This is a genomic window from Polynucleobacter sp. MWH-Braz-FAM2G, from assembly GCF_018687635.1.
Classification (GTDB): Bacteria; Pseudomonadota; Gammaproteobacteria; order Burkholderiales; family Burkholderiaceae; genus Polynucleobacter.
Map to the genome: position 1 here is coordinate 1,778,853 of NZ_CP061300.1, position 57,671 is coordinate 1,836,523.

47 protein-coding genes and 1 tRNA gene (2 of these 48 cut by a window edge) are annotated in these 57,671 nt (G+C 45.3%); 17 read left to right on the forward strand and 31 right to left on the reverse strand.

The genetic code is table 11. The features are described from left to right. From narJ to FD973_RS09100, 7 genes are all read right to left on the reverse strand, one after another. Positions 1-317 carry the 5' end (the start) of a nitrate reductase molybdenum cofactor assembly chaperone gene (gene narJ / locus FD973_RS09070; protein ID WP_215323067.1) on the reverse strand. 361 nt of this gene lie to the left of the window's left edge, so 317 of the gene's 678 nt are visible here — the first part of the coding sequence; the start codon lies at positions 315-317; its stop codon lies off the left edge, out of view. A gap of 9 nt (positions 318-326) precedes the next feature. Next, positions 327-1,850, reverse strand: coding sequence for a nitrate reductase subunit beta (narH, locus tag FD973_RS09075; RefSeq protein WP_215323069.1), 1,524 nt, complete (start codon positions 1,848-1,850; stop codon positions 327-329). 12 nt (positions 1,851-1,862) lie between these two features. Beyond that, complete coding sequence (locus FD973_RS09080; RefSeq protein WP_215323071.1) at positions 1,863-5,636, reverse strand: nitrate reductase subunit alpha; 3,774 nt, start codon at positions 5,634-5,636, stop codon at positions 1,863-1,865. Between the two features lie 19 nt (positions 5,637-5,655). Next, positions 5,656-7,038, reverse strand: a complete 1,383-nt coding sequence (locus FD973_RS09085) for a NarK family nitrate/nitrite MFS transporter (RefSeq protein WP_215323073.1) — start codon at positions 7,036-7,038, stop codon at positions 5,656-5,658. Positions 7,039-7,058: 20 nt separating this feature from the next. Then, positions 7,059-8,321 (reverse strand): nitrate/nitrite transporter, encoded by a 1,263-nt coding sequence (locus tag FD973_RS09090; protein ID WP_215323075.1) that lies wholly within the window; start codon positions 8,319-8,321, stop codon positions 7,059-7,061. Positions 8,322-8,447: 126 nt separating this feature from the next. Next, a complete protein-coding gene (locus FD973_RS09095) occupies positions 8,448-9,107 on the reverse strand; it encodes a response regulator (protein ID WP_215323077.1) in 660 nt (219 codons plus the stop codon). Positions 9,108-9,140: 33 nt separating this feature from the next. After that, positions 9,141-10,991 carry a type IV pili methyl-accepting chemotaxis transducer N-terminal domain-containing protein gene (locus FD973_RS09100; RefSeq protein ID WP_215323078.1) on the reverse strand — a complete coding sequence of 617 codons (1,851 nt, stop codon included), beginning with the start codon at positions 10,989-10,991 and terminating at the stop codon, positions 9,141-9,143. A gap of 27 nt (positions 10,992-11,018) precedes the next feature. Here FD973_RS09100 and FD973_RS11130 point away from each other — a divergent pair, with 27 nt between their 5' ends. Continuing rightward, positions 11,019-11,636, forward strand: coding sequence for a hypothetical protein (locus FD973_RS11130; protein ID WP_215323079.1), 618 nt, complete (start codon positions 11,019-11,021; stop codon positions 11,634-11,636). Between the two features lies 1 nt (position 11,637). Then, positions 11,638-11,967 (forward strand): hypothetical protein, encoded by a 330-nt coding sequence (locus tag FD973_RS11135; protein ID WP_371816859.1) that lies wholly within the window; start codon positions 11,638-11,640, stop codon positions 11,965-11,967. 9 nt (positions 11,968-11,976) lie between these two features. Here the strand turns inward: FD973_RS11135 and FD973_RS09115 are convergent, their stop codons facing one another. Genes FD973_RS09115 through FD973_RS09130 form a run of 4 tightly spaced genes read right to left on the reverse strand, consistent with a single transcriptional unit; the run spans position 11,977 to position 17,218 of the window. After that, entirely contained in the window at positions 11,977-14,394 is a 2,418-nt protein-coding gene (locus tag FD973_RS09115; protein ID WP_251368765.1) for an adenosylcobalamin-dependent ribonucleoside-diphosphate reductase, read from the reverse strand. Next, positions 14,375-15,595 (reverse strand): nitronate monooxygenase family protein, encoded by a 1,221-nt coding sequence (locus FD973_RS09120; protein ID WP_215323088.1) that lies wholly within the window; start codon positions 15,593-15,595, stop codon positions 14,375-14,377. Before FD973_RS09120 ends, FD973_RS09115 begins: the two co-directional genes overlap by 20 nt. A gap of 31 nt (positions 15,596-15,626) precedes the next feature. Continuing rightward, entirely contained in the window at positions 15,627-16,781 is a 1,155-nt protein-coding gene (locus tag FD973_RS09125; protein WP_215323094.1) for an NnrS family protein, read from the reverse strand. 11 nt (positions 16,782-16,792) lie between these two features. Further along, positions 16,793-17,218, reverse strand: a complete 426-nt coding sequence (locus tag FD973_RS09130; RefSeq protein WP_215323096.1) for a PAS domain-containing protein — start codon at positions 17,216-17,218, stop codon at positions 16,793-16,795. A gap of 176 nt (positions 17,219-17,394) precedes the next feature. Between FD973_RS09130 and FD973_RS09135 the strand changes: the two genes are divergently transcribed. Together FD973_RS09135 and FD973_RS09140 are read left to right on the forward strand one after the other, a co-directional pair. Then, on the forward strand, positions 17,395-17,586 hold the full coding sequence (locus FD973_RS09135) for a DUF3079 domain-containing protein (protein WP_215323104.1): 192 nt from the start codon (positions 17,395-17,397) through the stop codon (positions 17,584-17,586). 4 nt (positions 17,587-17,590) lie between these two features. Next, positions 17,591-18,064: a hypothetical protein gene (locus tag FD973_RS09140; RefSeq protein ID WP_215323107.1), complete on the forward strand. Its 474-nt coding sequence runs from the start codon at positions 17,591-17,593 to the stop codon at positions 18,062-18,064. Positions 18,065-18,214: 150 nt separating this feature from the next. Here FD973_RS09140 and FD973_RS09145 read toward each other — a convergent pair. The 5 genes from FD973_RS09145 to rpsU all read right to left on the reverse strand — a co-directional run bounded on the left by FD973_RS09145 (position 18,215) and on the right by rpsU (position 23,854). Next, positions 18,215-18,291: transfer RNA gene (locus FD973_RS09145), tRNA-Ile, on the reverse strand. A 13-nt stretch (positions 18,292-18,304) separates the two neighbouring features. Continuing rightward, a complete protein-coding gene (rpoD, locus tag FD973_RS09150) occupies positions 18,305-20,827 on the reverse strand; it encodes an RNA polymerase sigma factor RpoD (protein WP_215323109.1) in 2,523 nt (840 codons plus the stop codon). A gap of 242 nt (positions 20,828-21,069) precedes the next feature. Further along, complete coding sequence (dnaG, locus tag FD973_RS09155; RefSeq protein WP_215323111.1) at positions 21,070-23,019, reverse strand: DNA primase; 1,950 nt, start codon at positions 23,017-23,019, stop codon at positions 21,070-21,072. Positions 23,020-23,073: 54 nt separating this feature from the next. Further along, positions 23,074-23,520, reverse strand: a complete 447-nt coding sequence (locus tag FD973_RS09160) for a GatB/YqeY domain-containing protein (protein WP_215323112.1) — start codon at positions 23,518-23,520, stop codon at positions 23,074-23,076. 121 nt (positions 23,521-23,641) lie between these two features. Then, positions 23,642-23,854, reverse strand: a complete 213-nt coding sequence (gene rpsU / locus FD973_RS09165; RefSeq protein WP_011903537.1) for a 30S ribosomal protein S21 — start codon at positions 23,852-23,854, stop codon at positions 23,642-23,644. Between the two features lie 77 nt (positions 23,855-23,931). Between rpsU and tsaD the strand changes: the two genes are divergently transcribed. Continuing rightward, the gene (gene tsaD / locus FD973_RS09170; protein WP_215323113.1) at positions 23,932-25,005 is read left to right on the forward strand and encodes a tRNA (adenosine(37)-N6)-threonylcarbamoyltransferase complex transferase subunit TsaD; all 1,074 of its coding nucleotides are present in this window, start codon (positions 23,932-23,934) and stop codon (positions 25,003-25,005) included. 20 nt (positions 25,006-25,025) lie between these two features. Here the strand turns inward: tsaD and folE2 are convergent, their stop codons facing one another. Genes folE2 through xseB form a run of 4 tightly spaced genes read right to left on the reverse strand, consistent with a single transcriptional unit; the run spans position 25,026 to position 28,969 of the window. Next, positions 25,026-25,862: a GTP cyclohydrolase FolE2 gene (folE2, locus tag FD973_RS09175; protein WP_215323114.1), complete on the reverse strand. Its 837-nt coding sequence runs from the start codon at positions 25,860-25,862 to the stop codon at positions 25,026-25,028. A gap of 25 nt (positions 25,863-25,887) precedes the next feature. Beyond that, on the reverse strand, positions 25,888-27,789 hold the full coding sequence (dxs, locus tag FD973_RS09180) for a 1-deoxy-D-xylulose-5-phosphate synthase (RefSeq protein ID WP_215323116.1): 1,902 nt from the start codon (positions 27,787-27,789) through the stop codon (positions 25,888-25,890). Positions 27,790-27,833: 44 nt separating this feature from the next. Next, positions 27,834-28,736, reverse strand: coding sequence for a polyprenyl synthetase family protein (locus FD973_RS09185; protein ID WP_215323119.1), 903 nt, complete (start codon positions 28,734-28,736; stop codon positions 27,834-27,836). After that, positions 28,736-28,969: an exodeoxyribonuclease VII small subunit gene (gene xseB / locus FD973_RS09190; protein WP_215323121.1), complete on the reverse strand. Its 234-nt coding sequence runs from the start codon at positions 28,967-28,969 to the stop codon at positions 28,736-28,738. Before xseB ends, FD973_RS09185 begins: the two co-directional genes overlap by 1 nt. A 161-nt stretch (positions 28,970-29,130) precedes the next feature. On the opposite strand from xseB, the gene FD973_RS09195 reads away from it, so the two are divergent. Then, positions 29,131-30,237: an SRPBCC family protein gene (locus tag FD973_RS09195; protein WP_215323122.1), complete on the forward strand. Its 1,107-nt coding sequence runs from the start codon at positions 29,131-29,133 to the stop codon at positions 30,235-30,237. Between the two features lie 57 nt (positions 30,238-30,294). Further along, positions 30,295-31,125 carry a sulfurtransferase gene (locus FD973_RS09200; RefSeq protein WP_215323123.1) on the forward strand — a complete coding sequence of 277 codons (831 nt, stop codon included), beginning with the start codon at positions 30,295-30,297 and terminating at the stop codon, positions 31,123-31,125. 8 nt (positions 31,126-31,133) lie between these two features. Here FD973_RS09200 and FD973_RS09205 read toward each other — a convergent pair whose 3' ends face one another. From FD973_RS09205 to polA, 3 genes are read right to left on the reverse strand one after another with little or no spacing between them, the layout of a single operon-like run. Continuing rightward, positions 31,134-31,907, reverse strand: coding sequence for a ZIP family metal transporter (locus tag FD973_RS09205; RefSeq protein WP_215323124.1), 774 nt, complete (start codon positions 31,905-31,907; stop codon positions 31,134-31,136). 5 nt (positions 31,908-31,912) lie between these two features. Further along, positions 31,913-32,788, reverse strand: a complete 876-nt coding sequence (locus FD973_RS09210) for a dienelactone hydrolase family protein (RefSeq protein ID WP_215323125.1) — start codon at positions 32,786-32,788, stop codon at positions 31,913-31,915. 36 nt (positions 32,789-32,824) lie between these two features. Beyond that, positions 32,825-35,650 carry a DNA polymerase I gene (gene polA / locus FD973_RS09215; protein ID WP_215323126.1) on the reverse strand — a complete coding sequence of 942 codons (2,826 nt, stop codon included), beginning with the start codon at positions 35,648-35,650 and terminating at the stop codon, positions 32,825-32,827. An 83-nt stretch (positions 35,651-35,733) separates the two neighbouring features. Between polA and FD973_RS09220 the strand changes: the two genes are divergently transcribed. From FD973_RS09220 to FD973_RS09230, 3 genes are read left to right on the forward strand one after another with little or no spacing between them, the layout of a single operon-like run. Beyond that, complete coding sequence (locus tag FD973_RS09220; RefSeq protein WP_215323127.1) at positions 35,734-36,141, forward strand: hypothetical protein; 408 nt, start codon at positions 35,734-35,736, stop codon at positions 36,139-36,141. Between the two features lie 17 nt (positions 36,142-36,158). Continuing rightward, positions 36,159-37,133, forward strand: a complete 975-nt coding sequence (locus FD973_RS09225) for a homoserine kinase (RefSeq protein ID WP_215323128.1) — start codon at positions 36,159-36,161, stop codon at positions 37,131-37,133. Beyond that, on the forward strand, positions 37,130-37,909 hold the full coding sequence (locus tag FD973_RS09230; protein ID WP_215323129.1) for a BPSS1780 family membrane protein: 780 nt from the start codon (positions 37,130-37,132) through the stop codon (positions 37,907-37,909). Before FD973_RS09225 ends, FD973_RS09230 begins: the two co-directional genes overlap by 4 nt. Here FD973_RS09230 and FD973_RS09235 read toward each other — a convergent pair whose 3' ends face one another. After that, entirely contained in the window at positions 37,910-40,276 is a 2,367-nt protein-coding gene (locus FD973_RS09235) for a UvrD-helicase domain-containing protein (RefSeq protein WP_215323131.1), read from the reverse strand. Positions 40,277-40,300: 24 nt separating this feature from the next. On the opposite strand from FD973_RS09235, the gene FD973_RS09240 reads away from it, so the two are divergent. Both FD973_RS09240 and galU read left to right on the forward strand, forming a co-directional pair. Next, positions 40,301-43,192, forward strand: a complete 2,892-nt coding sequence (locus tag FD973_RS09240) for a valine--tRNA ligase (RefSeq protein WP_215323133.1) — start codon at positions 40,301-40,303, stop codon at positions 43,190-43,192. Positions 43,193-43,223: 31 nt separating this feature from the next. Continuing rightward, positions 43,224-44,108 carry a UTP--glucose-1-phosphate uridylyltransferase GalU gene (gene galU / locus FD973_RS09245; RefSeq protein WP_215323135.1) on the forward strand — a complete coding sequence of 295 codons (885 nt, stop codon included), beginning with the start codon at positions 43,224-43,226 and terminating at the stop codon, positions 44,106-44,108. 106 nt (positions 44,109-44,214) lie between these two features. Here the strand turns inward: galU and FD973_RS09250 are convergent, their stop codons facing one another. Together FD973_RS09250 and alaS are read right to left on the reverse strand one after the other, a co-directional pair. After that, entirely contained in the window at positions 44,215-44,460 is a 246-nt protein-coding gene (locus tag FD973_RS09250; protein WP_371816860.1) for a sulfurtransferase TusA family protein, read from the reverse strand. Further along, a complete protein-coding gene (gene alaS / locus FD973_RS09255; RefSeq protein ID WP_215323137.1) occupies positions 44,457-47,081 on the reverse strand; it encodes an alanine--tRNA ligase in 2,625 nt (874 codons plus the stop codon). Before alaS ends, FD973_RS09250 begins: the two co-directional genes overlap by 4 nt. Before the next feature lie 122 nt (positions 47,082-47,203). On the opposite strand from alaS, the gene FD973_RS09260 reads away from it, so the two are divergent. The 3 genes from FD973_RS09260 (at position 47,204) to FD973_RS09270 (ending at position 51,044) form a co-directional block, all read left to right on the forward strand. After that, the gene (locus tag FD973_RS09260) at positions 47,204-47,665 is read left to right on the forward strand and encodes a tripartite tricarboxylate transporter TctB family protein (RefSeq protein WP_215323143.1); all 462 of its coding nucleotides are present in this window, start codon (positions 47,204-47,206) and stop codon (positions 47,663-47,665) included. An 18-nt stretch (positions 47,666-47,683) separates the two neighbouring features. Continuing rightward, complete coding sequence (locus FD973_RS09265) at positions 47,684-49,186, forward strand: tripartite tricarboxylate transporter permease (protein WP_215323145.1); 1,503 nt, start codon at positions 47,684-47,686, stop codon at positions 49,184-49,186. An 85-nt stretch (positions 49,187-49,271) separates the two neighbouring features. Next, the gene (locus FD973_RS09270; protein ID WP_215323147.1) at positions 49,272-51,044 is read left to right on the forward strand and encodes a glutamine--tRNA ligase/YqeY domain fusion protein; all 1,773 of its coding nucleotides are present in this window, start codon (positions 49,272-49,274) and stop codon (positions 51,042-51,044) included. On the opposite strand, the gene FD973_RS09275 is transcribed toward FD973_RS09270, so the two are convergent. Further along, positions 51,025-51,921, reverse strand: coding sequence for an SDR family oxidoreductase (locus tag FD973_RS09275; protein WP_215323149.1), 897 nt, complete (start codon positions 51,919-51,921; stop codon positions 51,025-51,027). The genes FD973_RS09270 and FD973_RS09275 overlap by 20 nt on opposite strands. Before the next feature lie 26 nt (positions 51,922-51,947). Between FD973_RS09275 and FD973_RS09280 the strand changes: the two genes are divergently transcribed. Next, positions 51,948-52,997: a CDP-6-deoxy-delta-3,4-glucoseen reductase gene (locus FD973_RS09280; protein ID WP_215323151.1), complete on the forward strand. Its 1,050-nt coding sequence runs from the start codon at positions 51,948-51,950 to the stop codon at positions 52,995-52,997. A 58-nt stretch (positions 52,998-53,055) separates the two neighbouring features. Continuing rightward, positions 53,056-54,249, forward strand: a complete 1,194-nt coding sequence (locus FD973_RS09285; RefSeq protein ID WP_215323153.1) for an acetylornithine transaminase — start codon at positions 53,056-53,058, stop codon at positions 54,247-54,249. A gap of 23 nt (positions 54,250-54,272) precedes the next feature. Here FD973_RS09285 and FD973_RS09290 read toward each other — a convergent pair whose 3' ends face one another. The 4 genes in view from FD973_RS09290 to FD973_RS09305 are tightly spaced (at most 10 nt apart) and all read right to left on the reverse strand, a layout consistent with a single transcriptional unit that may run on beyond the window. Continuing rightward, the gene (locus FD973_RS09290; RefSeq protein ID WP_215323155.1) at positions 54,273-54,989 is read right to left on the reverse strand and encodes an ABC transporter ATP-binding protein; all 717 of its coding nucleotides are present in this window, start codon (positions 54,987-54,989) and stop codon (positions 54,273-54,275) included. Then, positions 54,986-55,762 (reverse strand): ABC transporter ATP-binding protein, encoded by a 777-nt coding sequence (locus tag FD973_RS09295; RefSeq protein WP_215323156.1) that lies wholly within the window; start codon positions 55,760-55,762, stop codon positions 54,986-54,988. The genes FD973_RS09290 and FD973_RS09295 overlap by 4 nt, the downstream gene beginning before the upstream one ends. Then, entirely contained in the window at positions 55,762-56,832 is a 1,071-nt protein-coding gene (locus tag FD973_RS09300) for a branched-chain amino acid ABC transporter permease (RefSeq protein WP_215323157.1), read from the reverse strand. The genes FD973_RS09295 and FD973_RS09300 overlap by 1 nt, the downstream gene beginning before the upstream one ends. A gap of 10 nt (positions 56,833-56,842) precedes the next feature. Beyond that, on the reverse strand, positions 56,843-57,671 hold the 3' portion of the coding sequence (locus tag FD973_RS09305) for a branched-chain amino acid ABC transporter permease (protein ID WP_215323158.1). It continues 107 nt past the right edge of the window; the window shows 829 of its 936 coding nt (coding positions 108-936); its start codon lies off the right edge, out of view — the gene reads right to left on this strand; it ends in the stop codon at positions 56,843-56,845.

Consider the following 57,671-nt stretch of genomic DNA (forward strand, 5'->3'; position numbering starts at 1 on the left):
AAACCACCTTCTTTATAAGTTTGCAGCAAATCCACCATTGCCTGACCTCGCTCACGTGAGTCTCCATGGACATGCTCAAATAGATGCAAAGAGGTTGCTCTGCCGCGATCAAAGCACTCTACATAGTTTTCTTGTGAATCAAATAAATCAGATGTTTGCAAAGAATTTACAAAATCTACCAAACCGCCATGCACCTTCTTACTTAGCTTTGGCATGCCATTTAAAGCCTCAGCAACTTCAGTTAAATGCTCCATCAATTCCTGATCGGGATATTGCAGCAATCTAGATAACGCTCTTAAAGGTAATGAATGTTTCATTCTTTCTCCTTACACTGCAGGCTTGATTGGAATAGTCCGACGTTTTGTGCCGCCGAATAAGCTTAATTCAGAGTCGCCATCAGAACAGCCATTACCGAAAGTAAATCCACAGCCACCTTTCATATCAAAAGTGTTTTCAGCGTACTCTCGGTGCGAAGTTGGAATCACAAAACGATCTTCGTAGTTTGCAATTGCCATAATCTGATACATATCCTCAACCTGATCTTCAGATATGCCGGCCTGTTTAATAGCTTCTAGATTTCTGGTTCCGTCTACATGCTTATCCCGTTGCCATGCGCGCATTGCCAACATCTTCTCAAGAGCAGACACGACCGGCGCCTCATCACCAGCCGTCAACATATTGGCTAGATACTGAACTGGTATACGCAATTGCTTCACATCAGGAATATGTCCATTGACACCAACATAACCAGCTTCGACTGCACCTGTTACTGGAGACAATGGTGGAACATACCAAACCATCGGCAAGGTTCTGTATTCAGGGTGGAGCGGTAATGCGATCTTCCAATCCATCGCCATCTTGTATACAGGGCTTTTCTTTGCTGATTCAACCCATGAAGGTGGAACGCCATCCAATAAGGCTTGCTTTTGAACTTCAGGATCGTTTGGATCTAAAAATACTTTTAATTGAGCGTTATAGAGATCCTTTTCATTTTCAACGCTGGCAGCATTTTCAATTTGATCAGCGTCATACAACATCACCCCCAAATACCGGATACGTCCAACGCAGGTTTCAGAACATACCGTAGGTTGACCAGCCTCGATACGTGGATAGCAGAAAATACACTTCTCTGCTTTGCCGCTCTTCCAGTTGTAATAAATCTTTTTGTATGGGCAGGCTGATACGCACATACGCCAGCCGCGACATTTATCTTGATCAATCAGAACAATGCCATCTTCTTCACGTTTGTATATAGAACCTGATGGGCATGATGCAACGCATGCTGGATTTAGGCAATGCTCGCAAAGCCTTGGCATATACATCATGAAGGTATTTTCAAACTGACCCCATACATCTTTTTGCATTTGATCAAAGTTTGAATCTTTACTTCGTTTGACGAACTCACCACCAAGAATTTCTTCCCAGTTTGGACCCCATTCAATCTTTTCCATCCGCTTGCCAGTAATCAAACTACGTGGTCGTGCTGTTGGAGCCGCCTTTGATTCTAGTGCTGACTGAAGATGCTCATAGTCAAATGTAAATGGCTCATAGTAATCATCAATTTCAGGCAGATTTGGATTGCCAAATAAATTCATCCAAATCTTGGATCTACCACCTTGTTTAGGCTCAATCTTGCCATTGCTTTTACGCTTCCAGCCACCCTTCCATTTCTCTTGATCTTCCCAGTTTTTAGGATATCCAATGCCAGGCTTTGACTCCACGTTATTGAACCAAGCGTATTCCATGCCAGGACGGTTGGTCCAAACTTGTTTACAAGTAACTGAACAAGTGTGACAACCAATACACTTATCCAAGTTCAAAACCATGCCAATTTGTGCGCGAATTTTCATCTTATTTCTCCGTTACGCTTGAACTGTGTTGGCATTTTCACTATCAAGCCAATCAATATTTCGCATTTTTCGAACCTTCACAAATTCATCGCGATTCGTGCCAATCGTTCCGTAATAGTTAAATCCGTAACTTAATTGGGCATAACCACCAATCATGTGAGTAGGCTTAAGAACAATTCTCGTTACTGAGTTATGAATTCCACCACGCATACCCGTAATTTCTGATCCAGGAGTATTAATAATCTTTTCCTGCGCGTGATACATCATGATCATTCCTGGGTTTACCCGTTGACTTACCACTGCTCTAGCTGCAATTGCGCCATTCGTGTTGTACAACTCAACCCAGTCGTTATCGACAATGCCTGCTTTTGCAGCATCGTCTTCACTCAACCAAACCACTGGGCCACCGCGATTTAAAGTCAACATCATCAAGTTGTCGCTGTATGTTGAATGAATGCCCCACTTTTGGTGCGGTGTAATGAAATTAAGCACAATTTCATTATTCCCATTTGGCTTAATACCTTCAACCTCACCAATGGTCTTCAAGTCAACTGGCGGTCTGTATGAAACGAACCCTTCGCCAAATGCTCTCATCCACTTGTGATCTTGATAAAACTGCTGACGACCAGTGAGTGTTCTCCATGGAATGTATTCATGAACATTGGTGTAGCCTGCGTTATAAGAAACTTTCTCACTTTCTAAACCTGACCATGTAGGCGAGCTAATAATTTTTCTTGGCTGAGCCTGGATATCACGGAACCGAATTTTTTCGTCTTCGCGATGCAGGGCTAAATGGGCGTGTTCACGACCGGTGATTTTTGAAAGCGCATCCCAAGCTTTAACAGCTACGTGCCCGTTAGTTTCGGGAGCTAGCATTAAAACCACTTCAGCAGCATCAATATCTGTGGAGATTTTTGCCATGCCCGCCATTTCGCCGTGCTCAACTTTGCCATTAAGCTCACGTAGCTGCTCGACCTCAACTTTCGTATCCCAGGCGATTCCTTTGCCACCATTGCCAACCTTATCCATTAGCGGGCCAAGAGCGGTAAATCGATTAAAGGTATTTGGATAATCCCTTTCCACCACGGTCATCTGTGGAGCAGTTTTTCCTGGGATTAAGTCGCATTCGCCTTTTTTCCATTCCTGCACATCAAATGCTTGCGCCAATTCTGCAGGGGTGTCATGCATTAATGGGGTAAGAACAATTTCTTTTTCCACTCCAAGATGTCCAACACATACTTCGGAGAACTTTTTAGCAAATCCTTTGTAAATTTCCCAGTCACTGCGCGCTTCCCATGCAGGATCTACTGCTGTAGATAAAGGATGGATAAATGGATGCATGTCACTGGTATTCAAATCATTTTTTTCATACCATGTTGCAGTTGGTAAAACGATATCTGAATACAAGCAAGTTGTACTCATCCGGAAATCGAGCGTAACCAATAAATCCAACTTGCCTTCTGGTGCTTTGTCGTGCCACTCAACCTCAGATGGCCGTGCCTCATCCTTGCCTAAATCCTTGCCCTGCACTCCATGGCTTGTACCTAATAGGTGCTTTAAGAAGTACTCATGGCCCTTGCCTGATGAGCCCAAAATATTTGAACGCCATACAAACATATTGCGTGGCCAGTTATTTGGGTGATCAGGGTCCTCGCAACTCATCTCTAGGGAGCCAGCTTTAAGGCTCTTAACCGCATACTCCTTTGGATCTTCACCAGCAGCAATTGCTTCTTTAACAACATTCAAAGGATTAGTTTTGAGCTGAGGAGCTGAAGGCAACCACCCCATTCGCTCAGCACGAACGTTGTAGTCAATCATGCTGCCTTTATAGTCATCTTTATTCGCTAGAGGAGATAACACTTCCTCCATACCCAATTTTTCATAACGCCACTGATCGGTATGAGCATAGAAGAAGCTAGTAGAGTTCTGTTGGCGTGGTGGACGAATCCAATCCAACGCAAATGCTAATGCGGTCCAGCCTGTTTGTGGGCGCAGTTTTTCCTGTCCAACATAGTGCGCCCAACCACCACCGCTTTGACCAATACAGCCGCACATCATCAACATATTGATAATGCCGCGATAGTTCATATCACAGTGGTACCAATGGTTCATGGCGGCACCAATAATGACCATGGACTTACCTTTAGTCTTCTCAGCGTTGTCGGCAAACTGACGTGCAACGGCGATTACTTGATCACGTTTAACGCCAGTGATTGATTCTTGCCATGCTGGCGTATAAGGCACGTTGTCATCGTATGATTTTGCGCAATCGCCGCCCAAACCTCTATCAATGCCATAATTGCCAGCCAATAAATCGAAAACAGTTGCTACATAAACTTCTTTTGAAGCTCCATTCTCAACAAAGGACATTTTTTTAGCAGGGATATTACGCACTAAAACATCGCTTTGCTTATTCACATCAAAGTGAGGCGTGTCAATACCGCCAAAGTAAGGGAATCCAACAGGCACCACATCATGAATCGCCTGATCCTCCATCAAAGACAACTTGAGGGTTACCTCGTTATCATGATGCGCTTCTTTGGACTCAAGATTCCATTTGCCTTGATCTTTACGACCTTCTTGGCCCCATCTAAAACCAATTGAGCCATATGGAACTACAGGCTTGCCAGCAGTATCTAACGCTACCGTTTTCCACTCAGATCCATTGGTTTGACCTAAATTACCTTCGAAGTCACTTGTGCGAGCATATCGACCAGGTACCAATACTGTTCTGCCGTCTTCAAGCGTCTTTTCTTCTAACACAACCAGATTTGGCATATCAGTGTAGCGACGCACATAGTCATCAAAATATTCAGTGCGCTTATTGAAATAAAACTCTTTCAAAATCACATGACCCATCGCCATTGCGATCGCAGCATCAGTGCCTTGCTTTGGGTGCATCCAGATATCAGCCAATTTTGAAACTTCGGCATAGTCCGGAGTAATTGCTACTGTCTTAGCGCCCTTGTAGCGAACTTCAGTGAAAAAGTGCGCATCAGGAGTTCTTGTTTGCGGGACATTGGAACCCCAGGCAATGATGTATGTCGAGTTATACCAATCAGCTGATTCAGGCACGTCCGTTTGCTCACCCCAAATTTGTGGGCTAGCTGGCGGCAAATCGCAATACCAATCGTAAAAACTCATGCATACGCCGCCTATTAGACTTAAGTAACGTGAACCAGCGGCATAACTCACCATCGACATCGCTGGAATTGGTGAGAAACCGATAATACGATCTGGGCCATGCTTTTTAATGGTGTACACATTGGCAGCGGCAATGATTTCATTTACTTCATCCCATGATGTGCGAACAAAGCCGCCTTTACCGCGCATTTCTTGCCAGGTTTTTCTTTTGGCATCACTTTCAACTAATGTTGCCCAGGCATCTACTGGACTTTTTGCAACTGCTCGCACTTCTCGCCATTGTTTTAACAACTTGCCGCGAATCATTGGATACTTCACGCGATTAGCGCTATACATATACCAGCTATAACTCGCACCGCGTGCACAACCGCGCGGTTCATGGTTCGGAAGATCTGGCCTAGTACGTGGGTAATCTGTTTGCTGTGTTTCCCAAGTTACGATACCGCCCTTAACGTAAATTTTCCAAGAGCATGAACCAGTACAGTTGGTGCCATGGGTTGAGCGCACGATCTTATCGTGCTGCCAACGTGATCGGTAAGCATCCTCCCATGTACGGTCTTCGCCAGTGACCTTCCCATGCCCCTCCGAAAATGATTCAGTATCTGTAGATAAAAATTTCAGGCGATCTAAAAAATGGCTCATATCAATCCTTTAAATGTTCTTAGCAAGGCATTGGTGCGTTTTTACGGCTGTAGTACCACCAAGTAATCAAAGTACATGTGACGTAAAAAATAATGAATGAATACAAGGCGGCTTCAGGACCACCTGTAGCTGCAATAGATGTTCCATAGCTTTTAGGAATAAAGAATCCACCATAAGCGCCAATCGCAGAGCTAAATCCCAATACAGCCGCAGCCTCTTTATTGGCATCACGAATTGCCTGCTCTTTATCAGCTGGATTGTTTCCGGCGGCACGTTGACGCTCTGTCAGGAAAATGACTGGAATCATGCGGAATGTCGAGCCATTACCAATACCTGATGTAGCAAATAGCAACATGAAAGCGAAGAGAAATCCATAGAAATTACCGCCAGCACCTTGTGAAGGTAAAAAATTCAAGACGGCAAATACACCAGCACCCATTGCAATAAAGTTCCAGAATGTCACGCGAGCGCCGCCTAATTTATCCGCCAGCCAGCCGCCGAATGGACGCGCTAAAGCACCCACCAAAGGACCAAGCCAGGCATAACTCAAGGCATTGACGCCGGGAAATTGGCTTTTAATTAACAATGGAAATCCAGCGGAGTATCCGATGAATGAACCGAAGGTGCCCAAATACAACCAGCACATTAGCCAGTTATGTTTGCGCTTAAAGATCACAGCCTGATCAGCAAACGAAGCTTTTGCTTCAGCCAAATCATTCATACCAAACCATGCTGCGATTGCTGCTGCTGCAATAAATGGCACCCAAATAAAACCAGCGTTTTGCAACCACATTGGTACTTGCTGCCCTGCCTTGGTAACCGTCTGTGACTCACCACCCAATGCACCAAAAACTCCTGCAGTAATGACCAATGGTACGACTAACTGAACGATCGAAACACCCAAATTACCCAATCCAGCATTCAGACCTAAAGCTGTTCCCTTCTGAGCTTTAGGATAGAAAAAACTAATATTCGCCATTGAAGATGCGAAATTACCACCGCCTAAACCACACAACAAGGCCAAAGCAATAAAGAATTCATAAGGAGTTGCTGGGTTTTGAACTGCAAACCCAATACCTATTGCTGGAATCAAAAGTGATGCCGTAGAAATGGCAGTCCATCGTCTTCCACCAAAAATAGGAACAGCAAAAGAATAAAAAATGCGTAATGTAGCGCCGCATAGCGCAGGCAATGATGCCAACCAGAAAAGTTGATTAGTTGAAAACTTAAATCCAACATTTGGCAGATTCACTACCACTACTGACCAGACCATCCAAACCGCAAACGCCAAGGTTAATGCAGGGATCGAAATAATCAGATTGCGTTTTGCAATTGATTTTCCAGTAGATTGCCAGAATTCTTTATTCTCTGGTTCCCAACGGGTAATTACTGTGGAGGACATTTTGTGCCTTTCTATAATGATTAATGGGTGGGATTAAGTGATTTCTCACCCATTACTTCAGTCTTACGAACTTCAGTTAAATACATCCAAATCAATGAAACCCAGACCACTCCATACATCAACATGAATGCGCTAGAGCGTATGCCGGTAATATCTAAAATTGCTCCAAACATGATTGGCAAAATGAATCCACCCAATCCACCCGCTAGACCCACAATTCCAGAAATAGTTCCAATATTGTTTGGATAGTCATCGCCGATATATTTGAAAACGCTAGCTTTACCAAACGCCCAAGCAACGCCCAATATCGCCATCAATGTTGTGAAGGCGTAGATGTTTAAGCCAATGTGATAGGTCTGTGGACCATTGATGGTTTGAATCGTGAAATCAGTTTGTGGATAAGACAAAAGGAAAAGGCAAACCCAACTAACCCACATTACCCACCAGGTAACTTGATGAGCACCATACTTATCCGAAAGCCAGCCGCCAATCGCCCTTAAGACTCCACCAGGAAGCGAAAAGCAAGCGGCCAATAGCGCTGCAGTACGAATTTCTAGACCAAACTCACCAACGTAGTACTGCACCATCCAAAGACTTAAACCAACATAGCCACCAAAAACAATGCTGTAATACTGGCAATAGCGAAGCACCTTTGGATCTTTAAGCGCCTTTAATTGATCTTTAAAAGAAATATTGCTTGATACTAAATGTGAGGGATCGCTGGCGCTAAACATCCAAAACAGGATTGCCATACCGAGCATCACAGCAGCGTAAACCTGGGGAACCATCGTCCACCCAAAAGCCACCACTAGGGCTGGCGCAACAAACTTATTTACTGCAGCACCAGAATTACCAGCACCATACACACCCATTGCAAAGCCTTGGCGATTTTTTGGAAACCATCTAGCAACATAGGGTGTTCCAACCGAAAACGATCCTCCGGCCAAACCAACAAATAGCCCAATAGTCAAAAAGTGCCAATATTCTGTTGCATACGCCATCATCCAAATAGGGATGACAGTTGATAGCATCAAAATAAACATCACAATGCGACCGCCGTAACGATCAGTCCAGATTCCCAAAGGCACACGCACTAATGAGCCGGTCAGAATCGGTGTGGCCGTCAATAACCCGAATTGGGTTGCATTTAGATTGAGTGCTTTTTTGATTGGGATGCCAATAACACCAAACATCATCCACACCATAAAACATACGGTGAACGCTAAGGTGCTCACAATCAGGACTGAATAAGCTTTATTGCTGGTTTTGGTAGTCGTACTCATGAATATCCCCTAATCTCATGAGTGATTATCAAAACTAGAAGATGCTGAGCATATCCCCCAAAAGACTACTTTTAAAAAGCAGTCGAACTATGTCCATAAATGAAGATAGTTCTAAAGGACTACTACTTAAGAAGTAATGCCCTCAGCACTTGCAAAAACAGCCACTTGGACGCGCGATGAAAGATTGAGCTTTCTAAGCACGTGCTGAACATGAATTTTTACAGTTGTTTCTGCAATACCTAACTCTCTAGCAATTTCTTTATTACTTGACCCAGTGGCGATGAGTTTCACGGTTTCAAGCTCTCGCGGAGAAAGGCTGGTCAATAACGAGGGGCTAGTCGCACGCTCATCAGACTTCTTATTCGTCTTGAAGGCACTTACAAGCTTATGTGTCATCTCTTTGCTGATGACAGATTCGCCCGCGAAGGCTCTTCGAATGCCTAGCAATAAATCATCCTTTTCACTAGTTTTGAGCAAATACCCCTGCGCCCCATTCTGTAGCGCTTGAATTAAATCCCCTTCATCCTCACTAACAGTGAGCATCATCACCGTTGACTCAGGGGATGCATGGAAAATATCTGGCAAAGACTGAATACCGCTAGCGCCTGGCAAATGGTTGTCCAGCAAAATGACGTCGGGCTTTAACGTTTTACAAAGTCGAATGGCCTCAATGGCATCCCCAGCCTCTCCAATCACCTCTAAATCTTGCGCTTGCGACAGTAAAGCAATTAAGCCGCGCCTAAACAAGGTGTGGTCATCAACGACCAGTATATGAATCTTTTCCACTCTTACACCCTCACACCTTTCTACTTAGGCAACTTATGCTGGCAATATTAGCAGTACTTTGGTGCCCGCTGGAGTATTTGCCTCGACTTGTAAATCAGCGCCAATCTTCATTGCCCGCTCTTTCATGATGCTCATACCCACATGCGTGCTATCAATCGAAATTTCATCCAGCAAAAAGCCAATGCCGTCATCTATAACTTGAAATACCCATTGTGGTGACTGATTCACAATCACCTTCACATTTTTGGCCTTGGAATGCTTGCGAATATTTGATAAAGCTTCTTGGATCACATGCATTACTTGTATTTGAACATCTGGCGCTAAAGGTAAGCCTTGCCCATGTATCTCTAGTTCGCTATGAATATCTGATTGGTGTTCAAATTTTTGCAAGGTGGTTCGAATTGCCGTTTCAATATCTTCAGTATTAGTGCGCGTCCTAAAATGCAACAACAACTCCCGAACATCGCTATAGCTTTCGCGCAAACCTTCATCTAGCTCGCCAAGAATTTTCTTCGCTTTAGTGGTGGCCGGCTCAACCAATTCATCCTTTAACATTCCAACTTGCATCTTAAGAAATGCCAGCGATTGAGCAATCGAGTCATGCAATTCTCTTGCCAAAAGACTTCGCTCTTCAGATATAGCCGCCTCTTTTTCCATCGCTTTAATACGCACAGCCTCCATAGCTCCCGCTAGATGATGGGCAAGCGTTTCAAATAGCGACTTTTGATCTTGATCTAAATCAGCCTCGTCAGAATAAAAAATATCAATTTCACCTAGCAAGTCTTGCTGAAAAAGAATCGGAACAGTAATGAGCGTCTTATAACCAGCTCGTACACAATGACGCTCTGCTTCCGTTTTAGGATTAAAGGTAACAACCTGAACTTCACTGAGTCCAGTAGATTGACCACAATAACAATCACCCGAAACTACGCACTGCTCCTCATGTGTAATAGCTTTTGGAAGATTTGCACCGGATAATAAAAAATAGCGACGATTTGCCTCATCTGTCCAACGGATCGCAATTGCAGAAGCCTTGCTAAGACTCATGATGCGCTCTGAAAATCCCTTGGCCAATCTTTCCAAGTTATCTTCACGCGATACAAATGAACTTAAATCATACAAGGCCTGTAAACGATTTTGGCGTTCCTGCAAGTGCAATGTCTTCTCTTTCACTTTAGCCTCAAGACCACCATACAAATCACTTATGGTGGCAGTCATGGAATTAAATCCGGCAGCTAAATCACCAAATTCATCCTGGGCATCAATTTTTACTCGAGTATTAAGCTTGCCAGATTTCACGCTCTCAAAACCAATTCGCAATTTTTCAACTGGATCCAAAATTACTGAGTAGCCTACATACATAATTAAGAGCGTAGCAACCAACGAGGTAGCTAACATCGCAAACTGAAATAAATGAAGCAAATTAGTCCAATAGTCCACCTCACCCTCAATTGAACCAACAAACCGATCAATGCTTGAGACAAAATTATCAACCTGCGCAACAGAAACGCCTTCTGATTTTTTAGCACTTAAATCCGACTTAATTGCATTCCATTGACTAGAAATACTGGCAAAATAATTTCGGTTGACTTTATTCCACGGCACAAAAAGCGGTCTAGATGGGTCACCATATTTCAGTGCAATGATGCTATCGTCAAACTTATGAATTAGCTTGGAGGCGGCTTCTTTATTACCTTCGCTAACCAAAAGAGCCAATTGATATGTTTGCATGCGCATACGACCTGCTTCATTAATTGCTGCAGCACCACCCTCCAACTTCCAGGTCACCCATAAAGTAAAACTGATCGATATCATGGCCAGCACCAGCAGCGCAGCGCCAATAAACGTTAACTTCTTTTTTAGGGTAAATTCTCTATTCATCATTTAGTAAAACTATACCTAAAAGCAACTATGCAAAGAGACAAAGAACCCAACTGGCTTCACCGCCTCCACCCTGGACTATTTGGCATGTCCTTAGGGCTACTTAGCCTTTCATTTACCTGGAGCAAATACTCCCACGTCACCTCAATTTCAACCTTTTGGATTGAGCGCTTTTTTCTTGGTCTTGGTCTCTTCATTCTATGCTTCTTAGCGACCCTCTGGATTATTAAAGCAATTTTTTACCCAAAAGCAATTAAAGAGAAGTTTTTAAATCCGGTTTTAGGCCCAATGATGGCCTACTTTCCAATTAGCACAATGCTTGCCATTGCTTTACTCTTCCCTAGATTTCCAGAGTACACAACTTTTGCATACACCTTAACTGCGTTTGCATTAATCATTCAAGTGACAATCGCATGGCGAGTAGTTAATTTACTATCTATGGGCCATATGCCCAGCGATCAAGTTACGCCAGCCCTATATCTACCAATTGTTCCGGGCGGTTTAGTTGGTGGCGCAGCTTTAACTGCAATAGGGTTGCCTGGCTTTGGCTATCTTGTTTGGGGGATGGGCCTTATTAGAAATGCGAATCTTGCATCGCCTATTTGCTGGACCATTACCGCCCCAATACCGATCAACCATTGGCATTGAAATGGGCCCCGCCGCAGTCAGCACAATTACCGCAGTAAGCATCTGGCCCAACATTCCTGTGGATGCCGTATTGGTTGGGCTTGGCATTGCCTCTGGACCTATATTTGCGGTATTAACTAGATGGAAATCGTGGACAGCAGTTCCATTTTCATTTGGATTTTGGTCTTTCGCCTTCCCTGCAGCCGCAACCACATCATGCATTATTGAGGCTGTAATTCGTGGCGGATGGCCCAATGCCGCGGCGACAATCGCAATTACGATAACTACAACTCTCGTTTTTTATTTGCTACTAAGAACCTTAGTGCTGCTTATTAAAAGACAGCTCTATTAAAAGAAGTGGTCATCCACATGACCCCACGTACCCACAACTAGTACAGTAATCACAGCCATCTTTCTTGATCATGGCATGAGCCCCACAATCTGGGCATTTTTTGCCAGCCATAACACTTCCTACTGTGCTTTTCTGTGGATCGATTTCACCAATCGCAAAATCTTCAGCCGACTTGAACTCGGCAATTCCTCTTTTAGCCAAAATATTTTCGATCGCAAAAGCAACAGCAGCTACTTCGGAGTCATGCCACATTGGTGCTAACGCACCATCTTGCTTTTTCTTAGTACCTAAGCGCACAGGTCCTCTATCCCAAGCTACTTTTTTCATATCGCTTAGCGCTCTGGCTAAAAATCCCCCACGAGCCGCCAAGGAAAGCATCCGCATACTAGAAGTAATCCACTGTTGCGATTCACCGCTTTGACCTACAGGCATAAAAAATTCAATAGCCCGCTCAACGCTCGCTTTTTTACCGTCCACTAAACCTTCAACAGCCAAGAACGAAATAACAAGATAAAGCGTCTTTTTACCCTCTTGTGTCCAATAGGTAATTTTTTCAGCAACCGCTGGCAACTCCCCGTCTGGGCGTCGATCGATTACTTTTCGAGATGGGTTGCTACGCAATTCATCCACATCCATGGCTGGCAAATCATTTTCCGTAGAAGATGGAGTCACCTGCAAAACGGAACCCAAAATATTATTGGGTCTATAGGTAGCCAATCCCTTTAGATGGGATTTCCAAGCGGTGATGTACAGATCTTTAAATTTTTCATAAGGATAATCTGCGGGGACATTCACTGTTTTGGAGATTGCAGTATCAATATATGGCTGGACAGCTTCCATCATTAATATATGATCTTCGGCAGACATTTCCAGTGCAGTAACAAAATAATCTGGAAGATTATTCACATCCCCACCTAAATCACGGTACACCCGCCAAGCATGATCCTCTACCGCGTACTCTTTAGTAGTGCCATCGGCCTCTCTCTTTTTGCGGGTATAGGTCCACGAAAACGGTGGCTCAATGCCATTGGATGCGTTATCAGCAAATGCCAAGCTAACTGTTCCTGTGGGGGCTATAGAAAGTAAGTGGCTATTACGAATTCCATGCTTTCGAATATCTGCCTTTAAAACATCGTTCAAGCGACTCGCAAAATTGCTACCGGAAAGGTATTGATCAACGTCCAAATCAGGAAATGGACCTTTTTCTTTTGCTAATTCAACTGAAGCGCTATAGGCAATATCACGAAGCTTCTCAGCGATCTCCGCTGCTTTAATACGTGCTGCTGCGCTATTGTAGGAAAGCTTTAACATGATTAAAGCATCGCCAAGCCCAGTAAAACCAACACCAATACGCCTTTTTGCGCGAGCCTCTAATCCTTGCTCACCTAGTGGCCAATACGTAGCATCTAACACGTTATCTAACATGCGTACTTGTACTTTGACAACTTGAGCAAATCGCTCAAAGTCAAAATAAGGCTCGCCATCAAAACCAAAGGGATGGACAACAAACTTTGGCAGAATGATTGGCCCGAGATCGCAGCAACCGTAGGGAGGTAATGGTTGTTCGCCACAGGGGTTAGTAGCATCAATCCGCTCACAATAGTACAAGTTGTTATCGCGATTGATATTATCTAAAAATAGAATGCCAGGCTCTGCAAAGTCATAAGCAGATTGCATTACCGCATCCCAAATCTCTCTTGCTCTTACCTTTCTGTATACCCAGAACCGATCTGTTCTTTGATATGCTCCCGCAGCTATTAGCGCCTCACATGGCTTAGCTTTATGACAAAGCTCGAGCTCTCCATCAGAGCCAACTAATTTCATAAACTCATCAGAAACTCCAACAGAGACATTAAAGTTATTCCAGCGTCCAGGCGTTCTCTTGGCGGTAATAAATTCCAATACATCGGGATGATCAATGCGCAATACACCCATCTGCGCGCCTCTGCGTGCGCCAGCACTCTCTACGGTTGAGCAAGACTGATCAAAGACATTGATATAACTGCATGGCCCAGAGGCGATCGAAGCCGTTCCCTTTACCTCAGCGCCTTTAGGACGAATTCTGGAAAAGTCATAGCCAACACCCCCGCCACGACGCATCGTTTCTGCAGCCTGCTTTAAAGCTTCATAAATTCCTGGATACCCATCTTCATCGGAATCCTGAATGCAATCCCCAACCGGCTGCACAAAGCAATTAATCAAGGTTGCTTTAATGCTTGTCCCGGCTGAACTCATAATGCGCCCAGCTCCAATCGCGCCAGCATAAAAATTATCTAAAAATTGCTTTTCTACTGCATCTTGAATTTCGGGATCTTCAACTTCTGCCAGGCTTTTTGCGACTCTCTTAAAAATCGTATCTGCGTCAGTCTCTCCGCTTTTTAAATATTTTTCTGCTAATACATCAACGCTAATTGGCTGCATAACCATATTCGATTGGCTCCACATCAGATAAAAGTCTTGTAATTAAATCGATTACTGGGCGAATTTGAGTGCCAAATGGCAATGCACCTGCGCCTCTAAAAAAAAGTCCTTTTTGAACGCTACCCACCAATGCGCTTCCTAGAACTTTGTCAATGCAAAATTGACCCCACGAACTATTCCCATCCCTTAAACCACAGTCATGCAGGCAATCAAATACCATTGTGCAGCGTGGTTTTTTACGGGCCGTTTCTTGGAGAACACTCTCTACTTTGAGATATTTGCCAAGCCATGGAGTCTTCACTGCTCGGGCTGGTAGGCCTGCGACACTTAAGAACTCTACGATGTCTTCTTTTTTCGCGTTAGCCAAGACATGCTTAAATGCATCGTCAGCGTCACCTTCAGTAGTAACGGCAAAGGCGGTACCCAACTGCACTGCTGATGCACCCAAAGCCTGAAGCCTCTTAATATCCTCAAGACTTGAAATGCCTCCAGCAGCGATTAAAGGAATCTTTCCTACAATTCCAGCTTCTTCAAAAAATTTGAGTATCTCTGGGATAACATTTTCAAAATCAAATTTAGTGTTATGAATATCTGTAACACTTGATGCTCCAACATGCCCGCCAGCTAAACGGGGATTTTCAATCACAATGGCATCTGGCAAGCGACCTTTTTTCATCCACTTCTTGACTAATAATTGAACACCTCTAGCTTCAGAAAGAATGGGGATTAAAAGTGCATCTGGATAATCCGCTGCTAAATCCGGTAAATCCAGCGGCAATCCAGCGCCAACCACAATGATGTCAGCGCCGTTTTCTAAAGAACATCTTACATATTGAGCATATTCGTTGACGGCTTTCATCACATTGACGGCGATAAGACCGAATCCACCAGCATCTTTCTTGGCCTGAAGAATCTCACGCCTCAAAGCCTCTATATTTGCCGCATTGATTGCCTCTCGACTTTCAGAACACGGCTTGAGATGCTGGGTTTGCTCCATTAAATCAGGATGTAGACGCCTCAAATCAATCGACGAAATCGTTCCTACACCACCGGCTTTCGCCACAGCACCAGCTAAACGATGAGCCGATACTCCAACGCCCATACCACCTTGCACTATAGGCAATATGTTTTTCCCTTTTATCACCAAGGGAGACACGCCACTCTTAGAAAGCAACTCCATAACGTCAGTCGGAATTAATGTTGTCATTGAATTACCTAAGTAGTGTTGTGGCTATTGCTTAGCCAGGCTGCCCATCTAATCGAGGTTTTGTTAACCAAGGAAAATATTTAAGCAAATACAAAATAAATGCTGTACACCAGCAAATTCCAGCCCAGCCAAGAGCGGAGTGAAACCATGTTCCACTGAAGGCATGAGCCAACATCCAAAATATTGCTGTAGCTTGTACCAATGTATAAGCAAGCGTTTCGATTACACCTGCAATTAATGGGCGGCCGGTATGCCCCATTGCAGTGCGCGTAATCATTCCAATGATGAGCCCTGCGGTTGCGCCAATCCCAAATGCATGCACTGGTATGTAAATCGTTACAAAACCTAATGCAGAGAGCCCCAAGAGAATAAAGCCAAGTGGAATCCATAAATATGCAGCATGCAAAACCAATACGATTGGTTTAGAAACTGTTGCAAGGGGATTCCAGCCCCACAACATCTTTAATTGAATCAGACCGGTAAATAGACAAACTATCGCAGTCAAATAACTTGCTGGAAAAAAAATCCACAGCAAGAGAGATGCGCCACAACAAGCAAGTACTAAGGTTGCTAAGTTTTTATTACGAATTTGCTTTATCCCAAAAAATGCGTTAGCCGTAAAACTTGGTATAACTCTGCCCCCAATCATGATCTCAATCATCACAATCAAAAACAAAGAAATAATCAAGACTTTATTGGCATCAATTCGAATTCGATTATTTGCTGATAGATAGAACACGGCATTTAAAACACCTAGTACACTCAAAATGAATGGGAGAAATAGGTTTCTATACATGCGCTGATGCAAAATCAACCTGCCAATAGCAATCGCAATTGCAGGTAAAAATAAAACATCTACAACTGCTAGGTAGGGACTCAATAATGGCCCGACTCTTCCAGCAATCCAAAGCAAAACCAATAACATTAATGACTTGCCAGTTGGAGTATCCAAGCCCGTCCAAGCTCTCACTGCCGTAAGCGCAAAACCAGCTACAACCGTAGCAGCAAAACCAAAAATCATTTCATGTGCGTGCCACTGAATGCCGGGTATTGCACTACTTCCCCTGAAGCTATAGCCGCTTAACTCGCATAACCACTCAGCCACAGCAATCACAGACCAAAGAGCCGCTAGCAAATAGAATGGCCTAAAGCCAAGGGCAAATAAAGGCATTGTCTTTTTGGACATATCAACTAGGCTTAAGACTTCGCCTCTAAATCCGCAATGCGTTTCTTTAAAGCCCGATCATTTTGAAAGCGCTCAGTATCATCCCTCACCACGGCCGCAATGCCAGTCACTTTGCCAGAGGCATCAGTCAGCATTGCTACGGTAAAGGCAATAGACAAAGGTTTACCTTCTTTATGCAAAGCGGGTACCGTTAATAAAGTTGTGCCGTAACGGGTAGTTCCTGTATCCATTGATTTTTTATAGCCATCCCAGTGACGCTCCCTAAAACGCTCAGGTGTAATGATGTCCAGGCTTTTCCCCAAAGCTTCACTAGAGCTATATCCAAAAATACGCTCTGCTGCTGCATTCCAAAAAACAATATCTCCTTTGGCATCAGAAATTACCACCCCATCACCCATGACATTTGCTAGCTGTTCAAAATTCACCTGATTTGACATACAAACCTCTATCTAAAAATTACAAATTTGGAACATTTTCCTAATAATGGGTAGGGTTTGATATAGCCCAATAGAACTATGTAACAAAGTAAGGTTTCTAATGGATCATCAAAACACCCCTTCTTTTGCGATAGATCAAATGCCATTTCAGCTAATTGGAATTTAATAAACGCATCATGCAAAAGAAGTTTCCAATCAATCCACCACACCCCGAACGTGTTTGCTGGGGATGCGAGAGATACTGCCCATCGAACTCCATGGCTTGTGGAAATGGCTCAGATAGAGCCCAACATCCGTATGAATTATTTGGTGAAGGATGGGAAACGTGGGGCATGGATAATCGAGACTTACTAAAGAACCCACAATAGCTCCATGAACGACTTAACTATCGCAAGGGCAATACATATTCTTAGCGTAGTGATTTGGATGGGTGGCGTTACATTTGTGACGCTAGTGCTCATACCGACTCTGAGACGATCCTCGTTTCACGTCGATCAACTGGCTATTTTTAATGTCGTTGAAAATCAATTTGCCAATATCGCCAGAGTAATGGTCTTGTTGGCAGGCATTAGTGGGTTCTATATGACCTATAGATTAAATGCTTGGAACCGCTTTACAGAAATTCAATATTTCTGGATGCATGCCATGGTTTTTGTATGGACACTCTTCTTTCTTGCCCTTTTTATAGTTGAACCATTTTTCTTAAAAGAGCATGGAAAGATGGTCAAGAATGGGCACAACATCACCAACTTACAAAAAACTCAAATTGTGCATGCAATTATTTTGCTATTAAGTCTAGTCACAATAATTGTCTCCGTTCTAGGTGCTCACGGATTTTTTTATTAAAAAATATCCGCCTATGAGCGGATATAAACCATATAACAGTATCGAGGAGACCAGTTAATCCTACTCCTGATATTTAGATGAAACAAGGATTACTTAAAGTAACGCCCATAAGACAAAACCCCCACCATTGCTGATGAGGGTTTGCTTTTCTGGTGGGCCCACCAGGACTTGAACCTGGGACCAAAGGATTATGAGTCCTCTGCTCTAACCAACTGAGCTATAGGCCCGTTAGTCTTTGGATCAATCTTCCTCGAGGAAGGTTTTGAGTTTGTCGCTACGGCTTGGGTGACGCATCTTTCTTAGAGCCTTCGCTTCAATCTGACGAATACGCTCACGGGTAACGTCAAACTGTTTACCAACTTCTTCAAGAGTATGGTCTGTACTCATCTCCACACCGAAACGCATACGCAATACTTTTGCTTCACGCGGTGTCAAAGAATCTAGAACATCTTTAACAACATCACGCATAGAGTCATGCAATGCCGCTTCAGCTGGAGCTAATGTATTGCCATCCTCAATGAAGTCGCCTAGATGAGAATCTTCATCGTCACCAATTGGTGTCTCCATAGAGATTGGCTCTTTTGCAATCTTCATGATCTTGCGAATCTTGTCCTCAGGAATCTCCATCTTCAAGGCCAAGGTTGCAGCATCAGGCTCATGACCAGTTTCTTGCAAGATTTGACGGCTAATGCGGTTCATCTTGTTGATTGTTTCAATCATGTGAACAGGAATACGAATCGTACGTGCTTGGTCAGCAATCGAACGTGTAATCGCTTGACGAATCCACCAAGTTGCATAGGTAGAGAACTTATAACCACGACGATATTCAAACTTATCTACCGCTTTCATCAAACCAATATTGCCCTCTTGAATCAGATCCAAGAATTGCAAGCCACGGTTGGTGTACTTTTTAGCAATCGAAATAACCAAACGTAAGTTGGCTACCGTCATTTCACGTTTTGCTTCACGAGCACGCTTCTCGCCAGCGATCATCTGCTTGTTAACTTCTTTTAATTCTGGCAGCGGAATAACGACATTCTTTTGAATATCAATTAACTTTTGCTGGAGTTCTTGAATAGCAGGAACATTACGCTGCAAGAGTGCGCTGTAAGGCTTGTTCTCTTTTAGCAACTTATCTGTCCATTCTAGGTTCATTGACATCTTAGGGAAGTCTTTTAATACTTCACCACGATTCACGCCTACTTTGTCTACCAAGAGACTGACGATGCCGCGCTCAAGCTTCCAAACTTGATCAACCTGTGAGCGCATAGTGTCACACAGCTTTTCAACACTCTTTGCAGTTAAGCGGAAACCGAGCAATTCTGCACGGATTGCGTCTTGGGCTTTAATGTATGCAGGGCAGTTATAACCGTCTTTATCAAAGGCGCGACGCATCTTGTCGGCTTGCGCACGAACAATCGCAAACTTCTCCAAGGAAATCTGCTTCAACTCTTCCAATTGCTTAGCGTTTGCTGTTGCGGCGCCACCACCACCGCCACCGCCTTCGTCATCTCCATCATCTTCTTCATCATCAGCGTCTGGATCAACCTCAGACTCTTCAGGCCCAAGCTTGATATCTTCTGCATTTGGATCAACTAAGCCATCAACAAACTGATCGATCTCAATCTCACCGCTAGCGATCTTATCGACATTACTCAAAATCTCAGCAATAGTCACCGGGCAAGCAGCCAAAGCCATAACCATGTCTTTGAGACCTGCCTCAATCTTCTTAGCAATCACGATCTCGCCTTCGCGAGTCAACAGATCTACTGTGCCCATCTCACGCATGTACATGCGAACTGGATCAGTAGTGCGACCGAATTCTGAATCAACTGTTGATAGAGCGGCTTCTGCCTCTTCCTCTGCCTCTTCTTCAGAGGCAGCTGCGGCTGTGTTGTCAGAAAGAATTAATGTTTCCGCATCAGGCGCTTGTTCATAAACAGTAATACCGATGTCATTGAGCAAGCTAATCAAAGTCTCTAATGCATCAGCATCAGACAACTCATCGGACATAACGTCATTCATCTCACCATGGGTTAAATAACCCTTGGACATACCCATCTTGATCAATGTCTTCAAGCGAGCGCGACGCAGCTCTTGCTGTTCTTCTGTGCCTAGTTGTTGTGCAGCAAATTCTTTTAGGAGCGCTTTCTCTTTGGCTTTACGCTCACGGGCTTTTTGGCGATCAGTTAAAACTGGCTCTGCATTTTCTGCAGGCGCATCTGCCTTTGCCTTACGACCGCGCTTCTTTTCTTCCTCAACTACCGGAACTTCAAGCACAGCCGCTTTGGCTTTTTTGTCTTTAACTTCTTTAGCTGCATTAGTTTCTTTTGCTAGCTCAGCCTTTGGTGTTGTTGCAGCTTTGCCCTTTTTTACTGGTTCAACCTTGACTTCAGCCTTCGCAGGCTTTGCAGTTACTTTTGTAGTGGGCTTAGCAGCGGCTTTAACTGGCTTAGTAGCAGCCTTTACCGGCTTAGCTGGTGCTTTTGCTTTTGGGGCAGGTTTTGCAACTGCTTTAACAGGCTTAGCGGGAGCTTTTGGGGCTGGTTTAGCTGGTGCCTTAGCTTTAGGTGCTGGCTTAGCCGGTGCTTTTGCCTTAGGAGCAGGCTTAGCTGGTGCTTTTGCTTTTGGGGCAGGTTTTGCAACTGCTTTAACTGGTTTCGCAGGTGTTTTTGCCTTGACTGCAGGTTTTGCTGCTGCTTTAACTGGTTTCGCAGGTGTTTTTGCTTTTGGAGCTGGTTTTTTGGTCTTGGTATTCGGCATTTATTAGCACTTACTCACATTACTGTTATTGATATCGACTGATTAAACACAGCCCCCGTAGTAATTCACTCACTTACTTACCCACTTACCCCAAATTTCTTCAAAATAAAGCGCAAGTGGCTGAATTAAATCGGTTTTTTCTTGGGAACAGAGGATTATAGTCGATTGCGACTTTTTTACCCTCTCCCCATTAAAAATATGGGGAAATTTCAGTCAATTTCTAGGGGTGTTTTCAGGAATTTTTACGAGAATTTCAGCTTTTCGCCTAACTCCCGATAGCGCGCCCGATCCTGATCGGTTGCGGTGCTAGCCGCAATTTTTTGAGCAATTTCTGTCATTTCTTGCTTAAGGTGAGCTAGCTCAAGCTTTTTCATTGCCCCGTCAAGGTCAGCAGTAGCCCCCTCCAACTCCACATCCGACCCCATCACCCGATTTCTCAATACCTCATACAAAGGGGCAAGCTCACTGCGGGAGAGTTGATCTTGGAACATGGCAAACGCTCCTGCGCCAATTGTCACCGTCTTGCCATCCTCACCCAGAATTGGTTCCACTAAATCACACTGAGAAAAAAGATCTTTCATCAAGGCATGGGCTTTTTGAGATCTTTGCTCCGCCGCTTTTAATGCGAGAGAACGCTTGTTGGCATCCAATGCTTTACCTAAATGTGGAAATTGAATAATGACTCGCAAGATTTGTTCCGCCAGATCAGTTGGCGCTTTGGGTGGTTCAATATTTTGCGTGGCAACTCGCTTTGCAGATCCTTTGGAGGCCTGCCAAGGAGCACCTTGGCGATTTCCGTTACTAGAAAAATGATTCTGATTGTTTTGATTAACTTGAGTCGGCTGATAAGTTGTTTGACGCACTGGTGCTGGCACCACGGTTAGACCACAGAATGCCTCAAGTTCCGCAGGTGCAGTATTAGTGCGAATAGCAAGCTCGCGCAAAATTTGAGTGCGCAAAGCAATTGGCGGCATCGAGAGTAAAAGTGGTTTAGCGGCATGATGCGTCTGGGCTCGGCCCTCCGGAGTGGTTAACTCATGATTCTCACTTGCCACCTTAAAAAAGAAGCTAGAAATAGACAGCGCTTCTTTGATCGCCTTTTCAAAGGCAGGTGCGCCATAAGCACGAACGTAACTATCGGGATCGTGTTCTGTTGGCAAAAATAAGAAGCGGATTTCTTTATCGTCCGACATTAAAGGCAGGCATGCCTCTAATGCACGCTGTGCTGCTCGTTGACCAGCGGCATCACCATCGAAAGAGAACACTACTTTATCGGTTTGCCTTAAGAGCATACGCACATGGTTCGCAGTACACGCTGTACCCAAAGTTGCAACCGCATTTGGAAATCCCAATTGAGCTAATGCAACAACATCCATGTAGCCTTCGCAAACTAGAACATATTCTTGCGCGCGAATCGCTTGTCTTGCCTCAAATAATCCATAGAGAGTATTGCCCTTAGAGAACAAGGGAGTCTCTGGAGAATTTAAATACTTAGGCTCTCCTTGATCCAAAATCCGACCACCAAAGCCAATAGTTTGTCCTTTAGGATTGCGAATGGGAAACATGATGCGATCGCGAAATCGATCGTAGCGTTTAACAGGCTGACCACTTTCAGAAGTTTCGCCCTGAATGAGTAAACCACCCTCGATTAAGGTCTTAGCCACATCATCATTGGAGTAAGAACCAAAAACAGTTTCAAGACCTTGCCAGCCGTCAGGCGCATAGCCGAGAGCATAACGCTTAGCAATTTCACCTGTCAGCCCACGTCCTTTGAGATACTCAACCGCTCTAGCGCTACCTTTAAGTTGCGTGCGATACCAATCGGCAGCAGCATTCATCACTTCGCTTAGCGCCATGGCTTGCTGCTGACGGGCGATGTCATTTGCTGTGCGCTCTTCACGAGGCACTTCTAGACCTGCTGAACGCGCAAGATCTTCTATCGCATCTACATAACCTAGGCCTGAGTATTCCATTAAGAAACTAATGGCGGATCCATGCGCACCACATCCAAAGCAATGATAGAACTGCTTAGTTGGCGATACCGAAAACGAAGGTGACTTCTCTGAATGAAAGGGGCACAAACCTTGAAAATTTGCACCCGCTTTTTTTAACTTCACATGTTGCCCAACCACATCAACGATATCAACCCGATTTAATAGATCGGCAATAAAGGATTGTGGAATGAGTGCCATATGGCTAGCAGTATGAGACTGTTTTACTTAGCAATAAACAGAGGAGGCTTCGTATTACTTTGCCAGTGCAGCTTTAACCAAGCCCGAGACCTTACCCATGTCAGCCTTACCAGCCAACTGACCTTTGAGAACGCCAATGACTTTACCCATATCTTGTGGGCCAGTCGCTCCTGTTGAGCTAACTGCAGCAGCCACTGCAGCCTCAACTTCCGTATCAGATAATTGGGCGGGCAAATAGGTTTGCAGAATCGCCATCTCAGCCGCTTCAACAGCCACCAAATCATCACGACCCGCTTTCTCAAACTGAGAGATGGAGTCTTTACGTTGCTTAATCATTTTTTCAACAGTCGCGATCACACCTGCATCATCGACCACGATACGCTCATCAACTTCACGTTGTTTAATTGCCGCCAATAAAAGACGAATAGTTCCCAAGCGCTCAGTTTCTTTTGCGCGCATTGCGTTTTTCATATCTTCGGTAATTTGATCTTTAAGGCTCATGACTTTATTCCTGGTGTTGAATATATCTAGTGATGTTTGGTAACTCAAAAAGCAAAAACCCGCTGCGTTTCACCGTCAGCGGGTTTCAAAGCTTCTCGGTGAAGAGAGCTTCTAAATTCTATTAGTAAAGCTTCTTAGGCAACATTTGGCTGCGAATGCGCTTGTAGTGACGCTTTGCAGCAGCAGCCTTTTTACGCTTACGCTCAGCCGTTGGCTTCTCGTAGAACTCGCGCGCGCGCAAGTCTGTCAAAAGGCCATTCTTTTCAATGGTGCGCTTGAAACGGCGCAATGCCACTTCAAATGGTTCGTTTTCGCGGAGGCGGACTGTAGTCATACTGGTTTAACTCGTATATGCTCGAAAAATATCGAAAAATTAACTGAATTGCGATTCTAGCACGACCACGACAAAAAATGATTGTTTTAGGAATAGAAACTTCTTGTGATGAAACCGGGGTGGCTTTATACAACACCAAACCCTGGGAAGAGGGTAAACCTGCGTTCCAGGGCATTCTAGGACAGGGTTTGCACTCCCAGATAGCCATGCACCGGGACTATGGGGGCGTTGTGCCGGAATTAGCCTCCCGTGACCATATTCGTCGAGTTTTACCCCTTTTAGACCAATCTTTAGCCCAATCTGGACTCAAATTAGCCGACATTGATGCCGTGGCATTTACACAAGGGCCTGGGTTGGCGGGTGCCCTCCTTGTTGGGAGTGCTTTTGCGAAATCGCTCGCCCAAGGCCTAAATTTGCCTTCCATTGGGGTTCACCACCTCGAAGGGCATCTACTTTCTCCGCTTTTAGGCCAAACCGCCCCCCAATTTCCATTTATCGCCCTCCTAGTGTCTGGTGGGCATACTCAGCTCATGAAAGTCTCAGGCATTGGCCAATATGAGCTACTTGGGGAGACTTTGGATGATGCTGCGGGCGAAGCGTTTGATAAGACAGCCAAATTACTCGGACTCGACTACCCAGGTGGTGCAGCAATCTCCAAACTGGCAGAACAAGGGCGTCCAGAAATTTTTGATCTCCCAAAACCCATGTTGCATTCTGGTGATTTAGATTTCTCTTTCTCCGGCTTAAAAACCGCAGCGCTCAATCAAACCAAAAAGTTTGCCGAAAAAAATATTGCAGATGCTCATGAAATCGCACAATTTCATGCAGACCTTGCTCGAAGTTTTGTTGACTCTATAGTCGCTGTATTGGTCAGCAAATCTGAAAAAGCGCTTAAGCAAACTGGTTGCAAACACCTAGTGCTCGCAGGAGGTGTTGGCGCTAATTTGCAATTGCGCAAGGCACTCAATGACAAAGCAAAACGGAATAGTTTTGAAGTGCATTACCCACCGCTTGAGTTATGCACTGACAATGGCGTGATGATTGCATTTGCTGGCGCCCTACGAATGCTAGCTCAAAATAATGGCTCCACAACATCTGGAGCCTTTGATATCAAACCCCGCTGGGATTTACAAAGCAACAATCTAAGGTAATTGAATATCTACTGATTAGCTTATTGAGAATTTTTATCTAAGCTGATGCGAGCAAATGCACTGTGATTGTGAATCGACTCAAAATTCTCAGCCTCAACAACAAAAGAATGAATACGCTGATCCGCCTTGAGTTTGCCAGCAACGTCGCGCACTAAGTCTTCAACAAACTTGGGGTTGCTATAAGAACGCTCAGTAACCCATTTTTCGTCTGGACGCTTAAGCAAACCCCACAATTCACTAGAGGCTTCACTCTCAGCGGCAGTAATTAAATCCTCTACTGTCATTTTGGTTTCAGCATCCAAGACCACCGACATAGTCACATGGGAGCGCTGATTATGTGCGCCAAAATCTGAAATTTCTTTTGAGCATGGACATAAACTCATGACGGGAACTTGCGCACGTAAACCCAACTTGATGTCGGCGCTACCAGAAGTATTTTGCTTTGCAGTAGCCATCCAGGTCACTTCATAATCCATCAAACTTTCTACGCCGGATACAGGCGCAGCTTTTTTAACAAAGTGTGTATATGTAAATTGCACATGCCCTTCTGTGGCATCAAGCAATGGCAACATCTCACGCACCATAGCTACTACTGAAGTGCTATCAACCGCAACATCTTGCTTCTGCAATAAAGACATGAAGCGCGACATGTGAGTACCTTTCACATGCGCAGGTAGAGCAACATCCATCTCAAACAGACCTACTGAAGGAAAGTTGCCAGTCTTGCTACGAATCAAGAGGGGATGCCGTACGCCACGAATACCTACCTGCTCAATTGGCAATGCGCGCTCATCCAAAGTGGATTGCACATCTGGCATGGCGCTTGCTTTTAAAAAGGCGGGATTCATATCATTCATGGCTCTATTTTCAGGCAAAACAAGCTTATTTGCCTGCTAGCACCGAATTTGTGGCATTTACGGCCGGAAAACGCTGTTTTATGGACATAGCAATACCCTCTACATCCAAGCCACACTTAGTCATTAACAAGTTGTAGTCGCCGTGCTCAATGAACTGATCAGGAAGACCTAACTGCAAGAGGGGTTTGTTAATGCCAAGCTTAGAAAGGGCCTCCAAACAAGCACTACCAGCGCCACCAGCAATAGCACCATCCTCAATGGTCACAAAATAATCATGATCTGCCGATAAAGATTGAATTAAATCAATATCGAGTGGCTTAACAAAACGCATATTCGCGACGGTGGCGTCAATCATTTCAGCGACTTCAAGTGCTGGGTAGAGCAAAGTGCCAAAAGAAAGAATTGCTAAACGCTGTCCTACTGGAGCGCTAGATTTGCGACGAATCTCACCTTTACCCAAGGGAACAGTTCTCAGCTCTTTAGATGGAATAGTTCCTATACCTGAGCCGCGAGGATAGCGAACTGCACTTGGATGCGGTTGATGAAAGGCTGTAGTTAACAAATCACGGCACTCTGCTTCATCTGCTGGCGTTAAGACCAACATATTGGGAATGCAGCGTAAGAATGGAATGTCATATGCGCCGGCATGAGTAGCGCCGTCAGCACCAACCAGACCAGCACGATCAAGCGCAAACAATACAGGCAAATCTTGTAGGGCTACATCATGAATGAGCTGATCATATCCGCGCTGCAAGAAAGTGGAATATATCGCTACTACTGGCTTCATTCCCTCGCACGCCATACCCGCTGCAAATGTCACTGCATGCTGCTCAGCAATGCCAACATCGTAGTAACGCTTTGGGAAATTCTTTTCAAACTCAACCAAGCCAGAACCTTCTCGCATAGCAGGAGTAATGCCGATGAGGGCCGGGTCAGCATGCGCCATGTCACACAACCACTCACCAAATACTTGTGTGAAGGTTTTCTTACTGGCGGTGGATTTTTTGACGCCCTCTTCAGGATTAAATTTACTTGGTCCGTGATACAGCACTGGGTCAGCCTCGGCCAACTCATAGCCTTGACCCTTCTTGGTAACAACATGCAAGAACTGCGGGCCGCGCCCTTCAAGAGCCAAGCGGCGCACATTCTGCAACATTGGAATCAATGCATCTAAGTCATGACCATCGATCGGACCAAAGTAATTAAAACCAAATTCTTGAAAAATCGTCGATGGAGAAACCATGCCTTTGGCATGATCTTCAAGGCGCTTAGCGAATTCGCGTAATGGCGGCGCTATCGACAAAACACTATCAATACCTTTTTTAGTCGCCGAGTAAATATTACCGCTCAGTAATCTAGCTAAGTGACGATTGAGAGCGCCGACCGCTGGCGAGATCGACATATCGTTGTCATTCAAAACAACAATCAAGGGTAGATCGTCATACACACCTGCGTTATTCATCGCCTCAAAAGCCTGCCCTCCAGTCATCGCACTATCACCAATGACCGCTACAGCCACATGACGCTCGCCTTTGGTTTGAAATGCGCGCGCCATTCCCATTGCAGCAGAAATGCTAGTTGATGAATGTCCAGTACCAAATGCATCAAACTCACTTTCAGAGCGATGCGGAAATCCAGAGAGGCCTTTATGCTGACGCAAAGTATTCATACGCTCACGTCGACCAGTCAGAATTTTGTGCGGATAACTTTGGTGTCCCACATCCCACACTATTCGATCATCAGGGGTATCAAATACATAATGCAATGCGATCGATAGCTCCACGGTTCCTAAGTTGGATGATAGATGGCCGCCGGTTTTGGATACTGAATCTAAAACAAACTCACGCAATTGATCAGCCAAAGCAGGAAGCTCTTCGCGCGAAAGTTTTTTGAGATCAGCTGGGGAGTTGATGGAATGTAAAGTCATCGAATCTAAATAATCTGTACTAATTTATCTCTCTTGTGTCTTTCTTATTTGCCGCGATTAACAACTAAGAGAGCCAAATCTTTTAATGCTTGGGCTTGCTCGCCAAATCCATCCAAACTCGCAATAGCGGTTTCTTGAAGCTCTTTGGCTTGTTTCTGTGCATAGTCTAAACCCATCAAGGTGACATAGGTTGGCTTGTCGTTAGCGGCGTCTTTACCTGCCGTCTTGCCGAGGGTTTGACTATCAGCGGTAGCATCTAGGACATCATCCACAATCTGAAATGCCAAACCTAGAGCTTTTGAATAGCGCTCAAGCTGCTCCATTTGCGAGTTTTGTAGTTGCGCAGCAATGCCACCCAACTCCACTGCACACGACAACAAAGCACCAGTCTTCATGGCATGCATTTGTTTTAAACCGGCAAGATCTAGTTTTTTACCAACGCTCTCAAGGTCAATCGCCTGCCCGCCAGCCATTCCACGTGATCCTGAGGCGGCAGCTAAAGCACTAATCATCCGCAATCGAACCTCAGCATCACCATGAACATTCGCTAGAAGTTCAAAGGCACGTGTTTGTAGGGCATCTCCAACCAAAAGTGCTGTGGCTTCATCAAAAGCCTTATGAACCGTAGGACGACCGCGACGCAAGTCATCATCATCCATACAAGGCAAATCATCGTGAACTAGCGAGTAAGCATGAATACACTCAATCGCTACTGCCGCTGCATCCAAAATCTCTGCGTTTTCTGCTTCCACGCCCTTACCAAGTTGCCCTGCGGCATACACCAATAATGGGCGAATGCGCTTGCCACCACCTTGGGCCGCATAACGCATAGCCTCATGCAGTCGTTGCGGAACAGTGCTCTCGGAATCGAGCAAGCACTCTAAGGCTCGTTCAGTTCGCTCAGAGTGAGCATTAACCCATTCTTGAAATTGAAAAGCTGTGGTCATTAGGCCTCAAATACTCGAACCTGTTGCTCTACCTGAGCCAACATACCTTGGCAGTGTTTTAGTAAAGCTGCCCCGCGTTGATAAGCCAGCAAAGTCTCCTCCAAGGAGAATTTGCCTGATTCCATATCGGAAATTAGCTTTTCTAGCTCTTTTACAGCTTCTTCATAGCGTAATTCGGGGTCAATTTGGACCTCGAGACCGGGTTTTGGACCCTCAGACTTTTTGGCTGGCATAAGCGGTTTCCTTCCTAATTCCTATACGGATAGCCCTACATCTTAAAGCGAGAAGGCATTTGGATGGGTATAATCCACCCCTTCCTTTCCAATATCGATTCGTCGATGGTTGGATTGGTTATTCCGCTTAGCTTCGGCTGACGTTTTCGGGGGTGGGGAGAATGACTAATCTGGCTACCGCGCAGAAGCTTGCGCCGTCCAATCTACAACTGCCGGTTTCGGCATATTTTGACGCTGACTTGTATCAGCGGGAAATTGAACTGCTTTTTAAGCAGGGGCCCGGCTATGTCGGCCATGAACTCATGGTGCCTGAAATAGGCTGTTATCAAACCCTGAGCGCAGAAAACGAAGGTCGGATTCTGGTACGCAATGAATCTGGCATAGAACTACTTTCAAATGTTTGTCGTCATCGTCAAGCGCTAATGCTCAATGGCAGGGGCAAAGCACACAATATTGTTTGTCCATTACATCGCTGGACCTATGACTTAAGTGGCACTTTGTTGGGAGCCCCGCATTTTGAAGATAAGCCTTGTCTCAATTTAGGCAAGTCTCCTTTGCAGAATTGGCAAGGACTTTTGTTTGAGGGTCCACGAGATGTGCGTTCTGATCTTGCCAAGCTAGGTGTTGCAGATGATCTGAAGTTTGATGGTTATGTTTTGGACCATGTAGAAGTACATGATTGCAATTACAACTGGAAAACATTCATTGAGGTTTACCTCGAGGACTATCATGTTGTCCCCTTTCATCCAGGTCTTGGCAAGTTTGTTTCTTGCGAAGATTTACGTTGGGAATTTGGTGATTGGCATAGCGTACAAACAGTAGGCATTCATAAAGATTTGCAAACACCAGGTTCGCCAACTTATCGAAATTGGCATGAAGCAGTATTGCGTCAATTTGACGGCAAAGCCCCACGCCACGGCGCTATCTGGCTAACCTACTATCCTAATGTCATGGTGGAATGGTATCCAGGTGTTCTCTGTGTATCCACATTGCACCCGATGGGACCTGGTAAGACTCGCAATATTGTGGAGTTCTACTATCCGGAAGAAATCGCATTATTCGAACGCGAGTTTGTCGAAGCAGAGCGCGCGGCTTACATGGAAACCTGCATCGAAGATGATGAAATTGGCGAACGCATGGATCAAGGGCGTGCCGCTCTGCTTGCACGCGGCATTAATGAAGTCGGACCATATCAAAGTCCCATGGAAGATGGCATGCAACATTTTCATGAATGGTATCGTCGTGTCATGAACTATGAAGGCGCATAATTCAAAGAATTTGATAGTTTTGACTTAATACAATCGTCACTCAAAATAGGAAGCATCATGACTCCTCTAATCTCAGCAAACCAATTAGAAGAAATCCTAAATAGTGGCGAGAATGTATTGTTGTGTGATTGTCGCTTTGATTTAGCAGACCCTCTTAGCGGTAAAAAGTCCTACGAAGAAAGTCACATCCCCGGTGCAATCTATGTCGATCTCGATAAAGATCTATCAGGCATCAAAACTGGATTAAATGGAAGACACCCTCTTCCAAGCCCCGAAGCATGGGCACAAACCAAAACACGTCTTGGCATCAGCCCCAACACCTTAGTTGTAGCTTATGACAAACAAGGCTCCGTATACGCCAGTCGCTTATGGTGGATGCTTAAAGCCACAGGACACGCCAATGTTCGTGTTCTAGATGGTGGTTTAGACGCTTGGAATGGTCCAATGGGCACTATTCCAAGAGCGCCAGCCCCTTGCACCCAAGCCGTTGGAGTGATGCCTTATGCAGGATTGGTGCTTGTAGAAGAAGTGCTTGGCAATCTTCAAACAAAGAAAAGCAAGGTTATTGATGCTCGCGCTGACGATCGCTTTCATGGTCAAAATGAAACGCTTGATCCTGTCGGGGGTCATATACCTGGCGCACTAAATCGTTTCTTTAAAAATAATCTCAATGCAACCGCATTTAAAACTCCAGAACAATTATTCAAAGAGTTTTCAGACTTTCTTGGTCCAATTAAAGCTTCTGAGGTAATACATCAATGCGGATCTGGGGTGACTGCATGCCACAACCTTCTTGCTATGGAGGTTGCTGGATTTAAAGGCTCTCGTCTTTATGCAGGAAGTTGGAGTGAATGGTGCGCGGACCCCGCCAGACCAGTTGAACTCTAAGTATCTTTTTAATGCAAGAGCGATAGGAGTACAACAAATCCTACGCCACAAGCAATCAACACAGTTTGACGCAAAGATTCAGCCCAGTGTGGGCGACGATGCATTTGCGGAATCAAATCACTCACAGCAATGTAAATAAAACTACTTGAGGCGATGACCAGCAAGTAAGGCATCGCAGCATGCGCCCGCTCCAAGAAGAAGTACGCCAATACGCCACCAACCACCGCCGATAAGCCGCAGATAAAGTTATATAAAAGAGCTCGGGCACGGGAGAAGCCAGCATTAAGCAAGACGATAAAGTCGCCGATCTCTTGCGGAATCTCATGGGCAATAATCGCAATCGCTGTGAAGATACCCACTTGATAGTCAGCCATAAATGCTGCAGCTATCAAAATGCCATCCACAAAGTTATGAAGGCCATCGCCAACCAAAATCATCCAACCACTTCGTCCAGCATTCTCTGCATCATGTCCATGGTGATGGTGATGTCCATCACCCTCATGATGATGATCATGGCGCAAGAGGGCAATTTTTTCGAGCAAGAAAAAACCTAAAAGCCCGCCAAGTAAAGTTGCAAACAAAAGCTGAGGTTTTACCCCTTCCATGCTAAAGGCCTCTGGAAGGGAATGGAGCAGGGCTGTAGACAACAAAATGCCAACAGACAAGCTCACCATATTGTTGACCATCTTAGAAAGCATGGCTAAGGAGCAGCTCGCAGCAACCAATACGCTAGCAGTACCCGCTAACGCAGTAACCAAGAGAATGCTTTGCAATACTGACATCGCTTTTATGCCACCCCGAATTTCTTAAACCAAGCAAGGCATTTTTCCCAACCATCCTTTGCTGGACCCTCCCGATAAGAAGCGCGATAGTCTGCATGGAATGCGTGTGGCGCGTCAGGATATACCTCAAACTGACACGCTTTTGCAGCTGGATTTTGGGGAGCCGCTTTCGCTAAAGCAGCACGCATTTGGTCGACGCTTTCTAGGGAAATACCAGTGTCTGCGGCGCCATATAAGCCCAGCACAGGAGCCTTTAAATCGGCCGCTATATCGACTGGATGGCGTGGACTATTCTCCGTCTTTTCACCAATGAGGCGACCGTACCACGCAACCCCAGCACGCACTTGAGGCAAAGTTGCAGATAGCCAGGTAATGCGGCCACCCCAACAGAAACCAGTGACGCCAACCCTTTTGAGATCGCCGCCATTTTTCCCAGCCCAAACTAAAGCAGCTTGTAAATCATTTAAAACTTGTGAGTCAGGCGTTTTAGCAACGATATTTTGTTGAATCTCAGCGATCGTTCCATAAGCATTTGGATCGCCTGCGCGGGTAAAAAATTCTGGAGCGATAGCAAGATAGCCTAATTTTGCAAAACGTCTGGTGACATCAGCAATATATTCATGAACACCAAAAATTTCACTCACCACAATAACGATAGGCAAAGATCCTTTGGCATTTTCTGGGCGTGAAACATACGCTGGCAATTGAAAGCTGCCAACTGGAATCATTTGCTCGCCAGCCTTAAGCCCTTTGAAATCGGTCTCAATAGCAGCAGCCATTACTGGCTCTGAGGCTGCAACCAATCCAACCCCTATAGCAGTAGCTCCTAGCGCAGACGACTTAATAAAATTGCGTCGGCTATTTTGAATATTTTTACTCATTATTTTGTCTCCTGGCTTGGATTTAACATTGAATTCCTAATGCGCCTCTTCCCAATTATCTCCAATCCCAATACTTACCATCAAAGGCACCTTCAGTTGAGCGACATGGCACATCAATTCTGGTAATTTGCTCTGTAGCAGCTCGATCTCATCCATGGGAACGTCGAACACCAATTCATCATGCACTTGCAACAGCATTTTTGTTTTTAATTGCTCTTTTTCTAGCCAATTTTCGACTGCAATCATGGCCAACTTAATCAGATCCGCTGCAGTGCCCTGCATGGGGGCATTAATCGCTGCACGCTCTGCTCCTTGGCGACGAGGGCCATTAGAACCCTTAATCTCAGGCAACCAAAGACGTCTTCCAAAAACCGTCTCTACATAACCATTCTCCCGAGCCTCGAGACGAGTGCGCTCCATATATTGAGCAACCCCAGGATAGCGATCAAAATACTTGGCGATGTAATTTTGTGCAGCCGATCTTTCAATCCCCAAATTACCTGCCAAGCCAAAAGCACTCATGCCATATATAAGACCGAAGTTGATCACTTTGGCATAACGACGTTGCTCAGAATTAACGTCTTCGAGAGGAACACCAAAAATTTCTGCAGCGGTTGCTTGGTGGACATCTTTACCCTCTTTAAAGGCCGCCAGAAGATTTTCATCCTCGGCAATATGCGCCATGATGCGTAGTTCAATTTGCGAATAGTCAGCCGACAATAATTTACAACCTTCAGCTGGAATAAATGCCTCCCGAATACGCCTACCCTCCTCTGTGCGCACCGGAATATTTTGCAGATTTGGATCGCTTGATGCTAACCGTCCTGTAACTGCGGTAGCCTGAGAAAAGTTAGTATGAATGCGTCCAGTCTTTGGATCAGCCATACGAGGCAACTTCTCGATATAAGTAGACATGAGCTTTGCCAAGCTACGATAGTCCAGAATTCTTGCTGGAAGTGGATAGTCTTCAGCCAGCTTTTGCAAAACCTCTTCATCAGTAGACGGTGCTCCAGAGGGTGTCTTTTTAATTACTGGTAATTCAAGTCGTCCAAATAATATTTCCGCAATCTGCTTCGGCGACTGAATATTAAATGGCTGGCCCGCAAGTTGATGTATCTCACCCTCAAGTTCTAAGAGACGCTTACCTACTTGCTGACCTTGTTTAGCCAACAAAGCAGAATCAATCCGAATCCCATTCCGCTCCATGATGCCTAGGACACGCATAGCAGGCATCTCTACTTGTTTATAGATATAAAGTAAGCCTGGACTTTCCTGAATCTGTGGCCATAGCTCACGATGGAGACGCAAAGTAATGTCCGCATCTTCCGCTGCGTAGTCAGTCGCGATTTTCAAATCAACCTGATCAAAACCAATTTGATGAACGCCTTTGCCACAAACCTCTTCATAGCGAATGGTTTTCATTCCTAAATGACGTTCAGCCAAGCTATCCATATTGTGAGGAAGATGCGACTCAAGCACATAAGATTCCAGCAGCGTATCAAATGCAACGCCTTGTAATGTGATGCCGTAGTTTGCAAAAATGTGTGTGTCGTACTTGAGGTTTTGACCTACTTTTAATTTCGAAGCGCTTTCTAACCAAGGCTTCAATTTATTGAGCACTTCATCACGATCTAATTGCACCTCACCATTGCGATGTGCAACTGGAATGTAACAAGCTTCGCCTGGTTTTACAGACAGAGAAATACCAACCAATTCAGCAGCCAGCGCATCCAAGCTAGTTGTCTCTGTATCTACTGCAGTTAATTCGGCAGTCTCAATTTTTTTCAGCCATTTATCTAAACCAGCCTCATCGGTAACACACTCATAAATACGCTCAATCGCACCTTGCAAATCTGTTGTGTCTTGCGATAACGCCTTGGTGGGAGCGCTTGCAATCACACGCAATTGCTTGGAATCCGCTTCTTCAGTAGCACTGGTGATTGGACTACCCGCTAAATCAAACTCCTGCGACTCTGAAGTATTGCTTTCTGAAGCAGATAGTTGTCTCTCCACGTCGCGTAACCAAGTTTTAAATGCATAACGCTCAAACAATTCACGCAATAAAGGTGCATCTTCAGATTTGGCATGCAAGTCATCCAATCCAGGAAGGTGTGGCGATAAATCACAATCGGTTTTTACAGTGATGAGTTGGCGAGCTTGCGGTAACCAATCTAGGGAAGCGCGAAGATTTTCTCCAACCACCCCCTTCACCTGATCGGCGTTTGCCATCAAATTATCCAAGTCACCGAATTCAGCCAACCATTTATTTGCAGTTTTGGGCCCTGCTTTTGGTACACCAGGTACGTTATCAACCGCATCACCAATGATCGATAAGTAATCCACTATGAGTTCAGGAGGAACGCCAAACTTTTCTTTTACACCCTCGATGTCTAACTTTTCATTCGTCATCGTATTGATGAGAGTGACTGATGAATTCACCAATTGGGCTAAATCTTTATCACCAGTGGAAATGATGGTCTCCCATCCAGCTTGGGTCGCCTGACAAGCCAAGGTTCCGATCACATCATCCGCCTCAACCCCCGAAACCATCAAAACTGGCCAACCCAAAGCCTTGACCATGGCATGAATAGGCTCTATTTGTTTAACCAAATCTTCAGGCATTGGTGAGCGATGGGCCTTGTATTCGGGGTACATTTCATCTCGAAAAGTCTTGCCCTTAGCATCAAAAACACAGGCTATATGGTCCGCTTTGAGCTCAGATCTAGCCCTGCGCATCATGTTCACCATGCCATATATGGCCCCAGTAGGCTCTCCAGCCCCATTTCTGAGGTCTGGCATGGCGTGGAAGGCGCGGTAGAGGTAGCTAGAGCCATCTACCAACAAGAGTCTATGTTTAGTCATACCGCAATCGTACAATCTAGTTGTGAACTGCCTACAGGTCTGGTTAAGGAACCACCCGAGAGTAGGTTTAAAAAGGTGAAAAAATGCATTATTTAACGAACTTAATTAGCCACTCCATGAGTTATAGCCTAGTACTCACGAGTTTTTTTGTGGTTTTTGGTCTATTTGGAACTATCTCAGCACAAGCTCAGAATAACAGCCAAGCCCTCAGTCCAGCGGAATTAAACCGCATTAATAATCAGCCTCTTGCGCCCGCGGTGAGCGCTTCTGGCGTCATGAGCTCCCCTGAAGCCCGTAAGCCTAACTATCAGTACAGAGATAAAAACGGCACGACAGTTACCGAATATAAAGATGCCAATTCCCCAACTCAAGTGGATGTTAGAACTCCATACACCAGTTACGAGATGGCCCCACCTACATCAGTCATGCCAGGACCTCCAAAAGAAACTGATCTGATTAGCGTTCCTAGCATTAGCATTCCCATCAGATAAGGGTTCTCATCTCATTTATGGCTGTATTTACCCCAATCGAGCTTGAGGATATTTCTCAATGGATCTCCCAAGACTTTGAAATCGGCGAGGCCACTGCAATTCGCGGCATTCATGGTGGCATCGAAAATTCAAATTTTTTCTTGGACACCACTAAAGATGGCAAGCAGCAGGAATATGTTCTAACGATCTTCGAAAGACTATCTGCCGAACAACTTCCCTTCTATTTGGAGTTGATGCGTCACCTTGCAAATAAAGGCATCCCAGTTCCCAGGCCTATTGAAAATAAACAAGGAGAAATCCTGTTTACCCTCAAAGGCAAGCCCGCAGCCATTGTCACTAAGCTTCCCGGCCTTTCAAGACTGCAACCCGAAGCAAATCATTGCGCCCTAGTTGGTGAGATGCTGGCAAAAATGCATTTGGCTGGAAAAGACTTTCCAAAGTTTCAAGAAAATCTTCGAAGTCTTGCTTGGTGGCAAAAAACGATACCAATGGTATTGCCGCACTTAAACACTTCTCAAAAAGAATTACTCACTCATGAGCTTGCTACTCAAGAGGCATTTTTTAACTCCGCTTCTTATAATGCGCTCCCGCAGGGTTCAAGTCATTGCGATTTGTTCCGAGACAATGTCTTGTTTGATCCGAAAGGTGCAGATACATCTCATGATCAACTAGGCGGTTTCTTTGATTTCTACTTTGCCGGCACAGATAAATGGCTATTTGATATCGCTGTCACAGCTAATGACTGGTGTCTTGCGACCAACAAGCAAGATCTTGATCCCGCATTGCTTGAAGCATTCATGAAAGCTTATCAAGCTATTCGCCCACTAACCAAAGAAGAGCAAGCAAGCTGGCCCCTGATGTTGCGTGCTGCAGCATTGCGTTTCTGGGTATCGAGATTATGGGATTTCTATTTACCGCGTGATGCTCAAATGCTAACTCCGCATGACCCCGCACATTTTGAACGCATTCTTTTAAGTCGTCGATCCCTATGAAACTGAATTACGTAGCACCTAAAGAAGGTTACACCTGGATTAGACAGGGCATTTGGCTCTTTAAGCAGAATCCACTAGGTTTCTTGATGCTGGTTTTTATGTATGTATTTGCAGCGCAGCTGGCAGTCATCGTTCCAGTTATCGGCGTTTTCGCAGTCTTGCTGCTCACACCAACACTGTCAGTAGGTTTTATGACTGCTTGCCGCCAAGCGATTCAAAAAGAACGCATCAGACCAATGGTCTATTTAGTTGCTTTACAGTCCAGCCCGATTGTGCGCAAAAGAATTTTGCAACTTGGCTTGATATACACAGCTTTGGTTTTACTGCTGAGCTTTACATTAAGCCTCTTAGTCGACTTTGAGTTACTGATTCCACTCATGACCAGCGATAAGACTATTACGCCAGAGGCACTTCGTCAGGTTTATTTAGCCCTATTTTTTGGCGCAATTCTTTATGTGCCAATAGCGATGTTGATGTGGTTCTCGCCCGTTTTAGTTGCCTGGGCAGATATGTCAGTAGCTCAGGCTTTGTTTTCGAGTTGCTTGGCATGCTGGACGAATAAAGCTGCGTTCTTTCTGTATCTCTCCATTTGGGGTGCCGTTCTGATTGCAATCCCACTCATGGTGGGCATGATTTTTGATGCAATCGATCTGGGACAAGCAGCCTCATACATCATAGCCCCCATCTCTATGGCTGGTCTAACGGTGATGCACTGCTCTTTTTACGCGACCTGGAAAGCCTGCTTTACAGAAGACGAAGTAGCCTTAAACAGCTAATTAATCAATGGCAGCAAGCTTAGCAATGCTAAGTTGCAGCCATTTAACGCCGTGACGTTTGAAATTTACTTGTGCTCTTGCATCGGCGTCTACACCTTCCAATCCAGTCACGCGCCCCTCGCCAAATTTGGTGTGGAACACATTTTGCCCAATCGTAAATGGATAATTTCCGCGCGGTGGAGAAGCCAATCTTTTTATTTCCATAGAAGCTGAACCAACTCGTTTAGCCGGTCTTTGACGCTCGGAACCTGAATCAAAAAAGTCATTGGATTCATATTCACGCTGACGGGTATAACCATCTTGCCAAGTTGCTCCCGATCTTGAGTTGCCTCCACCCCAGCGCGCATCTCTTGCCTTAGGAGTAAGCCACTTCAATGAATCTGATGGGAGCTCCTCCAAAAAGCGAGAAGGCATGTTGTAACGAACTTGACCATGCAGCATTCGTGATTGAGTATGGGATAAATACAAGCGCTCCTTGGCGCGAGTAATAGCCACATACATTAAACGTCGTTCTTCTTCCAAGCCATTTTGTTCATTCACACTATTCTCATGAGGAAATAAACCCTCTTCAAGACCAGTAATGAAAACCGAAGTAAATTCCAAGCCTTTAGCTGAATGCACTGTCATTAGTTGAACTGCATCTTGACCAGCCTGCGCTTGGTTGTCGCCAGCTTCTAATGAAGCGTGCGATAAAAATGCTGCCAAGGGAGAAACGTCTACATCACCTGGAGCATTTTCTCCTGGCAACATCGCAGCAGCCGCATCTTGTCCATACCCCTCTTCAGCAATAAATGCTGTTGCTGCATTAATTAATTCCTGCAAGTTCTCAACGCGATCTTGCCCTTCGCGCTCAGAAAGATAGTGTTGAATCAAACCACTATTCTGAATGACAAACTCCACTGTCTCAGGCAAAGTGTTGTGTCGAGTAGCCTCACGCATATGATCTACTAATCGCACAAATCCACCAAGCGCAGCGCCTGCCTTACCCTCCAGAGAAGAGGCGGCTAAATACAGAGAGCATTGCTGCGCTCTTGCGGCATCTTGCAATGCCTCAATAGATCTTGCGCCAATTCCACGAGTTGGAAAATTAACCACGCGTGAAAATGAAGTGTCATCATTCGGGTTCTCAAGCAAACGCAAATATGCAAGAGCGTGTTTAATTTCGGCACGCTCGAAGAAGCGCAATCCACCATAAACGCGATAAGGAATACCCGCTGAAAACAAAGCATGCTCAATGATTCGAGACTGCGCATTACTACGATAAAGCAAAGCGATTTCAGTACGCTTGATCCCACTATTCACCAAAGCTTTAATCTCATCCACCAACCAGGTGGCTTCAGCATGATCACTGGGCGCCTCATAGATACGAACCGGCTCGCCATGGCCAGCGTCGGTTCGTAGATTTTTACCAAGGCGTTCAGAGTTATTGGCAATTAAATGATTTGCAGTATCCAGGATATGGCCGTGTGAACGATAGTTCTGCTCTAGCTTCACTAGTAATGGATGAAATTGCTTTTCATAAAGACGCATGTTTTCAACATCGGCACCACGGAAAGCGTAAATACTTTGGTCATCATCACCAACAGCAAATACCGAACTACTACCCATTCCACTAATATTGATTCGACTTGCATCATGACCCGATAACAATTTCAACCACGCATACTGCAAAGCATTAGTGTCCTGAAACTCATCAATCAGAATATGACGGAAGCGCTCTTGATAATGCGTCCGAATAGGTTCGCTATGTTTAAGTAGTTCATAACTACGCAATAGAAGCTCAGCAAAATCAACTACACCCTCACGTTGACATTGTTCATCGTAAGCCGCATACAGTTGCGCCATTTTTGCCTGAAAATCGTCGCCAACCGCCAAATCCTTAGCGCGCTGTCCTCGCTCTTTGGCATGTGCAATGAAGTACTGCAATTGTTTTGCGGGGTATTTTTCATCATCAACTTTCAAGCCCTTTAATAGACGCTTGATAGCAGATAGTTGATCTTGGGTATCCAAAATCTGGAATGTGGAAGGCAATCCCGCTTCTTTGTGATGAGCGCGCAATAAACGGTTACATAGGCCATGAAAGGTACCAATCCACATCCCCCGAGTATTAATGGGCAACATGGCGCTGAGACGGAGCATCATCTCTTTGGCGGCCTTATTGGTAAAGGTTACAGCCAGGATGCCAATAGGCGATACCTGCCCGGTCTGAATCAACCAGGCTATACGGGTGGTAAGGACGCGGGTCTTGCCGCTCCCAGCGCCAGCCAAAATCAAGGCTGATTGGGCTTGGCCATTTTCATTAACAGGCGGGAGGGTCACTGCCTCGCGCTGTTCTGGATTGAGGTTCGCGAGCAAGTCTGAGTACATCAGCCCAATTATAATTTGCCTCTTATGCCAAATGCCTCAAATACCCCTAATTCACCAACGGCTAGCTCAGCAGATGAACTCGCCAAATCCTATGAACCCGCCCCGATAGAAGCCCACTGGGGTCCAGAATGGGAGCGCCGCGGCATTGCCGATGCCAGCATGGATGAGGGCAAAGGTGATTTTTCTATTCAGCTACCTCCCCCTAACGTCACAGGCACCCTTCACATGGGTCACGCCTTTAATCAAACCATCATGGATGGCTTGGTTCGTCATGCGCGGATGTCGGGCAAAAATACCCTTTGGGTTCCCGGCACTGATCATGCCGGTATTGCCACTCAAATTGTGGTCGAGCGTCAATTAGATGCACAAAAAATATCTCGCCACGATTTAGGTCGCGATAAGTTCTTGGAAAAAGTGTGGGAGTGGAAAGAAACATCTGGCAACACCATCACACGTCAAATTCGTCGTTTAGGCGCTTCGATTGATTGGGGTAAAGAATATTTCACAATGGACAGCAAGATGTCCAAGGCAGTAGTTGAAGTTTTTGTTCGCCTGCATGAGCAAGGTTTGATTTATCGCGGCAAACGTTTAGTGAACTGGGATCCCGTTCTTGGTACTGCCGTCTCTGATTTAGAAGTGGTTAGCGAAGAAGAAGATGGCTCAATGTGGCATATCCGTTATCCATTGACAGATGGATCGGGTCACCTGACAGTTGCCACCACTCGCCCTGAAACCCTGCTGGGTGACGTCGCCGTCATGGTGAATCCAGAGGATGAGCGTTACAAGCATCTCATTGGCAAATCAGTCAACTTGCCTTTATGCGATCGCCAAATTCCCATCATTGCTGATGATTATGTAGATTTGAACTTTGGAACCGGTGTTGTCAAAGTAACTCCTGCGCACGACTTCAACGACTATGCAGTAGGTCAACGTCATCAATTACCAATGATCAACATCCTCACTTTGGATGCCATGATTAATGAAAATGCTCCAGCAGCATACAGGGGCATGGAACGTTTTGCAGCACGCAAACAAGTAGTAACAGATTTAGATGCTGCTGGCCTATTAGAAAAAGTTCAGCCACATAAATTGATGGTGCCACGTGGTGATCGAACTCAAACCATTATTGAGCCAATGCTCACGGATCAATGGTTTGTCGCTATGTCCAAACCAAGCCCTGATAATAAATATCAGCCAGGCTCTTCGATTGCAGGCGCAGCATTAGATGCGGTTACCAAGGGCGATATCAAACTCGTTCCTGAAAATTGGATTAATACCTATACACAATGGTTGGAAAATATTCAGGACTGGTGCATCTCTCGTCAACTTTGGTGGGGCCACCAAATCCCAGCTTGGTATGGTGATGATGGGCAGATTTTTGTTGGTCGCTCTGAAGAAGAAGCTAAGGCCAAAGCTGCTGCCGCAGGCTATACCGGCAAACTTAATCGCGACCCAGATGTTCTCGATACTTGGTTCAGCTCTGCCCTTGTACCTTTTAGCTCATTAGGTTGGCCTGATGAAACTCCAGCACTAAATCATTTCTTACCCTCCTCTGTTTTAGTCACTGGATTTGACATTATTTTCTTCTGGGTAGCCCGCATGGTCATGATGACCTGCCACTTCACAGGAAAGGTGCCATTTCATACGGTCTATGTGCATGGTCTAGTACGTGATGCTGAAGGTCAAAAAATGAGCAAGTCCAAAGGCAATACTTTGGATCCAATTGACTTAATAGATGGCATCAAGATTGAGGAGTTAGTAAGCAAGCGAACTACTGGCCTCATGAATCCAAAACAGGCGGAGAGTATTAGCAAGAAAACCAAAAAAGAATTTCCGGATGGTATTCCAGCTTTTGGTACTGATGCCTTGCGTTTTACTTTTGCATCCCTAGCTTCGCTTGGCCGCAATATCAATTTTGACCAAAAACGTTGCGAGGGTTATCGTAATTTCTGCAACAAACTTTGGAACGCCACACGCTTTGTTCTGATGAACTGCCCTGGCAATGATGAAGATAATGGCTTAGCGCCATGCGACAACCAATGCGGTCCTGATGGTTATTTAGACTTTTCGCCTGCAGATAAATGGATCGTATCTCAACTCCAAAGAACTGAAGCCGATGTCGCCAAAGGATTTGAGAATTACCGCTTTGACAATATTGCCAGCAGCATCTACCAATTTGTTTGGGATGAGTATTGTGATTGGTATCTAGAGCTTGCTAAAGTTCAACTACAAACAGGCACACCGGCACAGCAACGCGCCACTCGTCGCACGCTCTTGCGTGTCTTAGAAACCATTCTGCGCTTAGCGCACCCATTAATTCCATTCATTACCGAAACGCTTTGGCAAACCGTTGGTCCAAAGTCTGGAAAAGATTTGGCACAGCAAGCCAAACAAACTATTGCTCTTCAACCTTACCCTGTTGCCCAGCCTGAGAAAATCGATGAGCAAAGTGAAGCTTGGGTTGCACAAGTTAAGGCGATTGTGGATGCGTGTCGTAACTTGCGTGGTGAGATGCAAGTTCCCCCAGGGCAAAAGGTTCCACTGTGGATCTTCGGGCCACAAGAGTTCCTAAAAATAGCCACTCCTTATCTCATGGCACTGGCTAAGTTAACGGAAGTAAAAATTTACACTGATGAATCTGCGCTTGAAAAAGATGCTCCTGGGGCACCAATAGCGCTGGTGGGCGATATCAAGCTTTTACTCAAGATTGAGGTGGATGTCGCAGCCGAACGTGTTCGCCTGGGCAAGGAAATTGAGCGCCTAGCCAATGAAATCAATAAAGCTAAGGGCAAGCTAACCAACGAAAGCTTTGTGGCTCGCGCCCCAGCAGAAGTGGTTGCACAGGAAAAACAACGTCTGGCAGGATTTGAACAAAATCATGAGAAGCTTGTTGCACAATTAGAGCGTCTCAAATAAGTAGCACTCAAATAAAGCGATTGGAAGTCATATGCCATTAAGCACTAAAGCAGTCACCAAAGCAGTCTTTCCGGTTGCGGGCCTAGGCACACGCTTCTTGCCCGCCACTAAGGCCAGCCCTAAAGAGATGCTGAATGTGGTCGACAAGCCACTAATTCAATACGCGGTTGAAGAAGCTATCGCTGCAGGCATCACTGAAATGATTTTCGTTACTGGACGTAGTAAACGAGCTATTGAAGATCACTTTGATAAAGCCTATGAACTTGAAGCTGAGTTAGAAGCGAAAAATAAACAGGCACTTCTTGAGATTGTCCGCAGCGTAAAACCGAGTCATGTAGATTGTGTCTATGTGCGACAGCCAGAGGCTCTTGGCCTTGGCCATGCGGTATTGTGCGCAGAAAAACTAGTGCGTGACGAACCATTCGCCATCATTCTGGCTGATGACTTATTGGATGGCCAACCACCCGTTCTTAAGCAAATGTTAAAAGTCTTTGAAGAGCAGAATGGATCAGTACTAGCCGTAGAAAAGATTGATCCAGCCAAGAGTAGCTCGTACGGCATTGTTTCAGGCACTGAAGTATCAAAAGGCATTCATCGCCTCAATGGCATTGTAGAAAAGCCTCAACCAAAAGACGCACCGTCCAATCTCGCAGTTGTTGGTCGCTATGTTTTGTCATCTGACATCTTCAGTCATATACGTAATCTCAAGCCAGGTGCGGGTGGTGAAATTCAACTCACTGATGCCATCGCCTCTTTGTTAAAAGAAGAGCTGGTTTTTGCCTATGAATATGATGGTGTGCGCTATGACTGCGGCAGCAAATTGGGCTACCTCAAAGCTTCTGTAGAGTTTGCCTTGCGTCACCCAGAGGTATCTAGTGACTTTGCTGACTATCTCAAGAGTCGCTCTTTAAGCTAAACACTGGGTAGACAAAATACAAAAGGCAGAGGTCGAACTCTGCCTTTTTTCTTGCCTCAATGAACGTCCAAATTTATGTGCTCACTCAAAGATAAGAGATGTTTGCTTATCTACGTTTCATAAAGAAAACTAGCACATCACCTTCAGTTGTACTGGCGAGCAGCTCATTTCCAGTTTGTTTAGCAAAAGCCGGAAAGTCATGGGCAGCCCCCGCATCCGTTGCTTTAATCTTCAATACTTCTCCAGATTGCATCGTTGCTAAAGCTTTTTTTGTACGCAAGATAGGCAAAGGGCAATTCATCCCAATGGCATCGACCTCTGCATTAAAGGCAATATTCACAGCTTCACTCATTTGCTTGCTACCCAATCTTTAACACTCTCTAGAGCAGAACCCAATTTACTCGGATCCGTGCCCCCAGCCATTGCCATCTCAGGCTTGCCACCACCCTTACCACCAACCTGTTGAGCAACAAAGTTCACTAGATCGCCTGCCTTCAATTTACCTATGGAGTCCGCAGTTACACCTGCAATCAAACTCACCTTGCCACCTTGCACCGAGGCTAAAACAATAGCGGCAGTCTTTAGCTTTGCTTTAAGTGCGTCCATTGTCTCCCGTAGCACGCCAGCATCCGCACCATCCAAACGAGCAGCAAGTACTTTGATGCCGTTCACATCGATCGCTTGACTAGCTAACTCATCACCTTGGCTTGCTGCTAATTTAGAATTGGCTTTCTCTAGTTCGCGCTCAGCCTGTCGCAGGCTTTCTTGCAATTGCGCAACACGATTTACCAAATCCCCAGGGTGTGTTTTAAGGATGCTCGCAGCCTCATTGACCCTGTCTTCTAAGTTTTGTAAAAACTGTAATGCGTTCTTTCCAGTGACAGCTTCCACCCGACGAATACCCGCAGCCACGCCACCTTCTGAAACAATCTTTAAGCTGCCAATATCCCCAGTGCGTGACACGTGAGTACCGCCACATAGCTCCTTAGAAGAGCCAATCTCCAGAACACGCACCTCATCACCATACTTCTCACCAAAGAGCATCATGGCACCCGTCTTTTGTGCGTCATCCAAAGACATCACCTTGCCAGAGGTGGCTGTATTTTCAAGAATCTCTAGATTCACAATATCCTCAATACGACGAATTTGCTCAGCCGTAATTGGCGCATTGTGAGTAAAGTCGAAACGGGTCTTAGTAGCATCAACCAACGAACCCTTTTGTTGCACATGATCACCCAACACTTCGCGTAACGCTTTATGCAAGATGTGAGTTGCACTGTGGTTGCGCATCGTGTCAGTTCTTTGCTGTGCATCTACCAATGCATTCAGTACATCCCCAACCTTGAGCTCACCCTCAAGCACTTCGCCCTGATGACCAAACACATCCGCTTGGATCTTAAAAGTATCTTCCACGGCAAAGCGAATGCTTTCATTACGAAGTTCCCCCTTATCACCAACCTGACCACCAGACTCGGCATAAAAAGGAGTGTTATCCAAGACAATCACGGCTGCATCACCAGCTTTGACAGACGACACAGCTGAGCCATCAACATACAAGGCAGTCACTTTAGCGCCTTCGTGTTTTAGAGTGTCATAGCCATGAAACTGAGTTGGCGCACCTTTGTAATCTAATCCCTGAGCTACCTTGAACTTTCCCGCAGCCCTAGCCTGATCACGCTGCTTTTGCATCGCCAGCTCAAAACCATCCGCATCAACAGTAACGCCGCGTTCACGACAAACATCAGCCGTCAAATCCAACGGGAACCCAAAAGTGTCATGTAGACGGAAAGCTGTCTCACCATCAACTACTTTTGCGCCGCCTGCTAAAGCGCCGTCCAAAATTTCCATACCATTAGCAATCGTTTGGAAGAAACGCTCTTCTTCTTGCTTGAGTACTTCGCTAACCTTGTCTTGTGCTGCACGCAATTCTGGATAAGCATCGCCCATTTCTTTTACAAGCGCTGGTACCAATTGATAAAAGAATGGTTTACGGGCACCTAGCTTATATCCATGTCGAATCGCACGACGGGCAATGCGACGCAATACATACCCTCGTCCAGCATTACCTGGAATCACGCCATCAACCACAATAAAGCTGCAGGCGCGGATGTGGTCAGCGATCACTTTCAAGGAGGGGCTCGCCGCATCGCAGTTACCCCCGCCAGCAGCATCTACCGCCTCCTTTGAGGCTTTGAGCAAATTAACGAAAAGATCGATTTCATAATTGGAGTGAACATGCTGCAACACAGCGGCAATACGCTCAAGACCCATACCAGTATCAACACTAGGCTTTGGTAACGGATGCATCACACCCGCTTCGTCCCGGTTGAATTGCATAAAAACATTGTTCCAAATTTCGATGAAGCGATCGCCATCCTCATCTGGGCTTCCAGGAGGGCCGCCAGGAATGTGCTCGCCGTGATCGTAGAAGATTTCAGTACAAGGACCACACGGTCCCGTATCACCCATCATCCAAAAATTATCTGATGCGTAACGTGCACCCTTGTTATCACCGATCCTAATGATGCGATCAGCGGGTACTCCTATTTGTTTATTCCAAATCTCGTACGCCTCATCATCCTCTGCGTATACGGTTACCAAGAGTTTTTCTTTAGGTAATTCAAAGACTTGCGTTAATAAATCCCATGCAAATTGGATTGCGTCTTTCTTGAAATAGTCTCCAAACGAGAAATTTCCCAGCATTTCAAAAAAGGTGTGATGGCGGGCTGTATACCCGACGTTATCCAAATCGTTGTGCTTTCCTCCGGCCCGAATGCACTTTTGGGCCGTCGTAGCGCGTTGATATGGGCGCTTATCAAAGCCTAAAAACACATCTTTAAACTGGTTCATTCCCGCATTAGTAAATAGCAGGGTTGGGTCATCACCTGGCACCACAGGGCTAGATGGAACGATTTGGTGGCCTTTTTGGGCAAAGAAGTCCAGGTAAGCCTGGCGAATTTGGGAGACTTTCATGGCAATAATTATCGCATTGGCACTAGCCTAGGGCAAACGCTAGACAAGAAGCCCCAAACCTGCCTTACAATCCCACAACATCAATAAAAATCGACAGTTAAGTCGACAACAAGGAGAGCAACTTGAAAATTCGCAATCAACGGGATTTTGGGGCTGGAGTCATGTATATAGTGATCGGCCTCTTCTTCACCATCATGGCAACTCAATACCCTATGGGCACCGCTGCAAAAATGGGTCCAGGGTATTTCCCATTCTTCTTGGGCATCCTAATGGCCCTCCTGGGACTTTTGGTTTTAGTTCAGTCACTCAATGCAAAAGCGGCGATTGAAAGTATCCCAAAATTCAACTGGCGAATCATCGCTCAAATTACTGGTTCAGTAATTCTTTACGGTTTATTGTTACCGCGTCTTGGATTTTTAATTGCAGTGGTTGTTTTAGTTTTAGTATCTGCAAGCGCTAGCAAGGAATTCACTTGGAAAGGCTCATTAATTAATGCAGGCTTCCTTGTTGCATTTACTTATTCAGTATTCGTGTTGGGCCTGAAACTTCAGTTCCCACTCCTGCCTGTATTCCTACAACAATAACGAACCGGGACTCTGAAAATGGATTTATTTGCTAACCTAGCACTCGGTTTCGATACCGCGTTCACATTACAAAATCTTCTCTACTGCCTTATCGGCTGTATTTTAGGGACTCTCATCGGCGTATTGCCAGGTCTTGGCCCAATCGCAACCATTGCGATGCTTTTGCCAGCTACTTATGCCTTACCTCCAATCGCAGCACTGATTATGTTAGCTGGTATCTACTACGGCTCTCAATACGGTGGTTCAACAACCGCGATCCTACTAAACATTCCAGGGGAGACCTCCTCGGTGGTAACGGCAATTGATGGTTACCAGATGGCTCGCAATGGCCGCGCTGGTGTTGCTCTCTTTACTGCTGGTATGGGTTCGTTCTTCGCTGGTTGCGTGGCAACTTTAGTATTGGCTGCCTTTGCCGCGCCACTGTCTCAGTTGGCCTTTAAGTTCGGTCCTGCCGAATACTTCTCCTTGATGGTCTTAGGTTTAATTGGTGCGGTTGTATTGGCATCCGGCTCTTTGATTAAGGCTATTGGCATGATCATCTTAGGCCTTTTAATGGGCCTGATTGGCACTGACGTTAACTCAGGCGTATCTCGTTATGCTTTTGATATCCCTGAATTGAGCGATGGCATCGGTTTCGTAGCAGTTGCCATGGGCGTATTTGGTTTTGCCGAGATCATGGGTAACCTAGAGAAGTCTGGCGAAGATGAGGGCTTCCTCAATAAGCTCACTAGCATGGTTCCAACTAAATCTGATGTGAAACGCATGGTTCCATCTATTTTGCGTGGAACAACGATTGGTTCCGTTTTAGGTATCTTGCCAGGTGGTGGCGCCGCTTTGGCAGCCTTTGGCGCTTACTCAGTTGAGAAAAAATCTTCCAAGTACAGTCATGAGTTTGGTAAAGGCGCCATTGAAGGTGTCGCAGGTCCAGAAGCAGCAAATAATGCGGCTGCTCAAACCTCATTCATTCCATTACTTACATTAGGTATTCCACCAAACGCAGTGATGGCCTTGATGGTGGGCGCAATGACGATTCACAACATTCAACCTGGTCCACAAGTGATGACCAGCAATCCAGCATTGTTCTGGGGTCTGATTGCCTCCATGTGGATTGGTAACGTGATGTTGATCCTCTTGAACTTGCCACTCATTGGCATTTGGGTGAAGCTCTTGAAGATTCCTTATCGCTTCCTCTACCCAGCTATTTTGGTGTTCTGCTGTATAGGCGTGTATACCGTTAATAACACCGTATTTGATGTATATGTAACAGCGGGCTTCGGCTTGATTGGTTACCTATTCTTCAAGCTAGGCTGCGAACCACCTCCATTGCTATTGGGCTTTGTGCTCGGACCAATGATGGAAGAGAACTTCCGCCGCGCCTTATTGCTGTCCCGCGGTGACTTCACTACTTTCGTAACCCGTCCACTTTCCTTGGGTCTGCTAATCGCAGCAGCCCTCCTAGTGGTGATCGTGGCACTGCCTGCAGTGAAGAAAACTCGTGAAGAGGCATTCGTGGAAGATTAATTTCTACCGCCTCTCTAGAAACAAGCCCGCTGTAGTTTGCGGGCTTTTTCTTTATGGGTCTCGGGGTTTTCTCTACAATGTGGCTATGTCCCAAGATAGCAAACCCTCCAAACCAAATGCCGGCGCCGCGGCCGAACCCTCCAACTTCTTACGCCAAATCATCGATCAAGATTTAGCGAGCGGGGCTTTTTCTCAGCGCACCAATTTAGCAGGGGAAGCTATTCCATCCGTCATCACGCGTTTTCCGCCAGAACCTAATGGATATTTGCATATTGGTCACGCCAAAAGTATCTGCTTGAACTTTGGCCTAGCCGCTGATTACAACAATCAAGCTGGCGGTGCTCGCTGCAATATGCGTCTCGATGACACCAATCCAGTTAAAGAAGATGTTGAGTACGCCGATAGTATTTTGGATGCGGTGAAATGGCTCGGGTTCGATTGGGGCACACATCTTTATCACGCGAGCGATTACTTTGATCATCTCTATGAATTTGCCGAGATTTTGATTCAGAACGGTAAGGCCTATGTGGATAGTCAAAGCGCTGAAGACATCCACACCAATCGCGGTAATTTTGGCCAAGCAGGAAAAAATAGTCCTTATCGCAATCGCAGCCCTGAAGAAAATCTCGCATTATTTCGAGAGATGCGCGATGGAAAGTACAAAGATGGCGAACACGTTCTGCGCCTGAAGATTGACATGTCGCATCCGAATATAGTCATGCGCGATCCCGTTGTATATCGCATTCGCCATACCGACCATCATCGCACTGGAAACAAGTGGTGCATCTACCCGCTATACGACTTTACTCATTGCATCTCAGATGCACTAGAAAATGTCTCTCACTCCATATGTACGTTGGAGTTTGAAAACAATCGTCCACTCTATGACTGGATTGTGAACTCACTAAAAGAGCTTGGCGTCTTCAAAGACCCCGTTCCGCATCAATATGAATTCGCTCGCCTCAATCTGACCTACACCATCACCAGCAAACGCAAACTCTTGCAGCTTGTTGAAGAAAAGCATGTAGAAGGCTGGGATGATCCGCGTATGCCTACCATCGTTGGTATTCGACGTCGTGGCTATACCCCTGAAAGTATTCGTTTATTTTGTGAACGTATTGGCGTATCAAAAGCAGATAGTTGGATTGATATGAGCACTCTTGATCAAGCCTTACGCGATGATCTTGAAGTTAGGGCACCACGAGCTACTGCAGTACTTAAACCATTAAAACTTATTGTTGAAAATTTTGATGCTTCAGCAAAAGAAGCATGTTCCGCACCACGCCACCCAAATCATCCAGAGTGGGGTAATCGTGACTTTAATTTCACACGTGAACTGTGGATTGAGGCGGATGACTTTATGCAAGAGCCTATCAAAGGATTCTTCAGGCTATACCCACCGATTGGGGATCAGCCTGGTAGTCGCGTTCGTTTGCGCCATGGCTTTGTCGTTGAATGCACTGGATTTCAAACCGATGCACAAGGCAACGTCACACAAGTTACTGTGACTCATTTCCCAGATAGCAAGAGCGGTACTCCAGGATCTAATGATTACAAAGTCAAAGGCAATATTCATTGGATCAGCGCCGCCGAAGCCATCCCTGCAGAAGTGCGCCTTTACGATCACCTCTTTACTGATCCACATCCAGATAGCGGTGATAAAAATTTCTTGGATGCTATTAATCCCAATTCCAAGCAAACTATTGAAGCCTATCTAGAGCCTTCTATGAAGGATGTCAAAGCTGAAGATCGTTTTCAGTTTGAACGACATGGCTACTTTGTTGCCGATAAAAATGACTCCAAACCTGGCAAGCCAGTATTTAACCGCACAGTTGGCCTTAAGGATTCTTGGAAATAGTTTTTAAAAAATGTTTTACGCTGGGATAGCGAAGTGGTCTTTTGAGTTCATGTAAACGTGTGTTTGTCACTCTGCGTGACTCTCGCATAAACGACCAAAGCATTGGGCTGACCAATTTTTGCAGTTCATCTCTAGGTAATCTTTCTGGCCTCGCCAATCCAAAAGCATCAGCAACTTCATCAAAGTAATCGCCCATTTTGGATTCCTGACCATCGCAGGCATTAATCACCCGCTGCGGCTTAGAAAAATAAACTGCTGCGCATACCAGTCTCGCTAAATCATCACTATGTATATGGTTGGAATATGCATCTTCCTGCGGCACTAAGGCGGGTGTTTTAGCTTGAAGACGTTGGAGCGGAAGGCGGTCCGCAGCATAAATACCTGGCACACGCAAAATCGTTAAAGTTACCCCATGCGCAGGCGCCCAAAGACGCAAAGCACGCTCCGCATCAACTCGCCTCTTGGCGCGCTCACTCTGGGGATTAACTGGGGTCACTTCACTCACCTTAGCGCCCCGATGATCACCATACACGCCAGTCGTGCTGATATAAATCAGGCGCCTGACGGTATTAGAGCCTTGGGATAAAATTCGGAGTAGGTTGCGGGTTCGGCAATCACGATTCCCACTATTTTGCGGTGGCGCCAAATGAATCACGGTTTGAGCTAAACCGCCAAGGCGCCACAAGGATTCTGGATAGTCCAGATTCCCCAAAATTGGAATTGCGCCAACCTCCCTCAACTCCTGAAATCGAGTGCGTTGTGATGTGAGAGCAAAAACACGATGGCTACGCGAAAGCTGTTTAGCCACCCGAAGTCCAATATCTCCGCAGCCAATAATCAGGATTGATGGTTTACCAAAAGATTGCATAAGTGACATCGTAACGATTTTTGAAAGGAATGAGAGTGTCTTACCAAGTCACGCTCAAAACGAGCGGTAAACAATTTACAGTCAATCCAGATGAAAATCTTCTGGAAGCCGCCCTTCGTCAAGGCATTAATCTTCCCTATGGTTGTAAAAATGGGGCTTGTGGCTCTTGCAAAGGCAAAGCTTTAGAAGGGCAAGTCAAGCATGGTCAACATAGCGAAAGCGCTCTTAGCAAAGCAGATGAGACGTCAGGCAGCATTCTGTTTTGTTGCGCGCACCCACTTTCAAACCTCTTAATTGAAGCACGTGAAGTTCAAGGTGCGGGGGATATTGCGATTCGTAAGGTCCCGTGCCGCGTCAATACCATTGAGAAACCAAGTGGCGATGTTGCCATTCTGAAACTTCAACTGCCAGCAGCCGAACGCTTCCAGTTTTTAGCTGGTCAATATATTGAGTTCCTTCTTAAAGATGGTCAGCGTCGCGCGTATTCAATTGCTAATGCTCCCGAGCAAGAGGGGCCACTGGAGTTACATATCCGCCATTTACCTGGTGGCTTATTTACAGACTTTGTCTTTGGCGTATCCACTCCATCTCTAAAAGAGAAAGATATTCTTCGTTTTGAAGGGCCACTAGGGAGTTTCTTTTTAAGGGAAGACTCCAAGAAACCTATCATCTTTGTCGCAGCTGGAACAGGCTTTGCCCCAATCAAATCAATCATTGAGCAAATGCAGGCAAAGAAGATACATCGCCCTATTCATCTTTACTGGGGCGGACGTCGCCCAAGCGATCTATACCTAGATGATCTTTGCAAAAACTGGGCAAATGAGATTGCAGACTTTCAGTACATTCCGGTCATTTCTGATGCTTTGACGGAAGATGCTTGGCATGGTCGCACTGGCTTTGTTCATCAGGCAGTCATGGATGATCATCCAAACATGAAGGGCTTTCAAGTCTATGCTTGTGGCGCCCCAATGATGGTCAATGCCGCCAGAAATGACTTCTCATCCCAATGCCAACTTCCTGAAGAAGAATTTTTTGCAGACTCATTTACCAGCGCGGCTGATTTAGCGATTTCTGAAGAGCTCTAAAAGTCAAATCAGCGAGATAATAGAACTTATTTTTTATTACCAATCATCCTAGACCAGCATGAATAACCCCATACAGCCTATTGATACCCACGCAGTCATGTTTATTACCCCACGCCCAGATGTTGTGATGGTTGAAGGCAAGGGCTCATGGCTTACGGATAACAATGGCAAACGATATTTGGATTTTTTGCAAGGTTGGGCAGTCAATTGCTTAGGTCATGGAAACCCAGGAATGATTGAGGCGCTTAATGCGCAAGCAAAGAAGCTAATTAATCCAAGTCCTGCGTTCTATAACGAACCCATGATTGGACTATCGAACCTGCTAACAGAAAAGAGCTGCTTTGATAAAGTCTTCTTCGCTAATAGCGGTGCCGAAGCTAATGAGGGCGCGATCAAGCTAGCTCGCAAATGGGGTCAACTCAACAAATCTGGCGCATTTGAAATTATTACGTTTGATCATAGTTTTCATGGACGTACATTAGCAACAATGAGCGCCTCAGGAAAACCAGGTTGGGACACAATGTTTGCTCCTCAGGTAGCAGGTTTTCCAAAAGCTGATTTAAATGACTTGGAGTCGGTTAAAAAACTCGTAACCGATAAAACAGTTGCAGTCATGCTTGAGCCAGTTCAGGGTGAAGGTGGTGTGATTCCAGCTACTAAAGAATTTATGCGCGAACTGCGCAAGTTCACCAAAGAAAATAATATCCTTTTAATTGTTGATGAGGTACAAGCGGGTTGCGGTCGAACTGGAACCCTATTTGCCTACCAAAACTACGGCATTGAACCTGACATCATGACCCTAGGCAAAGGCATTGGTGGTGGCGTTCCTTTGGCAGCCTTGCTGGCAACGAATGAGGTGGCTTGCTTTGTACCTGGCGATCAAGGTGGTACCTACAATGGCAATCCACTGATGACAGCTGTTGGCATCAGCGTCATCGAGCAACTCTTAGCCCCAGGATTCTTGGACAGCGTAAAAGCTAAAGGCGAACTACTGAAAGCAGAGTTGCTCAAGCTTTGTGCTGAGTTCAATTTGGAAGGTGAGCGTGGCGAAGGATTGCTACGCGCCTTGATGTTGGGCAAAGATATTGGTGGAAAACTAGTTGAGCTCGCACGTGAACGTAGCCCTGAGGGTTTATTAATTAATTCACCGCGCCCAAACCTATTGCGCTTTATGCCTGCCCTGAATGTATCTGATGATGAAATTCGTCAGATGTGTAATATCCTGCGGGAATTACTCAGAGAAGTAGCCTAAGACTGGTCTTCCGCTTTGCCTGTCTACTCACCTAGATAGGCAGTCTTTACTCTGGGATCCTCAAGTAATTCACTACCTGATCCAGTCAAAGTTATTAAACCGCTTTCCATGACATAAGCACGATTGGCCATCTTTAAGGCAAGGCGTGCATTTTGCTCAACTAGCAAAATAGTCATGCCGTCAGAAGACAGGCTACGAATAACATCAAAGATCGTCTCAACCATAATCGGCGATAAGCCCATAGAAGGCTCATCCAACAGCAATAACTTTGGCTCTGCCATCATCGCCCTGCCCATAGCAACCATTTGCTGTTCTCCACCAGAGAGCGTGCCTGCTAATTGAGACAATCGCTCCTTTAATCTCGGAAAGTATAAGAAGATTTCTTCTAGCTTGCGTGCAACTTGTTTAGCGTCTGATTTTAAATAAGCGCCCATCTGGAGGTTCTCCAAAATAGTCATGCGCTTAAATACGCCGCGCCCCTCTGGAACCATACCCAACCCAAGACGGACTAATTCATAAGCGGGAAGTTTTTTGGTTTCCTGATTTGCAAAATCAATCTCACCAGTTGTTGATGGAAGCAAGCCTGCAATAGCTTTTAAGGTTGAGCTTTTACCAGCGCCATTGGCACCAATTAAGGCAACTAATTCACCATGATCTACATGTAAATCAATCCCCTTAACTGCATTAATGCCTCCATAAGCCACTTTTAAATTTTTCACATTCAAAAGCGCACTCATCATACGGCCCCCTGACCAAGATAAGCCTTAATCACCTCTGGATGCACACGCACATCCGCTGGACTTCCTGAGGCAATCACTTTGCCATAATCCAGTACTGTAAGATTGTCACAGATACCCATGACGAGGCTCACATCATGCTCAATCAGCAAAATTGTTTTCCCGTCAGCTCGAATGCGCAGCAATAATTCGCGCAACTCCAATTTCTCAGTCGCATTCATACCAGCAGCGGGCTCATCTAGCGCTAGAAGTTTGGGCTCAGTTGCCAAGGCCCTCGCTATCTCAAGACGACGTTGATGCCCATAAGAAAGATTTCGAGCTTGCATCTGAGCAAAATCACTCAGACCAACATAAGCCAATAGATTCTGCGCTTTATGTCTTATCTCCCGTTCTTCACGCCTAGTAGATGGAAAACGAAAGATCGCCCCAAGCAAGCCCGCTTTTGATCGACAGTGGCAACCTACCATCACATTTTCAAGAACCGTCATTTCACCAAAAAGACGAATATTTTGAAATGTTCTTGCTAAACCTGACTTAGTAACTTCTGATACAGACTCTGGAAAATAAGACTTGCCATTAAATAAAAAAATTCCTGTATCAGCTGGATACAAGCCCGTAATTACATTAAAGAAAGTTGTCTTGCCAGCTCCATTTGGGCCAATAAGTCCAACAATTGAGCCATGGGGTACTTGCAGACTAACGAATTCAAGAGCTTGGACTCCGCCAAAGCGCTTAGAAACATCGGTTACATCTAAAAGCAAATGGGGAGCTCTCATTACCTTACTCCGCTCTTTTGCCAAATGCCACCAGGGCGATAGAGCATGATCAAAATCAAAGCCAAGCCATAAATCAATTGACGAATAATCTCAACATCCACAATGACATGCCCAAACAGAGCTTGTTGTAATGGTTGAGCGATCCCACGCAAAATTTCTGGGAATATCGCAAGCAATACCGCTCCCAAAATTACCCCTGGTATATGTCCAATACCGCCCAGCACAACCATGGCTAAGATGACAATCGACTCCCAAAGCGTAAATGATTCCGGAGAAACAAAACCTTGAAAGGCTGAAAACAGCACTCCAGCAACGCCAGCAAAAGAGGCGCCAATTGCAAAGGCTAATAACTTCATATTGCGGGTATTAATGCCCATGGCTTTAGCCGCAATCTCATCTTCACGTATCGCCACCCAAGCGCGCCCAATTCGAGAGTCTTGTAAATGCAAGCAAACAATTGTTACTAATATCGCTAGAGATAAAAATAGATAAAACACCAGATACAGGCCTGGAATTTTTATAAATCCCAAATCCAAAGTTTTGGCAAATGAAATGCCAAATAATTGAATTGGGTCTATTGCAGAAATGCCCTTAGGGCCATTGGTGAGATTTAATGGTCTATCTAAATTATTCATAAAGATGCGAATAATTTCACCAAATCCCAAAGTAACGATCGCCAAATAGTCACCACGCAACTGCAGAGTTGGCAAGCCTAAAGTAATTCCAAACAAGGCGGCCAGAACAATCGAGAAGATCGCAACCATCCAAGGTGAAAAATGCATCCCCTCTGGAAATGCCGCCGCAATCGTTTCAAATTGCTGAGGCAAATGAGGTGAAGCCAATAACGCAAAGCTATATGCACCCAGTGCGTAGAAAGCTATATAACCAAGATCTAATAGTCCGGCAAAACCTACAACTACATTTAAACCAAGGGCTAAAACGATATAAAGTAAAGCAAAGTCTAATACCCTGACCCAATAATTACCTCCGCTTGCACCAACTACCCAAGGCAATAGAAGTAAAGCAAGCACACCCAACCAAAGGTAGGCTGGCCGGCTGAGACGATTCATTAAAAAGCTTCTAGGCACGATCTGAAACTTTCTCGCCCAATAAGCCAGTAGGTCGTAAAACTAGTACCAAGATCAAAACAAGGAATGCAAAGATATCTTGATAGTTAGATCCAAATACTCCACCCGTTAGCTCACCAATGTATCCAGCTCCTAATGATTCAATCAAGCCCAAAAGCAAGCCTCCTAGCATTGCGCCTTGCAGATTGCCAATTCCACCAAGAACGGCTGCAGTAAAAGCCTTTAAGCCAGGAATAAAGCCCATATAAAAATGCACATTCCCATAGTTGCTAGCAATCATCACCCCTGCTAAAGCAGCCAATGCGCCACCCAACATAAAGGTAATAGAAATCACGCGATTCGGATTTACACCCATCAGAGAAGCGATTTGAGTTTGCTCAGCAGTGGCGCGCATAGCCCTGCCAAGCTTTGTCTTTTCCACCAAGAACAAAAGGCCTGACATCACTACCAATGCCACTACGATGATGACGATTTCTTTTCCAGTAATCGATGCGCCAGTACCCCATAACTCGATGGGAGTAGATGGTAAAAGTTGGGGATATGTCATCGGATTACGAGACCAAATCATCATCGCAATGGTTTGCAAAAGTATCGACATACCAATCGCTGAGATCAAAGGAGCCAATCGGGGAGCATTGCGTAAAGGGCGATAAGCAATTCGCTCAATCCAATAACTCAAACCCGCACAGACAGCCATAGTGACTGGCAATACGATTAATAGCGTGAGCCAACCCGGCAAATCACTCGTCAGACTCAAAATGAGTCGCAATAAGGAAAGCGATACCATCGCGCCAATCATCAACACTTCACCATGCGCGAAA

Bases quoted from the DNA above. Each gene is read 5' to 3' on its own strand.
- FD973_RS09080 (WP_215323071.1), bottom strand. From the start codon at position 5,636: ATGAGCCATTTTTTAGATCGCCTGAAATTTTTATCTACAGATACTGAA.
- FD973_RS09100 (WP_215323078.1), bottom strand. From the start codon at position 10,991: ATGATGAATAGAGAATTTACCCTAAAAAAGAAGTTAACGTTTATTGGC.
- galU (WP_215323135.1), top strand. From the start codon at position 43,224: ATGCCATTAAGCACTAAAGCAGTCACCAAAGCAGTCTTTCCGGTTGCG.
- narH (WP_215323069.1), bottom strand. From the start codon at position 1,850: ATGAAAATTCGCGCACAAATTGGCATGGTTTTGAACTTGGATAAGTGT.
- FD973_RS09130 (WP_215323096.1), bottom strand. From the start codon at position 17,218: ATGTCAAATCAGGTGAATTTTGAACAGCTAGCAAATGTCATGGGTGAT.
- FD973_RS09235 (WP_215323131.1), bottom strand. From the start codon at position 40,276: ATGTACTCAGACTTGCTCGCGAACCTCAATCCAGAACAGCGCGAGGCA.
- FD973_RS11135 (WP_371816859.1), top strand. From the start codon at position 11,638: ATGGGCCCCGCCGCAGTCAGCACAATTACCGCAGTAAGCATCTGGCCC.
- FD973_RS09230 (WP_215323129.1), top strand. From the start codon at position 37,130: ATGAAACTGAATTACGTAGCACCTAAAGAAGGTTACACCTGGATTAGA.
- polA (WP_215323126.1), bottom strand. From the start codon at position 35,650: ATGACTAAACATAGACTCTTGTTGGTAGATGGCTCTAGCTACCTCTAC.
- xseB (WP_215323121.1), bottom strand. From the start codon at position 28,969: ATGCCAGCCAAAAAGTCTGAGGGTCCAAAACCCGGTCTCGAGGTCCAA.
- FD973_RS09240 (WP_215323133.1), top strand. From the start codon at position 40,301: ATGCCAAATGCCTCAAATACCCCTAATTCACCAACGGCTAGCTCAGCA.
- rpsU (WP_011903537.1), bottom strand. From the start codon at position 23,854: ATGACTACAGTCCGCCTCCGCGAAAACGAACCATTTGAAGTGGCATTG.
- tsaD (WP_215323113.1), top strand. From the start codon at position 23,932: ATGATTGTTTTAGGAATAGAAACTTCTTGTGATGAAACCGGGGTGGCT.
- FD973_RS09295 (WP_215323156.1), bottom strand. From the start codon at position 55,762: ATGAGAGCTCCCCATTTGCTTTTAGATGTAACCGATGTTTCTAAGCGC.
- FD973_RS09265 (WP_215323145.1), top strand. From the start codon at position 47,684: ATGGATTTATTTGCTAACCTAGCACTCGGTTTCGATACCGCGTTCACA.
- FD973_RS09085 (WP_215323073.1), bottom strand. From the start codon at position 7,038: ATGTCCTCCACAGTAATTACCCGTTGGGAACCAGAGAATAAAGAATTC.
- FD973_RS09090 (WP_215323075.1), bottom strand. From the start codon at position 8,321: ATGAGTACGACTACCAAAACCAGCAATAAAGCTTATTCAGTCCTGATT.
- FD973_RS09290 (WP_215323155.1), bottom strand. From the start codon at position 54,989: ATGATGAGTGCGCTTTTGAATGTGAAAAATTTAAAAGTGGCTTATGGA.
- FD973_RS09275 (WP_215323149.1), bottom strand. From the start codon at position 51,921: ATGTCACTTATGCAATCTTTTGGTAAACCATCAATCCTGATTATTGGC.
- FD973_RS09220 (WP_215323127.1), top strand. From the start codon at position 35,734: ATGCATTATTTAACGAACTTAATTAGCCACTCCATGAGTTATAGCCTA.
- FD973_RS09250 (WP_371816860.1), bottom strand. From the start codon at position 44,460: ATGAGTGAAGCTGTGAATATTGCCTTTAATGCAGAGGTCGATGCCATT.
- FD973_RS09160 (WP_215323112.1), bottom strand. From the start codon at position 23,520: ATGAGCCTTAAAGATCAAATTACCGAAGATATGAAAAACGCAATGCGC.
- FD973_RS09135 (WP_215323104.1), top strand. From the start codon at position 17,395: ATGCAAAAGAAGTTTCCAATCAATCCACCACACCCCGAACGTGTTTGC.
- FD973_RS09200 (WP_215323123.1), top strand. From the start codon at position 30,295: ATGACTCCTCTAATCTCAGCAAACCAATTAGAAGAAATCCTAAATAGT.
- folE2 (WP_215323114.1), bottom strand. From the start codon at position 25,862: ATGAATGATATGAATCCCGCCTTTTTAAAAGCAAGCGCCATGCCAGAT.
- FD973_RS09300 (WP_215323157.1), bottom strand. From the start codon at position 56,832: ATGAATCGTCTCAGCCGGCCAGCCTACCTTTGGTTGGGTGTGCTTGCT.
- rpoD (WP_215323109.1), bottom strand. From the start codon at position 20,827: ATGCCGAATACCAAGACCAAAAAACCAGCTCCAAAAGCAAAAACACCT.
- FD973_RS09120 (WP_215323088.1), bottom strand. From the start codon at position 15,595: ATGACAACATTAATTCCGACTGACGTTATGGAGTTGCTTTCTAAGAGT.
- FD973_RS09205 (WP_215323124.1), bottom strand. From the start codon at position 31,907: ATGTCAGTATTGCAAAGCATTCTCTTGGTTACTGCGTTAGCGGGTACT.
- FD973_RS09285 (WP_215323153.1), top strand. From the start codon at position 53,056: ATGAATAACCCCATACAGCCTATTGATACCCACGCAGTCATGTTTATT.
- FD973_RS09210 (WP_215323125.1), bottom strand. From the start codon at position 32,788: ATGAGTAAAAATATTCAAAATAGCCGACGCAATTTTATTAAGTCGTCT.
- FD973_RS09140 (WP_215323107.1), top strand. From the start codon at position 17,591: ATGAACGACTTAACTATCGCAAGGGCAATACATATTCTTAGCGTAGTG.
- dnaG (WP_215323111.1), bottom strand. From the start codon at position 23,019: ATGGCACTCATTCCACAATCCTTTATTGCCGATCTATTAAATCGGGTT.
- dxs (WP_215323116.1), bottom strand. From the start codon at position 27,789: ATGACTTTACATTCCATCAACTCCCCAGCTGATCTCAAAAAACTTTCG.
- FD973_RS09195 (WP_215323122.1), top strand. From the start codon at position 29,131: ATGACTAATCTGGCTACCGCGCAGAAGCTTGCGCCGTCCAATCTACAA.
- FD973_RS11130 (WP_215323079.1), top strand. From the start codon at position 11,019: ATGCAAAGAGACAAAGAACCCAACTGGCTTCACCGCCTCCACCCTGGA.
- FD973_RS09115 (WP_251368765.1), bottom strand. From the start codon at position 14,394: ATGGTTATGCAGCCAATTAGCGTTGATGTATTAGCAGAAAAATATTTA.
- FD973_RS09185 (WP_215323119.1), bottom strand. From the start codon at position 28,736: ATGACCACAGCTTTTCAATTTCAAGAATGGGTTAATGCTCACTCTGAG.
- FD973_RS09225 (WP_215323128.1), top strand. From the start codon at position 36,159: ATGGCTGTATTTACCCCAATCGAGCTTGAGGATATTTCTCAATGGATC.
- FD973_RS09270 (WP_215323147.1), top strand. From the start codon at position 49,272: ATGTCCCAAGATAGCAAACCCTCCAAACCAAATGCCGGCGCCGCGGCC.
- FD973_RS09125 (WP_215323094.1), bottom strand. From the start codon at position 16,781: ATGTCCAAAAAGACAATGCCTTTATTTGCCCTTGGCTTTAGGCCATTC.
- alaS (WP_215323137.1), bottom strand. From the start codon at position 47,081: ATGAAAGTCTCCCAAATTCGCCAGGCTTACCTGGACTTCTTTGCCCAA.